The 57,671-nt window shown below is 71.9% G+C and carries 48 protein-coding genes (1 of these 48 running past the window's edge); 31 read left to right on the forward strand and 17 right to left on the reverse strand.

All coding sequences use genetic code 11. The features are described 5' to 3' along the window. Positions 1-156: 156 nt before the first annotated feature. From sucD to G514_RS0107580, 3 genes are all read right to left on the reverse strand, one after another. On the reverse strand, positions 157-1,050 hold the full coding sequence (gene sucD, locus G514_RS0107570) for a succinate--CoA ligase subunit alpha (RefSeq protein WP_028651259.1): 894 nt from the start codon (positions 1,048-1,050) through the stop codon (positions 157-159). Between the two features lie 33 nt (positions 1,051-1,083). Beyond that, positions 1,084-2,244 (reverse strand): ADP-forming succinate--CoA ligase subunit beta, encoded by a 1,161-nt coding sequence (sucC, locus tag G514_RS0107575; RefSeq protein WP_028651260.1) that lies wholly within the window; start codon positions 2,242-2,244, stop codon positions 1,084-1,086. An 84-nt stretch (positions 2,245-2,328) separates the two neighbouring features. Then, positions 2,329-2,580 carry a hypothetical protein gene (locus G514_RS0107580; RefSeq protein ID WP_028651261.1) on the reverse strand — a complete coding sequence of 84 codons (252 nt, stop codon included), beginning with the start codon at positions 2,578-2,580 and terminating at the stop codon, positions 2,329-2,331. 285 nt (positions 2,581-2,865) lie between these two features. On the opposite strand from G514_RS0107580, the gene G514_RS25485 reads away from it, so the two are divergent. Further along, positions 2,866-3,870, forward strand: coding sequence for a M23 family metallopeptidase (locus G514_RS25485; RefSeq protein WP_157544649.1), 1,005 nt, complete (start codon positions 2,866-2,868; stop codon positions 3,868-3,870). A gap of 473 nt (positions 3,871-4,343) precedes the next feature. Here G514_RS25485 and pcrA read toward each other — a convergent pair whose 3' ends face one another. The 3 genes from pcrA to G514_RS0107600 form a co-directional block, all read right to left on the reverse strand. Beyond that, positions 4,344-6,779: a DNA helicase PcrA gene (gene pcrA / locus G514_RS0107590; RefSeq protein ID WP_028651262.1), complete on the reverse strand. Its 2,436-nt coding sequence runs from the start codon at positions 6,777-6,779 to the stop codon at positions 4,344-4,346. A gap of 89 nt (positions 6,780-6,868) precedes the next feature. After that, the gene (locus G514_RS25490; RefSeq protein ID WP_051247072.1) at positions 6,869-8,281 is read right to left on the reverse strand and encodes an APC family permease; all 1,413 of its coding nucleotides are present in this window, start codon (positions 8,279-8,281) and stop codon (positions 6,869-6,871) included. A gap of 18 nt (positions 8,282-8,299) precedes the next feature. Beyond that, positions 8,300-8,938, reverse strand: a complete 639-nt coding sequence (locus G514_RS0107600) for a TetR/AcrR family transcriptional regulator (protein ID WP_028651263.1) — start codon at positions 8,936-8,938, stop codon at positions 8,300-8,302. Positions 8,939-8,988: 50 nt separating this feature from the next. On the opposite strand from G514_RS0107600, the gene G514_RS29060 reads away from it, so the two are divergent. Continuing rightward, positions 8,989-9,483 carry a cupin domain-containing protein gene (locus G514_RS29060; RefSeq protein WP_051247074.1) on the forward strand — a complete coding sequence of 165 codons (495 nt, stop codon included), beginning with the start codon at positions 8,989-8,991 and terminating at the stop codon, positions 9,481-9,483. A 15-nt stretch (positions 9,484-9,498) separates the two neighbouring features. Here G514_RS29060 and G514_RS0107610 read toward each other — a convergent pair whose 3' ends face one another. Further along, complete coding sequence (locus tag G514_RS0107610) at positions 9,499-10,167, reverse strand: LuxR C-terminal-related transcriptional regulator (protein ID WP_028651264.1); 669 nt, start codon at positions 10,165-10,167, stop codon at positions 9,499-9,501. After that, positions 10,167-11,405, reverse strand: coding sequence for an ATP-binding protein (locus tag G514_RS25500; protein WP_245582132.1), 1,239 nt, complete (start codon positions 11,403-11,405; stop codon positions 10,167-10,169). The genes G514_RS0107610 and G514_RS25500 overlap by 1 nt, the downstream gene beginning before the upstream one ends. A gap of 198 nt (positions 11,406-11,603) precedes the next feature. Here G514_RS25500 and G514_RS0107620 point away from each other — a divergent pair, with 198 nt between their 5' ends. Genes G514_RS0107620 through G514_RS25505 form a run of 6 tightly spaced genes read left to right on the forward strand, consistent with a single transcriptional unit; the run spans position 11,604 to position 18,269 of the window. Further along, the gene (locus G514_RS0107620; RefSeq protein ID WP_169576326.1) at positions 11,604-12,788 is read left to right on the forward strand and encodes a PspC domain-containing protein; all 1,185 of its coding nucleotides are present in this window, start codon (positions 11,604-11,606) and stop codon (positions 12,786-12,788) included. Continuing rightward, entirely contained in the window at positions 12,785-13,105 is a 321-nt protein-coding gene (locus G514_RS29065) for a hypothetical protein (protein WP_028651266.1), read from the forward strand. The genes G514_RS0107620 and G514_RS29065 overlap by 4 nt, the downstream gene beginning before the upstream one ends. Before the next feature lie 32 nt (positions 13,106-13,137). Next, positions 13,138-13,680, forward strand: a complete 543-nt coding sequence (locus G514_RS0107630; RefSeq protein WP_028651267.1) for a YbaK/EbsC family protein — start codon at positions 13,138-13,140, stop codon at positions 13,678-13,680. Positions 13,681-13,724: 44 nt separating this feature from the next. Beyond that, the gene (locus G514_RS0107635) at positions 13,725-14,681 is read left to right on the forward strand and encodes a hypothetical protein (protein ID WP_028651268.1); all 957 of its coding nucleotides are present in this window, start codon (positions 13,725-13,727) and stop codon (positions 14,679-14,681) included. 58 nt (positions 14,682-14,739) lie between these two features. Next, the gene (locus G514_RS0107640) at positions 14,740-16,470 is read left to right on the forward strand and encodes an ABC transporter ATP-binding protein (RefSeq protein ID WP_028651269.1); all 1,731 of its coding nucleotides are present in this window, start codon (positions 14,740-14,742) and stop codon (positions 16,468-16,470) included. Then, the gene (locus G514_RS25505; protein ID WP_051247079.1) at positions 16,467-18,269 is read left to right on the forward strand and encodes an ABC transporter ATP-binding protein; all 1,803 of its coding nucleotides are present in this window, start codon (positions 16,467-16,469) and stop codon (positions 18,267-18,269) included. Before G514_RS0107640 ends, G514_RS25505 begins: the two co-directional genes overlap by 4 nt. A 347-nt stretch (positions 18,270-18,616) precedes the next feature. Here G514_RS25505 and npdG read toward each other — a convergent pair whose 3' ends face one another. Further along, a complete protein-coding gene (gene npdG / locus G514_RS0107650) occupies positions 18,617-19,306 on the reverse strand; it encodes an NADPH-dependent F420 reductase (protein ID WP_028651270.1) in 690 nt (229 codons plus the stop codon). Between the two features lie 91 nt (positions 19,307-19,397). On the opposite strand from npdG, the gene G514_RS0107655 reads away from it, so the two are divergent. From G514_RS0107655 to G514_RS0107680, 6 genes are all read left to right on the forward strand, one after another. After that, positions 19,398-21,506: an acyltransferase family protein gene (locus G514_RS0107655; protein WP_028651271.1), complete on the forward strand. Its 2,109-nt coding sequence runs from the start codon at positions 19,398-19,400 to the stop codon at positions 21,504-21,506. A 218-nt stretch (positions 21,507-21,724) separates the two neighbouring features. After that, positions 21,725-22,759, forward strand: a complete 1,035-nt coding sequence (locus G514_RS0107660) for an LLM class F420-dependent oxidoreductase (protein WP_028651272.1) — start codon at positions 21,725-21,727, stop codon at positions 22,757-22,759. 10 nt (positions 22,760-22,769) lie between these two features. Next, positions 22,770-23,660 (forward strand): oxygenase MpaB family protein, encoded by an 891-nt coding sequence (locus G514_RS0107665; protein WP_028651273.1) that lies wholly within the window; start codon positions 22,770-22,772, stop codon positions 23,658-23,660. Beyond that, entirely contained in the window at positions 23,653-24,816 is a 1,164-nt protein-coding gene (locus G514_RS0107670; RefSeq protein ID WP_084151856.1) for an acyl-CoA dehydrogenase family protein, read from the forward strand. Before G514_RS0107665 ends, G514_RS0107670 begins: the two co-directional genes overlap by 8 nt. 150 nt (positions 24,817-24,966) lie before the next feature. Beyond that, positions 24,967-27,111, forward strand: coding sequence for an MMPL family transporter (locus tag G514_RS0107675; RefSeq protein WP_028651275.1), 2,145 nt, complete (start codon positions 24,967-24,969; stop codon positions 27,109-27,111). A gap of 62 nt (positions 27,112-27,173) precedes the next feature. Further along, on the forward strand, positions 27,174-29,705 hold the full coding sequence (locus tag G514_RS0107680; RefSeq protein ID WP_028651276.1) for a bifunctional FO biosynthesis protein CofGH: 2,532 nt from the start codon (positions 27,174-27,176) through the stop codon (positions 29,703-29,705). A 56-nt stretch (positions 29,706-29,761) separates the two neighbouring features. Here the strand turns inward: G514_RS0107680 and G514_RS0107685 are convergent, their stop codons facing one another. From G514_RS0107685 to G514_RS0107695, 3 genes are all read right to left on the reverse strand, one after another. Next, positions 29,762-31,186, reverse strand: a complete 1,425-nt coding sequence (locus tag G514_RS0107685) for a sugar ABC transporter permease (protein ID WP_028651277.1) — start codon at positions 31,184-31,186, stop codon at positions 29,762-29,764. Between the two features lie 8 nt (positions 31,187-31,194). Continuing rightward, a complete protein-coding gene (locus G514_RS0107690) occupies positions 31,195-31,974 on the reverse strand; it encodes an ATP-binding cassette domain-containing protein (protein ID WP_028651278.1) in 780 nt (259 codons plus the stop codon). Between the two features lie 99 nt (positions 31,975-32,073). Beyond that, the gene (locus G514_RS0107695) at positions 32,074-33,291 is read right to left on the reverse strand and encodes a sugar ABC transporter substrate-binding protein (protein WP_028651279.1); all 1,218 of its coding nucleotides are present in this window, start codon (positions 33,289-33,291) and stop codon (positions 32,074-32,076) included. Between the two features lie 197 nt (positions 33,292-33,488). On the opposite strand from G514_RS0107695, the gene G514_RS0107700 reads away from it, so the two are divergent. Genes G514_RS0107700 through G514_RS30610 form a run of 3 tightly spaced genes read left to right on the forward strand, consistent with a single transcriptional unit; the run spans position 33,489 to position 35,361 of the window. Further along, positions 33,489-34,697, forward strand: coding sequence for an ROK family protein (locus tag G514_RS0107700; RefSeq protein ID WP_028651280.1), 1,209 nt, complete (start codon positions 33,489-33,491; stop codon positions 34,695-34,697). Positions 34,698-34,726: 29 nt separating this feature from the next. Further along, on the forward strand, positions 34,727-35,161 hold the full coding sequence (locus G514_RS0107705; protein ID WP_028651281.1) for a DUF5709 domain-containing protein: 435 nt from the start codon (positions 34,727-34,729) through the stop codon (positions 35,159-35,161). Between the two features lie 56 nt (positions 35,162-35,217). After that, positions 35,218-35,361 carry a GPGG-motif small membrane protein gene (locus tag G514_RS30610; protein WP_169576330.1) on the forward strand — a complete coding sequence of 48 codons (144 nt, stop codon included), beginning with the start codon at positions 35,218-35,220 and terminating at the stop codon, positions 35,359-35,361. Positions 35,362-35,377: 16 nt separating this feature from the next. Here G514_RS30610 and G514_RS0107715 read toward each other — a convergent pair whose 3' ends face one another. Then, complete coding sequence (locus G514_RS0107715) at positions 35,378-36,025, reverse strand: UdgX family uracil-DNA binding protein (RefSeq protein WP_028651282.1); 648 nt, start codon at positions 36,023-36,025, stop codon at positions 35,378-35,380. A 227-nt stretch (positions 36,026-36,252) separates the two neighbouring features. On the opposite strand from G514_RS0107715, the gene G514_RS0107720 reads away from it, so the two are divergent. Further along, positions 36,253-37,131, forward strand: coding sequence for a TIGR03619 family F420-dependent LLM class oxidoreductase (locus G514_RS0107720; RefSeq protein WP_028651283.1), 879 nt, complete (start codon positions 36,253-36,255; stop codon positions 37,129-37,131). Positions 37,132-37,294: 163 nt separating this feature from the next. Further along, complete coding sequence (locus G514_RS0107725) at positions 37,295-38,956, forward strand: tRNA lysidine(34) synthetase (protein WP_028651284.1); 1,662 nt, start codon at positions 37,295-37,297, stop codon at positions 38,954-38,956. A 358-nt stretch (positions 38,957-39,314) separates the two neighbouring features. Here the strand turns inward: G514_RS0107725 and G514_RS25510 are convergent, their stop codons facing one another. Then, positions 39,315-40,298, reverse strand: coding sequence for a calcium-binding protein (locus G514_RS25510; protein ID WP_051247081.1), 984 nt, complete (start codon positions 40,296-40,298; stop codon positions 39,315-39,317). A gap of 117 nt (positions 40,299-40,415) precedes the next feature. On the opposite strand from G514_RS25510, the gene G514_RS25515 reads away from it, so the two are divergent. Together G514_RS25515 and G514_RS25520 are read left to right on the forward strand one after the other, a co-directional pair. Further along, entirely contained in the window at positions 40,416-41,099 is a 684-nt protein-coding gene (locus G514_RS25515) for a sulfotransferase (RefSeq protein ID WP_051247083.1), read from the forward strand. A gap of 371 nt (positions 41,100-41,470) precedes the next feature. Continuing rightward, positions 41,471-42,850: a threonine/serine exporter family protein gene (locus G514_RS25520; RefSeq protein WP_084151857.1), complete on the forward strand. Its 1,380-nt coding sequence runs from the start codon at positions 41,471-41,473 to the stop codon at positions 42,848-42,850. Positions 42,851-42,862: 12 nt separating this feature from the next. On the opposite strand, the gene guaA is transcribed toward G514_RS25520, so the two are convergent. Next, positions 42,863-44,434, reverse strand: a complete 1,572-nt coding sequence (gene guaA, locus G514_RS0107755; protein ID WP_028651285.1) for a glutamine-hydrolyzing GMP synthase — start codon at positions 44,432-44,434, stop codon at positions 42,863-42,865. A gap of 74 nt (positions 44,435-44,508) precedes the next feature. On the opposite strand from guaA, the gene G514_RS0107760 reads away from it, so the two are divergent. Then, positions 44,509-45,156: a thermonuclease family protein gene (locus G514_RS0107760; RefSeq protein WP_157544650.1), complete on the forward strand. Its 648-nt coding sequence runs from the start codon at positions 44,509-44,511 to the stop codon at positions 45,154-45,156. Between the two features lie 3 nt (positions 45,157-45,159). Here G514_RS0107760 and G514_RS0107765 read toward each other — a convergent pair whose 3' ends face one another. Further along, positions 45,160-45,591, reverse strand: a complete 432-nt coding sequence (locus tag G514_RS0107765) for a VOC family protein (RefSeq protein WP_245582133.1) — start codon at positions 45,589-45,591, stop codon at positions 45,160-45,162. Between the two features lie 134 nt (positions 45,592-45,725). Between G514_RS0107765 and G514_RS0107770 the strand changes: the two genes are divergently transcribed. From G514_RS0107770 to G514_RS0107810, 9 genes are read left to right on the forward strand one after another with little or no spacing between them, the layout of a single operon-like run. Then, positions 45,726-46,331, forward strand: coding sequence for a TetR/AcrR family transcriptional regulator (locus G514_RS0107770; RefSeq protein WP_028651288.1), 606 nt, complete (start codon positions 45,726-45,728; stop codon positions 46,329-46,331). Beyond that, the gene (locus G514_RS29070; RefSeq protein ID WP_051247087.1) at positions 46,328-47,182 is read left to right on the forward strand and encodes a MaoC/PaaZ C-terminal domain-containing protein; all 855 of its coding nucleotides are present in this window, start codon (positions 46,328-46,330) and stop codon (positions 47,180-47,182) included. Before G514_RS0107770 ends, G514_RS29070 begins: the two co-directional genes overlap by 4 nt. Continuing rightward, positions 47,179-48,426 carry an alpha/beta fold hydrolase gene (locus G514_RS30180; RefSeq protein WP_157544651.1) on the forward strand — a complete coding sequence of 416 codons (1,248 nt, stop codon included), beginning with the start codon at positions 47,179-47,181 and terminating at the stop codon, positions 48,424-48,426. The genes G514_RS29070 and G514_RS30180 overlap by 4 nt, the downstream gene beginning before the upstream one ends. A gap of 58 nt (positions 48,427-48,484) precedes the next feature. After that, positions 48,485-49,603: a sugar ABC transporter substrate-binding protein gene (locus G514_RS0107785; protein ID WP_028651289.1), complete on the forward strand. Its 1,119-nt coding sequence runs from the start codon at positions 48,485-48,487 to the stop codon at positions 49,601-49,603. A 7-nt stretch (positions 49,604-49,610) separates the two neighbouring features. Continuing rightward, positions 49,611-51,200: a sugar ABC transporter ATP-binding protein gene (locus G514_RS25535; protein WP_051247089.1), complete on the forward strand. Its 1,590-nt coding sequence runs from the start codon at positions 49,611-49,613 to the stop codon at positions 51,198-51,200. After that, positions 51,193-52,236, forward strand: a complete 1,044-nt coding sequence (locus tag G514_RS0107795; protein ID WP_028651290.1) for an ABC transporter permease — start codon at positions 51,193-51,195, stop codon at positions 52,234-52,236. Before G514_RS25535 ends, G514_RS0107795 begins: the two co-directional genes overlap by 8 nt. A gap of 32 nt (positions 52,237-52,268) precedes the next feature. Beyond that, positions 52,269-52,655, forward strand: a complete 387-nt coding sequence (locus G514_RS0107800; protein ID WP_028651291.1) for a nuclear transport factor 2 family protein — start codon at positions 52,269-52,271, stop codon at positions 52,653-52,655. Next, entirely contained in the window at positions 52,655-54,295 is a 1,641-nt protein-coding gene (locus G514_RS25540; protein WP_051247093.1) for an AMP-binding protein, read from the forward strand. The genes G514_RS0107800 and G514_RS25540 overlap by 1 nt, the downstream gene beginning before the upstream one ends. Next, complete coding sequence (locus G514_RS0107810) at positions 54,292-55,506, forward strand: acetyl-CoA C-acetyltransferase (RefSeq protein ID WP_028651292.1); 1,215 nt, start codon at positions 54,292-54,294, stop codon at positions 55,504-55,506. Before G514_RS25540 ends, G514_RS0107810 begins: the two co-directional genes overlap by 4 nt. Positions 55,507-56,125: 619 nt before the next feature. On the opposite strand, the gene G514_RS0107815 is transcribed toward G514_RS0107810, so the two are convergent. Next, positions 56,126-57,671, reverse strand: the 3' portion of a protein-coding gene (locus tag G514_RS0107815) for a GMC family oxidoreductase N-terminal domain-containing protein (protein ID WP_028651293.1). It continues 176 nt past the right edge of the window; only the last 1,546 of its 1,722 coding nucleotides appear in the window; the start codon falls outside the window, past its right edge; the stop codon is at positions 56,126-56,128.

Raw genomic sequence — 57,671 nt, forward strand, 5'->3', positions numbered from 1 at the left:
GCCAACCCCGCACGACGCCCACCGACCCCCACCGGTTGCTGGCTGACCGCCGACCCGAACCGAGGCCCGGCAGCGGTCAGCAGCCAACCCCGCACCGACCCCGACCGACCCCCACCGGTTGCTGGCTGACCGCCCACCCGACGCGATTGCCGGGTCCTAGAGCCCCTGGAGCACCTCACGCATGAGCGCGGCTGTCTCGGACGGCGTCTTGCCGACCTTCACGCCCACGGCCTCGAGGGCCTCCTTCTTGGCGGCCGCGGTGCCCGACGAGCCGGACACGATCGCGCCGGCGTGGCCCATGGTCTTTCCCTCGGGCGCGGTGAAGCCGGCAACGTACCCGACGACCGGCTTGGTCACGTGGTCCTTGATGTAGGCCGCAGCGCGCTCCTCGGCGTCGCCGCCGATCTCGCCGATCATCACGATCGCCTTGGTGTCGGGGTCCGCCTCGAACGCCTCGAGCGCGTCGATGTGGGTGGTGCCCACGATCGGGTCACCGCCGATGCCGATCGCGGTCGAGAAGCCGAAGTCCTTCAGCTCGTACATCATCTGGTAGGTCAGCGTGCCCGACTTGGAGACCAGCCCGATCGGGCCCTTGCCGGCGATGGTGTGCGGCGTGATGCCGGCGAGCGACTCCTCCGGCGTGATGATGCCGGGGCAGTTCGGCCCGATCATGCGGGTGCCGCCGGTGTTGGTCGGGCCCTGCAGGTAGGACCACACCTCGGCGGTGTCCTGCACGGGCACGCCCTCCGTGATCACCACGAGCAGGCCGATGCCCGCGTCGATGGCCTCGATGCAGGCGTCCTTGGTGAACGCCGGCGGCACGAACACGACCGACGTGTCGGCCCCGGTCTCGGCCATGGCCTCCTTGACCGAGCCGAAGACCGGCAGCTCCTGGCCGGCGAGCTCGACCGTGGTGCCGGCCTTGCGCGCGTTGACGCCGCCGACGATGTTGGAGCCCGCCTCGAGCATGAGGGTGGTGTGCTTGGAGCCCATGCCACCGGTCATGCCCTGGACGATGATCCGCGAGTCCTTGTTCAGGTAGATCGACATGCTTCTTCTGCTTCTCTCGTCGTCGTCCGGTGCTCAGGCGCCGGCCAGCTCGGCGGCCTTGTCGGCCGCGCCGTCCATGGTGTCGACCTGGGTGACCAGTGGGTGGTTGAGCTCGTCGAGGATCCGGCGGCCCTCGACCACGTTGTTGCCGTCGAGGCGCACGACGAGCGGCTTGGAGGCCTCGTCGCCGAGGATCTCGAGGGCGCCCTTGATGCCGTTCGCGACCTCGTCGCAGGCGGTGATGCCGCCGAAGACGTTGACGAACACCGACTTCACCTGCGCGTCGTGGAGGATCACGTCGAGGCCGTCGGCCATCACCTGGGCGTTGGCGCCGCCGCCGATGTCGAGGAAGTTGGCGGGCTTCACGCCGCCGTGCTTCTCACCGGCGTACGCGACCACGTCGAGCGTGGACATCACCAGCCCGGCGCCGTTGCCGATGATGCCGACCTCGCCGTCCAGCTTCACGTAGTTGAGGCCCTTGTCCTTGGCCTTGGCCTCGAGCGGGTCGGTCTCCTCCTTGATCTCGAACGCCGCGTGGTCCTCGTGCCGGAAGTCCGCGTTGTCGTCGAGCGAGACCTTGCCGTCGAGCGCCTCGAGCTTGTCGCCCTCCAGGCGCGCGAGCGGGTTGACCTCGACGAGCGTCGCGTCCTCCTCGTCGAAGACCGTGTAGAGCGCCTGGATCATCGCGACGGCCTGCTCGAAGACGGGCTCGGGGAACTTCGCCTCGGTGGCGATCTCGCGGGCCTTGGCCTCGTCGACGCCGCTGCCGGGGTCGATCGCGATCTGCTTGACGGCGTCGGGGTTGGTCTTGGCGACCTCCTCGATCTCCACGCCGCCCTCGACGCTGGCGATGCAGAGGTACTGCCGGTTGGCGCGGTCGAGCAGGAACGAGAAGTAGTACTCCTCCACCGGCGGGGTGGCCGGTGTGACCAGCACGCGGTTGACGGTGAGGCCCTTGATCTCCATCCCGAGGATGTTCGACGCGTGCTCGAAGGCCTCGTCGGGCGTCCTGGCCAGCTTCACGCCGCCGGCCTTGCCGCGGCCGCCGGCCTTGACCTGGGCCTTCACCACGCAGAAGCCGTACTCCTCGGCGGCCGCCCGCGCCTCCTCGGCGGTGGTGACCACCGTGCCGAGGGTGGTGGTGACGCCGTGCTTGGCGAAGAGCTCCTTCGCCTGGTACTCCATCAGGTCCACGAGGGAAGTCCTTGATCGTCGTAGGTGCTCGTGGCGTCGCCGAGGCGACGCCCTCGGCGCACCCTAGTCCCGGGCCACCGGCCGTTACGAGGCCCCTGTACCCGACGTGATCCAGAACACGACGACGTCGTCGTCCAGCCCGGCCAGCGCATCCGCCCCGAGGTCCGCGTCCGCCACCGCGACCAGGTCGACGTCCTCTTGGACGGCGACCGCGGCGAGCTCTGCGGGCGACACGCCCGGCTCGATCACGATCACCTCGTGACCGGCGTCGCGCAGCGCGCGGTGACCGGTCTGGACGTCACCGCAGTACAGGAGGCGAATCGCCGACGCGGACATGGCTCGGAGGTAACCATGGGACCGACCCCGTGTTCCACAAAATGCGTTGACACCGATTTCGGGCGCCCCAGGGCATCCGCTAGGGTCGAGCGCGCTGTTCCTGTCGTCGGCCTGGGGGGACCCTGACCTGTGTCTGGTCACCGAGCTGAGCCTCAGCTTCTCGAGGCGCACTCCTCGACCCGGGATGCCGTGACCCCGAACGCCGGAGGCCGTCGCCGAGCCGACGTGCCGGTCGACTACGTGCCTCCTGTCGAGACCCCGTACGTCGGGCGTCGTAGGGCTGTGGTGCCCGAGGAGCCCCTGGGTCACACGCTCGTCGTCGAAAACCACCCGAAGGTGGAGGTGGCGCCGCCCGCGACGCCCGTCCTCGACGCGCCTGCCCTCGACACAGCCCTCGACACCGGCACGATCGAGCGGGTCCTCTCGTCGCTGGAGCCCGTCGACCAGACCACGTCGTTCGCCCACGAGCCGACCACCCGCCTCCCGATGCTGCGCGCGGAGCCGCCGTCGACTGCCGGCAAGCGCCGCGCGGTCAAGCGCTCCGGCGGCCGCGGCCCCCTCTTCAAGGGCTTCCCGTCGGCGCCGGTCCTGCTCGGCATCGCCGCGCTGGCCGTCTCGGTCGGTGGCGTCGCCACCGTCAACGACGCCCAGCCCGCCAGCGGCTCCGGCTCCGCTGCCGCCAGCACCCACGCGCCGTCCGCACTCGGCGGCACCAGCGGCACGGGCACCGTCTCGCCGCGCAAGCCGCAGGTCTCCCGCGACCACGCCCGCGACGCGCAGTCCGACGCCGCCGACCAGCAGCTCCAGGACGCGGCGGAGGCCGTCGCCGCCGAGCACGCCACCGCGATCAAGCAGCTCGCAGGCAAGGCCGAGGGCTACGCGAAGGTGCTCGCGAAGGACGTCTGGCAGTACCCCCTCGAGCCGGTCATCCTGACCGCCCGCTTCGGCCAGTACGGCCTGTGGTCGAGCTACCACACCGGCCTCGACTTCAACGGCGACACCGGCGACCAGATCCACGCGATCGCCAACGGCGTGGTCACCTCCGCCGGCTACGACGGCTCCTACGGCAACAAGACCGTCGTGCAGCTCGAGGACGGCACCGAGCTGTGGTACTGCCACCAGAGCGCCTTCAACGTCTCGGTCGGCGACACCGTCACCCGCGGTGAGGTCATCGGCCTGGTCGGCGCGACCGGCCACGTCACCGGCTCGCACCTCCACGTCGAGGTGCACCCCGGCGGCGGCGACGCGGTGGACCCCTACACCGCGATGCAGCAGCACGGTCTCTTCTGATACCCCCGCCTCGCTCCGCTCGGAACTACCGGGTCGCTCCGCTCCCCCCGCTCTCATTGCGTCATAGGCTTCGAGCACCCGTCTCCACGAGATGGATGACGCTCCGAGGGGGCGCCATCCCCCGGGGCCTGCGCGCGCCGCCCTCGCTCCGTCATCACGGGTGGGTGTGGGCGGGCTCGTCAGCCGCTGCGCGGCTGCCTCGCCCGCGCGACGGTGGCTGAGGTGCGAGGAGCGCCAGCGACGAGCCTCGAAGCCCCGTAAGCCGGGGCTGGAACTGGCCCACCGCCGATCGAGCTTGTCGAGATCCCCGCAGCGAAGGCACCCGGTCGACCCGGCCCGCGGTGGCGCAGGTGCCTTCGCTGCGGGGGTTTCGAGACGGTTGCTGCGCAACCTCCTCAACCAGCGTGGAGCCTAAGCACCCGCTCGCCCCCCCTGATCGAGCTTGTCGAGATCTCCGCAGCGAGACCGGCGGACTACAGCTTCTCGACCGGCGCGTACCGCAGCAGCAGGCGCTTGACGCCCTCGGAGCCGAAGTCGATCGAGGCGACCTGCTTGTCGTCGACGCCCTCGAGCGCGACGACGGTGCCGAGGCCGAACGAGTCGTGCACGACGCGGTCGCCGGGCTCGAGCGAGGGGATCGACCGGGCGGGCTTGGCCTTGGCTGCGGCGTCGGCCCGGGCGGCGGCGGTCGAGAAGTTGCGGCGGCCGCGGTCGGTGGGGGTGCCCCACGACCCGCCGCCGTACGACGAGGAGAGGTCGGGCCGCTCCCAGGTGGTCTGCGCGGCCTCGGTGCGGCGCCAGTCGACCAGGTCGACCGGGAGCTCGTCGAGGAACCGGGAGCCGGGGTTGTGCTGGGGTGCGCCCCAGGCGGAGCGGACCACGGCGCGGGAGATGTAGAGGCGCTCGCGGGCGCGGGTGAGGCCGACGTAGGCGAGGCGGCGCTCCTCCTCGAGCTCTGGCTGGTCGCCGAGCGAGCGGGAGTGGGGGAAGACGCCGTCCTCGAGACCGGTCAGGAACACGACCGGGAACTCCAGCCCCTTGGCGGTGTGGAGGGTCATCAGCGTGACCACGCCGTCGGCGTCGTCGGGGATCTGGTCGGTGTCGGCGACCAGCGAGACCCGCTCGAGGAAGTCGGACAGGCCGGGCGCCACGATGCCCGCGTCGACGTCGGCCGGGTCGGCGGACGGGCCGGCAACGGGGTCGTCGGCGAACTCGCGGGCGACCGCGACGAGCTCGCCGAGGTTCTCGCGGCGGGTCTCGTCCTGGGGGTCCTCCGACTCCTCCAGCGACTTGAGGTAGCCGGACCGCTCGAGCACGGACTCGAGGACGACGTCGGGCCGCTCGCCGGCGTCGACCATCGACTGGAGCTCCTCGATCATCGCCACGAAGCCCTGGATGTTGGTCTGCGACCGGGTCGCGAGACCCGGTGCCTCGGACGAGCGGCGCAGCGCCTCCCAGAACGTCAGCCCCTCGCGAGCGGCCAGGGCCTGGATGCTCTCGACGGCCCGGTCGCCGATGCCGCGCTTGGGGACGTTGAGGATCCGCTGGAGCGAGACGACGTCGTCGGCGTTGACGAGCAGCCGCAGGTAGGCGAGCGCGTCGCGGATCTCGCGGCGCTCGTAGAAGCGCACCCCGCCGACGACGCGGTAGGGCTGGCCGGTGCGGATGAACACCTCCTCGAAGACACGTGACTGCGCGTTGGTGCGGTAGAACACCGCGACGTCGGAGGCCTTGTGGCCGCTGTCGACGAGCTTGTCGATCTCGTCGGAGACGAAGCGCGCCTCGTCGTGCTGGTCGTCGGCGACGTAGCCCACGATGCGGTCGCCGTCGCCCGCGTCTGACCACAGCTTCTTCTCCTTGCGGCCCTTGTTGTGGCCGATCACGGAGTTGGCGGCGGTGAGGATCGTCTGCGTCGAGCGGTAGTTCTGCTCGAGCAGGATCGAGGTCGCGTTGGGGAAGTCCTGCTCGAAGTCGAGAATGTTGCGGATGTTGGCGCCGCGGAAGGCGTAGATCGACTGGTCGGCGTCGCCGACCACCATCAGCTCCGCGGGCTCGACGCGCTCGCCGCCCGAGCCGACCGCGTCGGGGTCCTCGAACTTCTCCGCGCACAGCTCGGCGATGAGGGCGTACTGCGCGTGGTTGGTGTCTTGGTACTCGTCGACCAGCACGTGCCGGAATCGGCGCCGGTAGACCTCACGCACCTCGGGGAACTGCTGGAACAGGTGGACGGTGAGCATGATGAGGTCGTCGAAGTCGAGGGCGTTGGCCTGCCGCAGGCGCTTCTGGTAGAGCGTGTAGGCGGCGGCGTACTGCTCCTCGAGCTTGTTCTTGGCCTCGCGGGTGGCGTCCTCCTCGTCACGCAGCTCGTTCTTGTGGTCGGAGACCCAGTGGAGCAACGAGCCGGGCTGGAAGCGCTTCGGGTCGAGGTCGAGCTCCTTGGCGACGTTGGCCATCAGCCTCTTCTGGTCGGCGGCGTCGTAGATCGAGAAGGACGACTTGTAGGTCGCCCCGCCGCCGCGCTCGAGCGCGGTGATCTCCTTGCGCAGGATGCGGACGCAGGCGGAGTGGAACGTCGAGACCCACATGATCCGCGCCCGCTTGCCGACCAGCTCCTCGACCCGGTGCTTCATCTCGGCCGCGGCCTTGTTGGTGAACGTGATCGCCAGGATCGAGCCGGGGTGTGCCTTGCGCTCGCTGATCAGCCAGGCGATCCGGCGGGTGAGCACGCGGGTCTTGCCGGAGCCGGCGCCGGCCACCACCAGCAGCGGCGACCCCTCGTGGACGACCGCCGCGCGCTGCGGCTCGTTGAGCCCCTCGAGCAGCTGCTCGCGGCTCGGACCGCCGCGCCGGGACTCCTTCTCCGCGGGCGCGGCGAGGTGCTCGAAGCCGGGCAGCGCGTCGGTGCTCATGCTCCTCCGGGGCCCCCGCGGCGTTGTCCGGTGGAGGAGCGCAGCGCGGGAGCCGGAGAACGTCGTGGGGTGATCATGTCCGCCCAAGACTACGTGGCGGCACCCCCCGCGCTGTCGGCCGTGGCGCCGCTGCTGCCGAAGGCCCGCTCCACCAGGTAGAGCACCAGCCCGACGCCCACGAGCGCCGCGCACCAGACCAGCGAGAACGGGTCGTCCTGGACGACGTACACGAGCAGCCCGAGGTTGGCGGCCAGGCCCGCGCAGAGCAGTGGCAGCGAGGCCCGGAAGCTGCCCTCGGTCTCGTCCTGGCCGTGCAGCTTCATCGCGGCCAGGATCACCATGAGGTAGATCAGCAGCAGGAGGACGACGGTCACGGTCGCCAGCCGGGCGACCACGTCGATGTCCAGCCCGGCCCCGTTGAGCACCGCCCCGACCACCAGCAGGCCGCAGACGACGATCGCGGAGAAGGCCAGCGCGGCGTGCGGGCTGCGCCGCCGGGCGTGCACCCGCCCGAACACGGCCGGGACCACGTCCTCGCGGGCCATGCCGTAGAGCACGCGGGACTGCGTCACGACCGAGGCGAGCGTGGTGTTGGTGATCGCGGTGCACGCGATCACCGCGAACACCGTCGCCAGGAGCGTGACCGACAGCGGCAGCACCCCTGACTCGACGACGTCCAGCAGCGGCGCCGCCGAGTTCGCGAGCTCGCCGGGCTCCACGACCAGGGCCGCGCTCATCGAGACCAGCACGTAGATGACGCCTGCGGTGAGCATCCCGCCGACCAGCGCGCGCGGGAAGTCGCGCTCGGGGTTCGTGGTCTCCTCGGCGAGGTTGGCGGCGTTCTCGAAGCCGGTCATCGCGAAGAACGCGAGCCCCACGCCGCCCACGATCGCCCAGATCGGGTTGCTGGCCCCGCTGAAGTCCACCAGCGACCCGAAGTCGGCACCGCCCTGGCCGACGCGCACCACCCCGACCACGATCACCACGAGCAGGCCGGCGGCCTCGATCACGGTCATGACCAGGTTGGCGACGACCGACTCGGTGATACCGAGGTAGTTCACGACCGAGAGCAGCAGGATGAACACGAGCGAGACCAGCAGCGCCGGCGGCAGCTCCCACAGCTCGGCGAAGTACGCCGCGAAGCCGGTGGCCAGCGACCCGGCGGCCGCGAAGCAGGCCGCGAGCATGCACACCGTCACCAGGAAGGTGAGGGCCGGCTTCTCGAAGGCCCGGTTGACGTAGAGGGACGCGCCGGCGGCCTGCGGGTACTTCGTCGCGAGCTCGGCGTAGGCCATCCCGGTGATCACGGCGACGGTGACGCCGACGGCGAACGACACCCAGAAGGCGCCGCCGACCGCGCCGGCCACGGCGCCGATGAGCACGTAGATCCCCGAGCCGAGGACGTCCCCGAGGACGTAGAAGAACAGCAGCCGTCCGGTGACGGTCTGCTTGAGCTCGGAGTCGCGGCCGGAGCTCTCCTGGGTGTCGGCGGTCGCAGTCATGCGAGCGCAGTACCCCGCTCAGGCGAGGAGAGTCCGGACCAGGACCTCGGCCAGGATCTCGGCGTAGTGCTCGGCCGTCCGTCCGCGGCTCTCCCACAGGCCGAACCACTCCGGGCTGTTGAGCGACCAGATCAGGTCGGCGACGTCGTCGTCGGACAGGTCCGCGCGCAGCTCGCCGGTCTCGCGCAGGTCGGCGACCAGCAGCCGCATGTTCGCGGCCCGGCGCTCCGAGATCGCGTCGTGCTGTGCGGCGCACTCCGGATCGGTGGCGCCGGCCTCGCGAAGGGCCCGCATGATCGGCACGGTGCGCGGCAGCACCCGGCCCATGGCCGCGGCGTAGGTGCGCAGCTTGGTCTCGGCATCGGGTGCCTCCTGCACCGCCAGGACGTAGTCGCGCTGCCCCGCCGGCACCGGCGCCGGCCCCTCGGCCAGCGCCATGTCGTGCACGGCGAGCAGCAGCTGCGGCTTGCGCCCGACGGTCGCGTAGACGGTGTCGAGCGACACCCCGGCCCGGTCGGCCACCGCCTGGACCGACGTGGCGGCGTACCCGCCCTCGGTGAAGAGGCCGCGGGCCGCGGCGAGGATCGCCAGCCGCCGCTGCTCCGCGGCGGCCCGGCGACGCGAGCCGTCGTAGCGCCTCTTGACCGGTGCCGCCATGCGCCTTACTTTATCCGAACTAGTTTCGGATGAATTGTAGGAGGCCCGCGGTGTCGCAGGACGAGCAGGTCGTGGTGCGGGAGCCGGGCACCGGGCGGCCCACCTGGGCGATGCAGTCGCTCTTCGAGCACCTGCTCGAGCCCGACCAGAGCAGCCGCCTCGGCGTCGCGCTCGTGACCCAGCCGCCGGGTGTGGCCACCCCGCTGCACCGGCACGACGAGGAGGCCGAGGCGTTCTACGTCCTCGAGGGCCGGCTCGACTACCTGGCGGGCGAGGACCTGCACGAGCTGTACGCCGGGTGCTTCATCCACCTGCCGCAGGGAGTGCCGCACGCGTTCCGCATCCGCGGGGAGGAGCCGGCGAGGTTCCTGGCGCTCACCACGCCCGCCGGACTGCTGCACCTCTACGACGAGGTCGGCATCCCCGCCACCGAACGACGGCTGCCCGGCGCAGACGCGCTGACCCCCGAGGTCGAGATCCCGAGGTGGGTCGAGGTCGGCCCGCGCTACGGCCTCGAGGTCGTCGGACCACCGATCCCGGAATGAGCGCGGCGCCGCCGGTCAGAGGAGCCGGCGGTCGTTGGCCCAGCGGGTCAGCTCGTGGCGGGAGGACAGCTGGAGCTTGCGCAACACGCTGCTCATGTGGGTCTCGACGGTCTTGATGGAGATGAACAGCTCCTTCGCGACCTCCTTGTAGGCGTAGCCACGTGCGATCAGCCTCATCACCTCCCGCTCGCGCTCGGTGAGCCGGTCGAGGTCCTCGTCGACGGCGGCGACCTCGATCGAGCCGGCGAAGGCGTCGAGCACGAACCCGGCCAGGCGCGGGGAGAAGACCGCGTCGCCGTCGGAGACCCGGCGGATCGCCGAGACCAGCTCGGGGCCGGTGATGGTCTTGGTGACGTAGCCGCGGGCGCCGCCGCGGATGGTGCCGATGACGTCCTCGGCTGCGTCGCTGACCGACAGCGCGAGATAGCGGGTGTCGGGCACGCGGGCCTGCGACCGCCTCATCACCTCGACGCCGCCACCACCGGGCAGGTGGACGTCGAGCAGCACCACCTCGGGCTGGTGCTCGGCGATGGCGGCCACGGCCTGGTCGACGTCGGCGGCCTCGGCGAGCACCTCGACCTGGCCGGCGCCGGCCGAGGCCAGCTCGGCGCGTACGCCGCTGCGGAACATGGCGTGGTCGTCGACGATGACGATGCGGACCGGACCGGGCGTGGGGGTGGTCATCAGTTCTCCTCTGGAGCGTGGGGGCGGGGCAGGTGCAGCCGGACCTCGGTGCCCTCGCCGGGGGTCGACCGGACCTCGGCGGTGCCGCCGTGGCGCTCCATCCGGTCGAGGATGCTGCGGCGGACGCCGTACCGGTCCTCGGGCACGTCGTCGAGCACGAAGCCTGAACCACGGTCGCGGACGAAGACGTCCACCGCGCCCGACGTGACCTCGGCGTAGACGTCCACGCGGCCGGTGCCGGCGTGCTTGGCGGCGTTGGTGACCGCCTCGCGAGTGGCCTGGACGACGGGGCGCAGGTGCTCGTCGAGGTCGCAGTCGCCGACGGCGACCACGTCGACCGTGACGCCGTGGTCGTCCTCGACCTCCGCGGCCGCCGCGCGCAGGGCCCCGGCCAGGCTGGACTCGTCGGTGGACTCCCCCGCGTAGAGCCACGAGCGCAGGTCGCGCTCCTGGGCGCGTGCCAGGCGGGCGACGGTGGCCGGGTCGTGCGAGCTCTTCTGGATCAGAGCGAGGGTCTGCAGCACGGAGTCGTGCAGGTGCGCGGCCACGTCGGCCCGCTCCTGGGTGCGGATGCGCTCCTCGCGCTCCGCGCCGAGGTCGGACGCGAGCCGGAAGACCCACGGGCCGACCACGAGGGCCAGGCCGGCGACGCCGAGCAGCCCGGCGATCAGGGCGACCTTGGCCTCGCCGAACGAGCTGCCGTTGACGCCCACCACGACCAGGGACACCACGACCAGGGCGACACCGGCACCGACCCGGGCGTACGACGCGGCGCCACCGGAGCCGAACACCATCCGCACCGGGTCGAGCCGCCCCGAGGTGTCGAGCCAGCGCTCCCGCTGGACCTCGTCGGCCTGTCGCCAGAGCAGCGCGACGCCGGCCAGGCCGATCACGATCGGCCAGAAGACGGCGCCGCTGCCGAGCGTTGCCTGCGCGACCAGGATCACGCCCAGACCGAGAGCTGCCAGAGCGATCGCCGGACCGGCGTCGCCGAGGCGGCGGACCCGCCGCGGCCGACGGCCACCTCGCGACGCGCTCTCGGCGCCCGGGGTGCTCGTCTCGAAGCGCGAGTCGGACGGCACGATCAGCCACAGGCCGATGTACATCGCGATGCCGAGGCCGCTGATCGCGGTCGCCAGCAGGAACGCCGCCCGCACCCACAGCACCGGCACCGCGAGGTGACGCGCCAGCCCGCCCGCGACGCCGCCGAGCACAGGGGACTCCGAGTCGCGGGTCACCTGGCGCCACTCGCGGTGCGAGGACGAGTGAGGATGCGTGGGCGCGGCGGTCATGAGGTGTCCAGCATCGCAGCCCGAGTGGCGCCACCCCATGGAGAACGACCCCGAGCCGACCCTGACGGCCCCCCGGGCAGGTCCGGCGGGTTTCAGGGTCGTCCCCGATGGTCGCGAGCGGCGCGAGGCAGCAACCTTGGTGCCATGACCACCACTCCGCCCGAGGCGCCACCCGAGCCGCCGCCCAGCAGCGAGGGTCCTCGCGTGACCCGCGAGGAGCTCAAGGACCTGGGCCGGATCAGCCGTACCACCGGACCGGACCGCAAGGTCGCGGGCGTCGCCGGCGGCCTGGCCCGCCACGTCGACGTCGACCCGGTCATCCTGCGGGTCGCCTTCGTCGTGCTGGTCTTCTTCGGCGGCGCGGGCGTGATCGCCTACGGCCTGTGCTGGCTGCTGCTCCCCGAGGACGGCAGCCTGCGCCGCCCGCTCGGCCTCGACGACCGCAACCGCGGCATCGCGCTGGTCGGTGTCGGGATCCTGTCCGGACTGGCGCTGTTGAGCGACACCTTCGGCAACGACTTCTTCCCCTGGCCGGTCGCGATCGTGATCGGTCTGGTCGTGTTCTTCGTGGTCGGCGTGCTCGACCGCGACCGGCGTGTCAAGCCCACCGCACCGCCCGTGCCGCACGCCCTCGACCCGGCCACCGGCGGATACTCCCCCGTCGCCCCCGGCACGCCGACGGTCACGCCTCCGTCGTACCGGCCGCCGCCGCGCAACCCCCGTCGCCGCGGGCCGATCCTGTTCTGGTTCACCATGGCTCTCGCCGCGCTCGGGATCGGCGTGCTCGGCATCGTCGACCTCGCGGGCGCTCCGGTCGCCGACGCGGCCTACCCCGCCCTCGTGGTCGGCGTCTGCGGCGCGATGCTCGTGCTCGGCGCGTTCTACGGCCGGGCCGGCGGGCTGATCTTCGTCGGCCTGGTGGCCGCGCTGGTGCTGTCGCTGGCGACGGTCTCGGAGCGCTTCGACGGCGAGGACATCACCCGCCACCCGCTGACCGCCGCCGAGGTGCCGTCCAGCCTCGACACCTCCGCGGGGGAGATCCTCCTCGACCTCACCGACGTGTCCGACCTCGCCGCCCTCGACGGCAAGAAGGTCGACCTCCATGCGGACGTCGGGCGGATCGTCGTCATCGTCCCCCACGGCCTGTCGGTCGAGGTCGACGCCGCCGTCGACGGCCCCGGGCACCTGGAGCTGTTCGGCGACGAGCGCGGCGGCATCGGCATCGACGACGAGGTCCGGCACGACGGCGGGTTCGGCGCACCCGAGCTGTTCGTCGACGCAGGCCTCTCGGTCGGCGAGATCAAGATCTACGAGGAGCACGTCTCATGAGCACCACCACCGGCCCCGGCACCGAGGACACCCGCCCCAGTGGACGCCACCCGGTCAGCATCGGCCACCTCGTCGTGGGGATCGCCCTCCTCGGCATCGTCGGCGTCTGGGCCCTCATCCAGACCGACACGGTCGCCGGCCACGAGGTCCGCTGGCTGATGCCGATCCCGTGGGTGGTGGCCGGCGCCGTCGGCCTGGCGGCGACGGCCTTCACCGGCTCGCGGCGCTACGCCGTCCGGCACACCGGCTGGGTCGGCAGCGCTCCCGAGGAGCCGGCGGACGACGCCGGAGCCGACGACCGCTCGGAAACCGTCTGACCTCAGCGCCGCCCGTGGGGTTGGATGGGCCCATGGCTCTCCCCACCCTCGGTCGCCTGGAGTCGTTGCCGGCCCTCGACCATCCCGAGCTGCTGGCTCCACCGGTGCTCGCCGCGCTCGAGGCCTGGGAGCACGGCGGCGAGCTCGCGGTCGTGGCGATCGACCCGGCCGTCGCGGACACCGCGGCGATGAGCGAGGCCTACGACCTCGGCATGGACACCGGCGCCAACTGCGTGGTCGTCGGAGGCCGCCGCGACGGGCAGGAGCGGGTGGCCGCGTGCCTGGTGCGCGCGGACACGCGGGCCGACGTCAACACCGTGGTCAAGCGGACCCTCGACGTCCGCAAGTGCTCGTTCCTGCCGATGGAGCGCGCGGTCGAGGAGACCGGCATGGAGTACGGCGGCATCACGCCGGTCGGGCTGCCGGACTCCTGGCGGCTGCTGGTCGACGCCCGGGTGCTCGACGTCGAGGTCGCGGTGATCGGCTCCGGCGTACGCCGGTCCAAGCTGCTGCTCCCCGGCCGGCTCGCCGGCGCGCTGCCCGGGGCCGAGGTGATCGACGGGCTGGCCGGATGACTGGCCGGATCACCGGCCGGGTCACTGGCCGGGTCACTGGCCGGATGACCCGCTCGCGCCTCCTCCGGCTCGCGGCGCTGCTGCCGCTGCTCGCACTGCCCGCGGCGTGCGGCGGCGACGACGACCCGGGCTCGCCGGACGCCGGACCGGAGTCCAGCCCCACCAGGTCTCTCTACACGCTGACGCCCATCCCGCTGCCGCCGAAGCCACCGCCCACCGGCACCCTGATCGCCGACATCGAGCAGTCGTCCCGCGACGGCGCCGCGAACCGGTTCCAGGTGTGGATCGACAACGACACCGACCGTCCGATCACGCCGACCCGGGTGGTCTACCACGACGACCGTTTCGGGGCTCCCCTCGAGGCGACCAGGCTGCGCGACATCCCGTCACAGGCCCGCCGCGGGTTCCAGATCACCGAGCCCGACCAGCCGGCCTGCGGCCGCACCGCCGAGAGCGGCACCGTGACCGTCGACTACGTCGTCGACGGCGAGCAGAAGAGCGAGACGATCCCGGTGGCCGACGAGGCAGGGGTCGTCGAGCGCATCGCGTCGTCGACCTGTCTCGAGCTCGGTATCGCGAAGGTCGCGCACCTCAGCTGGGCCGACGAGGTGACCGCCGACGGCGACGGCGGCAAGGGCTCGATCGGCACGATGACGCTGCTGATCGAGCCGACCGGCCGGCCCGGGCCGACGCTGAGGATCGACAGCATCGCCGGCAACCCGATCCTCTCCCCGGGTGACCACGGGGTCTACGAGGCCGACCTGACGATCACCGGCGACCAGCCCCCGCGGCGGGTCCCGGTGCCCATCAAGCCCACCCGGTGCGACGCCCACGCGTTCGGCGAGTCCGGCAGCTTCGCGGCGTTCGGGATCAACGTGCACGTCGACGGCGAGCCCGGCACGTTCGTGCTCCGCCTCGGGCCGGTCGCGGCGGTCAACGCGGTGACCTACGCCAAGGCCTCGTGCGGGTTCCTGACCTCCATCGGAGGCGGTCAGGGCTGACGCCCGGGACACCGATAACCGTTCGCTCCCGTGACGGGCGCTCCGTACCCTTGAGCGAGTGCGCCGCCTCCCCCTCGACCACCCCGGGACGGCGGTCCACAGCTCACCGGGCGCGTTCCTCTGGTGGATGGCCCGCGGCCAGTGGCACACGCTCCTGGGCGGCATGGCCTTCGGCATCGTCTGGATGAGCAGCCAGGCCGTGATGCCGGCGGTCATCGGCCGCGCGATCGACCGCGGCGTGGCCGACAAGGACGGCTCCGCGCTGCTGACCTACGCCGGTCTCATGCTCGCCATCGGGCTGGTCCAGGCCGTCACCGGGATCATGCGGCACCGCTTCGCGGTCACCAACTGGCTCACCGCGGCCTACCGCACCGTGCAGCTCGTCGGCCGCCAGGCCGTCCACCTCGGCGGCACGCTGCCGCGCAAGGTCTCGACCGGCGAGGTCGTCGCGATCGGCACCAGCGACCTGTCCCACCTCGGCCAGGTCATGGACGTCTCCGCGAGGTTCGCCGGCGCGATCGTGTCCTTCCTGCTGGTCGCGGCCATCCTGCTCAACACCTCGGTCTCGCTCGGGCTGCTCGTGCTGATCGGCGTCCCCGCGCTGATGCTGCTCATCGGCCCGCTGCTGCGTCCGCTCGACCGGCGCAGCGCGCACCAGCGGCACCTCACCGGCGAGCTGTCCAACACCGCGAGCGACATCGTCGGCGGGCTGCGCGTGCTGCGCGGCATCGGCGGGGAGGCGCTCTTCCACGAGCGCTACCGCCGCGAGTCGCAGGACACCCGCCAGGCGGGCGTGCAGGTCGCGCGCCTGCAGTCCGTGCTCGACGCCCTCCAGGTCTTCCTGCCGGGCACCTTCGTGGTGCTCGTCGTCTGGCTGGGTGCGCGGTCCGCCGCCCGCGGCGAGATCAGCCCGGGCGAGCTGGTCGCGTTCTACGGCTACTCGGCGTTCCTGATGATCCCGCTGCGCACCGCGACGGAGTACGCCAACAAGCTCATCCGGGCCAGGGTCGCGGCCCGCCGGGTCTGCCGCGTGCTCGCCCTCACGCCCGACCACCAGGACCCCGTCGACCCGGTCGCGCCGCCGCACCCCGGCGCCGAGCTGGCCGACGCCCGCACCGGCCTGCGCGTCCGCCCGGGGCTGGTGACCGCGATCGTCAGCGACGAGCCGGAGGCGGCCGCGGCGCTCGCCGACCGGCTCGGCCTGTGCGCGCCCGAGGTCGCCGGTCAGCCCGACGACGACGTGACGCTCGGCGGTGTGCCCCTCACCCGGATGCGTCGAGACGACGTACGCCGCCGGATCGTGGTGTCCGACACCGGCGCGACGCTCTTCTCGGGGCGGCTCGCGACCGTGCTCGACCCGACCGGACGCGACGTGTCGCAGGCCCTCGAGACCGCCTCCACCGACGACATCCTCGAGGCGCTGCCCGACGGCCTCGACACGGTGGTCGCCGAGCGCGGGCGGACGTTCTCGGGCGGGCAGCGGCAGCGGCTGGTGCTGGTCCGCGCGCTGGCGGCGGACCCCGAGATCCTGGTGCTGGTCGAGCCCACCTCGGCCGTCGACGCGCACACCGAGGCGCGCATCGCGGCCCGGCTGCGCGGCCACCGCGCCGGACGCACCACGGTCGTCGTCTCCTCGAGCCCGCTCGTGCTCGACGCGGTCGACGAGGTGGCGTTCCTGCGCGAGGGGCGGGTCGCGGCGACCGGCACGCACGCCGAGCTGCTCGAGACCGACGCCGACTACCGCGCGGTCGTGATCCGCGACGTCGAGCCTGCCGAGGCACTCTCATGACCACCCACACGGCGCTGCCGGTCGCCGACGCCCGGTCCCTGCGCCGCTACGTCCGCCGGCTGGCCCGCCAGCACCCCCGGCTGCTGTGGAGCGCCCTCGCGCTGCACGTCACCGCGGCCCTCGCCGGCCTGGCCGCGCCCCGGCTGCTCGGCAAACTCGTGCAGGCCGTCGACGCCGGCACGACCGTGGGCCACGTCGACCGCGTGGTGCTCGCGCTCGCGGTGTTCCTGGTCGTGCAGACCGTGCTCACCCGCTACGCCCGGTTGACCAGCCAGGTGCTCGGCGAGCAGGTGCTGGCCGAGCTGCGCGAGGACTTCGTCGGCAACGCGCTGGCCCTGCCGGTGGGCGTCGTCGAGTCCGCGGGCTCCGGAGACCTGCTGACGCGCACCAGCCGCGACGTCGACCAGCTCGGCTGGTCCGTGCGGTGGGCACTGCCCGAGTGGACGATCGCGGTCGTGACGGCGGTCGTCACGTTCGTCGCGGCCGTCACCGTCGGCTGGTGGGTGCTCGGCCCGGTGGTGCTCGGCCTGCCGCCGCTCGTCGTGGGGCTGCGGTGGTACCTCGCGCGCGCCAAGGACGGCTACCTGCGCGAGTCGGCGACGTACTCCGCGACCAACGCGACCCTCACCGAGACCGTCGAGGGCGCGCGCACCGTCGAGGCGCTCGGGCTGGGCGACGAGCGGATCGCGGCGATCGACGCCGACGTCAAGGACTCCTACGACGCCGAGCGCTACACGCTGTGGCTGCGCACCGTGTTCTTCCCGAGCATGGAGCTCTCCTACCTCATCCCGACGGTGGCGACGCTGCTGCTCGGGGGCTACCTCTACTCCCAGGGCAGCGTGACCCTGGGCGAGGTCACCGCGGCGACGCTCTACGTGCAGATGCTGATCGACCCGGTCGACCGGATCGTCTCGATCCTCGACGAGCTCCAGCTGGGTGCGGCCTCGCTGGCGCGGCTGCTGGGCGTCGCCCAGGTGCCCGACGACCGTCAGGTCACCGGCGCCGAGCCCGCCGGCGAGGAGCTCGACGCCCGCGACGTCCGGTTCTCCTACGTCGAGGGGCGCGACGTGCTGCACGGCGTCGACCTCGACGTGGGCGTCGGCGAGCGGATCGCCATGGTCGGCCCCTCGGGCGCCGGCAAGTCCACGCTGGGCCGGCTGCTGGCCGGCATCCACCCGCCCCGCACCGGCGAGGTGACCGTGGGCGGCGTCGGTCTGGTGGAGCTGCCGCTCGCCGAGCTGCGCGGGCACGTCGCCCTGGTGACCCAGGAGCACCACGTGTTCGTCGGCACCCTGCGCGAGAACCTCGCGCTCGCGGCGCCCCCTGGCGCGACCGACGACGACATCCGCTCGTCGCTCGCCGCGGTCGACGCCCTCGAGTGGGTCGAGGCCCTGCCCGACGGGCTCGACACCGTCGTCGGGTCCGGCGGCCGGGCGCTCACCGCCGCCCAGGCCCAGCAGATCGCGCTGGCCAGGCTGGTGCTCGCCGACCCGCACACGCTCGTCCTCGACGAGGCCACCTCGCTGATCGACCCGCGCGCGGCCCGGCACCTGGAGCGGTCGCTGGCCGCGGTGCTGCACGGCCGCACCGTGATCGCGATCGCCCACCGCCTCTTCTCGGCCCACGACGCCGACCGCGTCGCGGTGGTCGAGGACGGGAAGATCACCGAGCTCGGCTCGCACGACGACCTGGTCGCGGCCGGCGGCTCCTACGCCGCCCTGTGGCGCTCATGGCAGGGCGACCGCGAGGGACGAGCGGGCGCCCGTCGCCTGAACGGGCTGAGCGAGCGGCGCGACTGAGGCTCGCGAGCAGGTCGCCGCGAGGTACGAGCGGCGACCGGGCGCTCGGGAGGGTTGAGCAAGCGTCGCGTTGAGACCACCGCAGCCGATGCTGGAACTGGACCATGAGAGTTCCAGCGCGACCTTCAGAGGTTTCGAGACGGTTGCTGCGCAACCTCCTCAACCAGCGGTGGAGCGCTGAACAACCTCCTCAACCAGCGGTGGAGCGCTGCACAACCTCCTCAACCAGCGGTGGGGCGCTGCGCAACCTCCTCAACCAGCGGTGGGCCATGGGCTGGTACGCAATCGAGCTCGTTCAGCTTCCAGCCCAGGCTGCGGAGGTCTCGACAAGCTCGACCAGCGCGAGCTCAACCAGCGTGCGGCGCGTGCTCCAGGCCCGTGATCCGGATGCCCGAGTGCACCTTGTACTTGCGGTTGATCGAGATCAGGACGGCCGTGAGCGGCTCGAGCTGGCGGGCCAGGCGGAGCTTGCCGGCGCTGATGCCCTCGCGGCCGGTGACCGCTCGCGCCAGCTCCATCGCGACGGCCTTGCCGTCGTCGGAGTCACCCACGCAGAGCACGTCCTCGTCGAGGTAGTCCTCCTCGCCCCAGAGCCCGACGGCGGAGACGTTGTGGAAGGCGCCGACCACGGTCGCGTCCGGCGCCAGCGCTTGCGCACGCTCGGCAGCCGATCCCTCCCCGCCGTCGATCACGAGCCCGTGCGCCCCGCGCTTGTCGAAGGCGAGCGGGTTGACGCACGAGACCACGGTCCTGCCCGCCAGCGGCAGGGTGGCGACGAGCTCGTCGTGGCCGTCCCACGGCACCGCGAGCAGCACCACGTCGGCGTCGGCGCAGGCCTCGGCGTTCGCGGCGCCGGTGACCTCCCCGGCGCCGTCGACGCCCTCCAGCCGCGCGCGGATCTCCTCCGCGGTCACCGCGGCCTTCTCGGCGGCCCGTGAGCCGATCACCACGTCGTGCCCGTGGCGGGCGAAGCGGTAGCCGAGACCCTTGCCCTGCGGGCCGGTCCCGCCCATCACCGCGATCCGGTACGTCGTCACCCGCGCGATGCTCGCACGCCACGGCGACGTGACCTCGCAGTGGCCCGGCAGTTGATATTTTCGACCCATCAAGGACACGGACCACGAGGCGATGCCGAGAGAGCTGCGCGGAGACATCCAGGGGCTGCGCGCGGTCGCGGTCCTGACGGTGATCGCTGCCCACGCCGGGGTGCCGTTCCTGCCCGGCGGCTTCGTGGGCGTCGACGTGTTCTACGTCATCTCCGGCTACCTCATCGCCTCGCTGCTCTACCGCGAGGTGCTGCTCACGGGGAGGATCTCGGTCGGGGCGTTCTGGGCCCGCCGGGCCCGGCGCATCCTGCCGGCGGCCACCCTCGTCACGGTCGTGACGGTGCTGCTCTCGCTCGCGTGGCTGAGCCTGCTCGACGCGCGCCAGGTGGTCGTCGACGCGCTCTGGGCCTCGGCGTTCGCGGCCAACATCCACTTCGCGCAGCAGGGCGTCTACTACTTCGCCCAGGGCGAGGGGCCCTCGCCGCTGCAGCACTACTGGTCGCTCGCCGTCGAGGAGCAGTTCTACGTCGTCTGGCCGCTGCTGCTCGGCGCGTGCCTCGTCGTGACCCGCTGGCTGCGCCGGGGCCGGACCCGCCAGGTCGAGCGGCTCCCGCGCAGCGCGGTGCTCACGATGCTGGTCGTGCTGACCCTGGCGTCCCTCGCGTGGTCGATCCACGCGACCGTGGCCTCCCCCGCCTCGGCGTACTTCTCGACGCTGACCCGCGCCTGGGAGCTCGGCGCCGGCGCGCTGGTCGCGCTGGTGCCCCCGACGTTCGTGCGCCGCCTCACCCGCCTCAGCCTCGAGACAATGGCGGTCGCCGGCGCGGGGCTGCTCGTGACGTCCTGCGTGGTGATCACCGAGGACACGCCGTTCCCCGGCATCGCGGCCGTCCTGCCGGTCGCGGGCACCGCGCTGCTGATCCTCTCGGGCTCGGCCGCCGACGCGCCCGGCAAGCGGACGACGTCGAGCCGGGCCCTGGCCGTCGCCCCCATGCGGATGATCGGCGACTGGTCCTACTCGCTCTACCTGTGGCACTGGCCGGCGTTCGTGCTGCCGCCGGTCGCGCTCGACCGCGGCATGACGCCGGTCGAGAAGGCGCTCGCGGTCCTCGTGGTGATCACGCTGTCGGCGTACTCCTACCGGTTCGTCGAGACGCCCTTCCGGGTCGGCCGCCCGGCGCGCCGGCTCGTCCGGCGCCGGGCGCTGGTGCTCTACCCCGCCAGCGCCGTGCTGGTGGTCGCCACCGCCGGCGGGGCCTGGTGGTGGACGGGCCACCAGGGCGGCGAGCACGGCAACACCCCGCCGATCACCGTCGCCGGCCCACCCATCGACGGTGTGCACAACACCGAGGCGCTGGTGCGGGCCTCGGTCTCCGCGGCCAAGGACAAGCGCGCGGTGCCGAGCAACCTCACCCCCGACCTGCTCAACCTGCGCGACTCGATCGCCGACGTCGGCGAGTGCGACTACGAGGACAACGTCCGCACCCTCTGCCCGCACGGCGACGGCGACCGGTCGGTCGTGGTGATCGGCGACTCCCACGCCCGGGCCTGGATCCCGGCGTTCAACCGCATCATCGACGCCGGCCACTGGACCGCCTACTACCTCGTCAAGCCGCAGTGCACCGCCGCGCACGTCACGATCGCCTCGCTCGGGTCCGACCAGCCGTTCACCGACTGCTCCGACTTCCAGGACTGGGTGGTCGGCCAGGTCGAGGAGCTGCACCCCGACCTGGTGGTCGTCGCGTCGTCCCCTCCGGTCAACGGGGTGTTCGACGGCGGCAAGCGCATCACCTCGGTCGACGGGATCATCCCGATCCTGCGCGCGGGCTACGACGACCTCTTCATCGAGCTCAGCCAGTACGCCGACCAGGTGGCGCTGGTCCGCGACGTGCCGAAGTCACCCGACGACCCGGCCACCTGCCTCTCCTCGGGCAGCCCCAGCCTCGGCGACTGCATGTTCGAGCCCGTCGAGCGCTCCACGGTCCTCGGCAACGTGGCGGTCGACTCGGCCCGCAGCACCGGCATCGAGGTCGTCGACCCGACCCCGTGGCTCTGCTACCAGGGCGAGTGCCCGATCGTCATCGGCGGCACGCTGAGCTACCGCGACACCGACCACATCACCACCGAGTACGCCGCCAACCTCTGGAGCGAGCTCGGCCACGCGCTGCACATGCTGACCGCGGTGGAGTGAGGCCCGCGCCGACGGTGGCTGAGGTGCGAAGGCGCTCTGGCGCCTGAGCCTCGAAGCCTCTGAACGCTGCGCCGGGACTGGCGTGGTCCAGGATGGCTGCCTTCGCTGCAGCGGCTTCGAGGCTCGGCCGTGGACGGCCTCACACCTCAGCCATCGAGTCGGGACGTGTGTCCTTCGCGACCTTGTAATAGTGACAGTGCCACTGTCACAGTTGGGGCGTGCAGCTCTCCTATCCCCTCCAGTACTCCGGCAACCCGCGCGAGACCGCTGACCAGGTCGCCGAGCTCGAGCAGGCCGGCCTCGACATGGTCTGGGTGGCCGAGGCCTACGGCTTCGACTCACCGACGCTGATGGGCTACCTCGCCGCCAAGACCGAGCGGCTCCAGATCGGTGCGGGCATCATCAACGTCTTCTCGCGCACGCCCGGCGCGATCCTGCAGACCGCGGCCGGCCTCGACAACGTGTCGGCCGGGCGGGCCGTGCTCGGCCTGGGCGCGAGCGGCCCGCAGGTGATCGAGGGGTTCCACGGCCTTCCCTACGAGAAGCCGCTGGGCCGCACCCGCGAGGTGATCCGCCTGGTCCGCTCCGGGCTGAAGCGCGAGCCGCTGGAGTCGCACGGGATCTTCGACATCCCGCTCTCGGAGGGCAAGGGGCTCGGCCTCGGCAAGCCGCTCAAGATCCTGGTCCACCCCGAGCGCGACACGATCCCGATCTGGGTCGCGTCCCTCGGCGACAAGAACGTCGAGATGACCGCCGAGCTGGCCGACGGCTGGCTGCCGATCATGTTCGTGCCCGACAAGGCGCGCGACGTCTGGGGCGACGCCCTCGACGCCGGCACGGCCAAGCGCGACCCGGGGCTGGCGCCGCTGCAGATCAGCGCCGGCGGCATGGTCGCCATCGGCGAGGGCGAGGACACCAAGGCGCTGCTGGAGTTCCTGCGCCCGATGTACGCCCTCTACGTCGGCGGCATGGGCGCGCGCGGCAAGAACTTCTACAACGAGCTCGCGCAGCACTACGGCTACGAGAAGGAGGCCAAGGAGATCCAGGACCTCTACCTCGACGGCAAGAAGAAGGAGGCCGAGGCGCTCGTCCCGATGGAGTGGATGGAGCAGAGCAACCTCGTCGGCCCCGCGTCGTACGTCCAGGAGCGCATCGCGGCGTTCAAGGAGGCCGGCGTGAGCCACCTCTCGATCGTCCCGGCCACCGACAACCCCGCGGCGACGGTGAGCCAGCTCAAGGAATGGGTGTCGTGAGGCCGACGCTGTGAGGCTGGCGTCCCGGCACCGCTACGACAACCTCGAGCTGATCCGGACCCTCGACCCCTACGACGACGCCGACCGCGACCGCATCGTCAGCCTCACCGGCCGCCACGACTTCCCCTGGGACTTCGACCAGGGCACGGCCATCGCGTTCCTGCGCGACTACGGCATCCCGTCGATCTCCCGGCTGCTCGACCGCACCCGCGAGTTCGAGGACCACGGCGTGAAGCGGTACGACGACACGCTGTTCTTCCAGGAGGAGGCGATCCTCGAGGGCGTCGACTCCGAGCGCTCGCACACCGCGATCCGCCGGCTCAACCGCATCCACGGCCACTACGACATCCCGAACGACGAGTTCCAGTACGTCCTCGCCACCACGATCGTCGGGCCGGTGCGCTGGATCCGCCGCTACGGCTGGCGCCCGCTCGACGAGCGCGAGCTGGTGGCGATGGCGCGCTTCACGACCCGGTTCGGCGAGTTGATGGGCATCAAGGGCCTGCCCGAGACCTACGAGGGCTACGAGGACCTGCTCGACTCCTACGAGGCGGAGCGGTTCGCGTTCGACCCGGCCAACAGGCGGGTCACCGAGGCGACGATCCGCATCGGCCGCGCCACCGCGCCGTGGTACCTCAAACCCGGCTTCCGCCGGGTCTCGATCGCCCTGATGGACGAGCCGCTGCGCCTCGCGCTCGGCATGGAGGAGCAGCCGCGCTGGCTGGTGCGCGCGGTCGACCTCGGCCTGCGGCTGCGCGCCAGGGTCCTGCGGTTCCTCCCGCCGCGCCGCGCGCCGTACGAGCGCACGCACCCGACCTACCCGAACGGCTACGAGCTGGCGAAGATCGGCCCCGCCTCGATGCTCGACGACCTGAACAAGAAGGAGCGGACCGTTGCCTGACGAGCCCTCGACCACGGTGCCCGGTTTCTACGACCAGGAGCACGAGGACTTCCGCGCCACCGCGCGCGCCTTCCTGAAGAAGGAGGTCGTGCCGTTCCACGACCAGTGGGAGAAGGACGGCCAGGTCGACCGCGAGGTGTGGCGCAAGGCGGGCGCGGCGGGGCTGCTCTGCTTCGACGTCGACGAGGAGTACGGCGGCGCGGGGGTCAAGGACTTCCGCTACAACGTCGTCCTCACCGAGGAGATCACCCGCGCGGGCGCGAGCGGGGTCGGCTTCCCGGTGCACAACGACGTCATCGTCCCCTACATCTCGGCGCTCGCGAACGACGAGCAGAAGCAGCGGTGGCTGCCCGGCCTGGTCTCCGGCGACCTGGTCTCGGCGATCGCCATGACCGAGCCCGGGGCCGGCTCCGACCTCCAGGGCATCCGCACCTCGGCGGTCGACAAGGGAGACCACTACGTGCTCAACGGCTCGAAGACCTTCATCTCCAACGGCATCCTGTCCGACCTGGTGATCGTGGTCGCGCGCACCGACCCCGACGCCGGCCACCAGGGCATCTCGCTGCTGGTGGTCGAGCGCGGCATGCCCGGCTTCGAGCGCGGCCGCAAGCTCGACAAGGTCGGGCTCCGTGCGCAGGACACCGCCGAGCTGTTCTTCGACAACGTCGAGGTGCCCAAGGCCAACCTGCTCGGCACCGAGGGCTCGGGGTTCGTCTCGCTCATGGAGAACCTGCCGCAGGAGCGGGTCTCGATTGCGGCGATCGCGGTGGCGGTGTCGGAGCTGGTGCTGGAGCTGTGCCTCGACTACGCCAAGACCCGGACGGCGTTCGGCAAGCCCATCGGCAGCTTCCAGCACAACCGGTTCCTGCTCGCCGAGATGGCCACCGAGGTGCACATCGCAAGGGTCTTCCTCAACGACTGCGTGACCAGGCTGAACGCCGACGAGGTCGACACCTCGCTGGCGTCGATGGCGAAGTGGTGGACCACCGAGCTCCAGACCAAGATCGTCGATCGCGGCGTCCAGCTGTTCGGTGGCTACGGCTACATGACGGAGTACCCCATTGCCAAGGCGTTCGTGGACTCGCGCATCCAGACCATCTACGGCGGGACCACCGAGATCCAGAAGGAGATCATCGGCCGGATGCTCGGCCTCTGACTCGCCTGCTGGTCCAGACCAGCGTCGGCGCTGGCACAAACCGAGTGGGTGTGCCGTCGATGAGTTCGGCAGGGTTGGCGGGTCGTTGTCGCTGCCCTCTCGGGGAGATCCCCGATGCCGACTGTCCCCGCTCTCTGATGGAGTGTCCCCATGCATCGCCAGATCGCCGGAAAGCTCACCGGACGCGTCACCAAGTGGATCGTGCTCGCGGTGTGGATCGTGCTGCTCGCGGGCGCCGGTGGCCTCAGCGCCAAGCTCGCCGACGTCCAGAACAACGAGGCGTCCTCGTGGCTCCCCGCGTCGGCCGAGTCGACGAAGGTGGTCGAGGAGCTCTCCGGCACCATCGACCCCAATGACATCCCGACGCTGATCGTCTACTACCGCGATGGCGGCCTCACCGACAGCGACCGCGCCGCGATCGAGGAGCAGGCCACCGAGCTGGGCAACATCGACGGCGTCGTCGACCAGAAGGTGCTCACGCCCGCAGCCGCCGAACAGATCCCCGACCTGCCGTTCAAGCTCAGCTCTGACGACGGCGAGGTGGCGGTCAGCTCCCTGACCTTCAACTTCGGCAAGAACGGCTGGAACGACATCCCCGACGCCGCCGGCCAGATCGACGAGATCGCGAAGATCGACGGTGTCACCGTCCACCTGGCGGGCTACGGCGGCCAGGCCCGCGACGCCGCGGAGGCGTTCGAGGGCATCGACACCAACCTGATCCTCATCACGCTGCTGGTCGTCGTCGTGATCCTGCTGTTCACCTACCGCAGCCCGATCCTGTGGCTGCTCCCGATCATCAGCGTCGTCGTCGCCTACTCCGTGTCCGGCGGCGTGGTCTACCTGCTCGCCAAGTACGCCGACCTCACGGTCAACGGGCAGAGCCAGGCCATCCTGGGCATCCTGGTCATCGGCGCCGGCACCGACTACGCGCTCCTCCTCGTCGCTCGATATCGAGAAGAGCTCCGCCGCCACGACGACCGGCACGAAGCGATGGCCTTCGCCCTGCACCGCGCGGCGCCTGCCCTGCTGGCGAGCGCGTCGACAGTTGCCGTCGGCATGCTGTGCCTGTCCTTCGCCGAGCTCAACTCCACGGCCGGCCTCGGCCCGGTCAACGCCGTCGGCATCGCCGTCACCTGCCTGGTGATGGTCACGCTGCTGCCGGCGCTGCTGGTGATCTTCGGACGCTGGATCTTCTGGCCCAAGCGACCCGGCTTCGGCTCGCAGGAGCCCAACACCAGCGGCTTCTGGGCGCGCGTCGGCGACCGCATCGCCAAGGCGCCCCGCAAGGTGTGGACGGTCACCGCCGTGCTTCTCCTCGCTGCGTCGCTCGGCCTGTTCACGCTCGACTCCGACGGGCTCTCGACCGAGGACACCTACACCAAGGAGTTCGACTCGATCAAGGGTCAGAAGCTGCTGGTCGAGCACGGCCTCCAAGACAACTCCAACACCGTCCAGGTCGTGGCTGACAGCGACCGGCTCGACCAGGTCGTAGCCGCCATCGACGGCGTCAAGGGTCTGGGGGAGCCCACCGTTCCCGAGGAGGTCGGCGACGGTCGGTCCTACTTCGAAGCGACGGTCGGTGCGGACATCTCGTCCACGGCGGCGTTCGACATCGTCGAGGACACGCGAGAGGCGGTGCACGGCGTCGACGGCGCCGACGCCCTCGTCGGAGGCGGCTCGGCGTTCTACCTCGACACCAAGATCGCCTCCGACCGCGACAACAGGGTGATCATCCCGATCGTCCTGGTGGTGGTGCTCTTCATCCTGGTCGGGCTGCTGAGGGCGGTGGCGTCGCCGCTGATCCTGATGGCGACCGTGATCTTGTCCTTCGGCGCCGCGCTCGGCCTCTCGTCGCTGCTGTTCAAGTACGTCTTCGGGTTCGCCGGTTCCGATCCAGGATTCCCGCTGTTCGCCTTCGTGTTCCTGGTCGCCCTCGGCATCGACTACAACATCTTCCTCATGACCAGGGTCCGGGAGGAGACGGCCAACCACGGGACCCGCAAGGGCTCCCTCATCGCGCTGGGATCGACCGGAGGCGTGATCACCTCGGCCGGCGTCGTCCTGGCGGCGACGTTCCTGGTGCTGGGGTCGATCCCGTTCGTGTTCCTGGCCGAGCTCGGGGTCGCGGTCGCTCTGGGGGTGCTGCTCGACACGATGATCGTCCGGTCCGTGCTCGTCACCGCCCTCAACCTCGACCTGGGCGGCAAGATCTGGTGGCCGAGCAAGCTCGACCGGGGCGACAACACCGTCGACCCGGGCGCTTCCGAGCCGGAGCGCGAGCCGGTCTCGGTCTGACGAGACGATCCAGTGGGTGGGCCGGAGGAATGCCTCCGGCCCACCCCTCGTTAGCCTGAACCGTGGACTCCCCCACCCCCCAGCAGGTTCGCCGCGCGCTGGCGCGGGCCGAGCGGGGCGCGGCCCTCGACCTCGACGAGGCGACGGTCCTGCTCGCGGCCACCGGCGAGGACCTCGACCGGTTGTGCGCCGCGGCGGCGAGGGTGCGCGACGCGGGTCTCGTCGCGGCCGGGCGCCCGGGCGTCGTGACCTACTCGCCGAAGGTGTTCATCCCGGTCACCAGGCTGTGCCGCGACCGGTGCCACTACTGCACCTTCGTCGAGACGCCGGGCCAGGCCGCGCGCGAGGGCCGGGCGCCGTACCTCTCCCCTGACGAGATCCTCGAGATCGCGCGGCAGGGCGCCGAGCTCGGCTGTCTCGAGGCGCTGTTCACCCTCGGCGACCGGCCCGAGGACCGCTGGCCCGAGGCGCGGGAGTGGCTCGACGAGCAGGGCTACGACTCGACGCTGGCCTACGTCCGCGCGATGGCGGTGCGGGTGCTGGAGGAGACCGGCCTGCTGCCGCACCTCAACCCCGGCGTGATGTCGTGGGAGGAGCTCAACCGGCTCAAGCCGGTCTCACCCTCGATGGGGATGATGCTCGAGACGACGTCGCGGCGGCTGTTCGAGACGAAGGGCGAGGCGCACTTCGGTTCGCCCGACAAGGACCCTGCGGTCCGGCTCCGCGTGCTCGAGGACGCCGGCCGGCTGTCGATCCCGTTCACCACCGGCCTGCTGGTCGGCATCGGCGAGACGCTCACCGAGCGCGCCGAGACGATCCTGGCGCTGCGCGCCACCTCTCGCGCGTACGGCGCGGTGCAGGAGGTGATCGTCCAGAACTTCCGGGCCAAGCCCGACACCGCCATGCGGCACATCGACGACCTGGCGCTCGACGACTACCGCGCCACGATCGCGGTCACGCGGCTGCTGCTCGGGCCGAAGGCCCGCGTGCAGGCCCCACCCAACCTGGTGGACCTCGCGGAGTGCCGCGCGCTGCTCGAGGCCGGCGTCGACGACTGGGGCGGCGTCTCGCCGCTCACGCCCGACCACGTCAACCCCGAGCGGCCCTGGCCCTCTCTCGACCGGCTGCGCGCGATCACCTCCGAGTGCGGTTTCGAGCTCGCGGCCCGGCTGACCGTGCACCCGGAGTACGTCCGCGCCGCCCTGAACGACGGGAGTCCGTGGCTCGACCCGCGCGTCTCCGCGCACGTGGCCGCCCTCGCGCAGCCCGACGGGCTCGCGCGCCCCGGCGTACGCCCGACCGGCCTGCCGTGGCAGGAACCCGACGGCGGTTTCGAGTCCGTGGGCCGCACCGACCTTTTCGAGGCCGTCGACCACGAGGGCCGCACCGAGGACCGCCGCTCCGACTTCGCCGACGTCTACGGCGACTGGGACTCGGTCAAGGCCGCCGCCTCCGGGATAGTCCCAGACGTTTCCAACACGAATCCCGGCGTGTCCGGTGCGAAACGTCTGGGACTATCGGCCCTCTCGGCGGCCGAGAAGGACCCGGGCAACCTGTCCGACGAGCACGCGCTGACGCTGATGACCGCGGAGGGCCCGCTGCTGGAGCAGGTGGTGCGGCTCGCCGACGACCTGCGCCGCGAGACCGTGGGCGACGAGGTGACCTACGTCGTCAACCGCAACATCAACTTCACCAACGTCTGCTACGTCGGCTGCCGGTTCTGCGCGTTCGCGCAGCGGCGCACCGACGCCGACGCCTACTCGCTCTCCCTCGACGAGGTGGCCGACCGGGCCCACGAGGCCTGGGAGCTCGGCGCCACCGAGGTCTGCATGCAGGGCGGCATCGACCCCGAGCTGCCGGCCACCGCCTACTTCGACCTGGTCACCGCGGTGAAGCAGCGGGTGCCGGAGATGCACGTGCACGCGTTCAGCCCGATGGAGGTCGTCAACGGCACCGCCCGCACCGGCCTGTCCATCGAGGACTTCCTCATCAAGGCGCGCGAGGCCGGGCTCGGGTCGCTGCCGGGCACCGCGGCGGAGATCCTCGACGACGAGGTCCGCTGGGTGCTCACCAAGGGCAAGCTGCCGACCCGCACCTGGATCGAGGTCGTCTCGACCGCGCACCGCGTCGGCATCCCGACGACCAGCACGATGATGTACGGCCACGTCGACAACCCGCGCCACTGGGTCAGCCACCTCCGCGTGCTCAGCCGGATCCAGGACGAGACGGGCGGCTTCACGGAGTTCGTGCCGCTGCCGTTCGTGCACACCAGCGCCCCGATCTACCTCGCCGGCGTCGCCCGCCCCGGCCCGACCCTGCGCGACAACCTCGCCGTGCACGCGATGGCCCGGATCCTCCTGCACGGCCGGATCCGCAACATCCAGACCAGCTGGGTCAAGCTCGGCGTCGAGGGCACGCGCGCGATGCTCCGCGCCGGGGCGAACGACGTGGGCGGCACCCTCATGGAGGAGACGATCTCCCGCATGGCCGGCTCCGAGCACGGCTCCGCCAAGACCGTCGCCGAGCTCGTCGAGATCGGCGCCGGCATCGGTCGTCCGGTCGTCGAGCGCACCACCACGTACGGACCCCGGTAGACGTCGACCCGGCGCGAACTTCGCGCCGGGTCGACTCCCCCACAGATGGACCGGGTTCAACCCCGAGCGGCCCTGCGGCGCGAGATCGCGTCGACGGCGGCGGCGATCAGCAGCACCACGCCGGTGATCACCGACTGCCACTGCGCGCCGAGGCTCGGGCGGAGCAGCAGGCCGTTGGGGATGATCGCGATCACCAGGGCGCCGAGGATCGCGTCGCGCGGCCGGCCCCGGCCACCGAAGAGCGAGGTGCCGCCGATGACCGCCGCCGCCACCGAGAACAGCAGCACGTTGCCCGAGCCGAGGTCGAGCGAGGCCGAGGACTGCGAGGAGGCGAGCATGACGCCGCCGAGCGCGCCGAACGCCGAGCAGATGGCGAACGCCGTGACCTTCATGTGCACGACGTCGATGCCCGCACGGCGGGCGGCCTCAGCGTTGCCGCCAGTGGCGTAGAGGTGCCGGCCCCAGGTCGTCTTCGTGAGCAGGATCGTGCAGGCGATCATCAGCACGATCGCGATCGCCGCCGGCACCGGGATCCCCTGCTTGACCGCGAACGTGCCGCGGTCGCGGCACGCCAGGTAGGTGAGCACGATCGCCACCGCGGCCACCGCGCCGCCGCGGGCCAGCACCAGGTTGAGCGACTCGTGGGCCAGGCCCGCGGCCTTGGAGCGCACCGAGCGGAGCACGGTGTAGCCGATGAAGCCGGCCACCAGCACGATCGTCAGGATCCAGCTCTGGGCGACGCTGAGGGTGCCGTAGGTGAGGTCGCGCCACAGGTCGTAGTTGGACGTGTTGATCGGCTGGCCGCTCAGCGCGAACTGGAGCACGCCCTGCCAGGCGAGGAACAGCGCCAGCGTCGCCACGAAGCTCGGGATGCCGACCTTGGCAACCAGCCACCCGTTGAAGATGCCGATGGCCGCGCCGATGCAGATCGCGGCGACCAGGGCCGGCACGAGGTGCTGGGTCAGGTTGGTCAGGATCAGCACCAGCCCGACCGCGACGACAGCCGCGCCGGCGTAGGTCTTGAGCAGCACGGCGAGTGCGATCGCGCACACCATGCCGATGACCAGCGCCCAGTAGAGGAAGCCGGGCAGCCCGTCGTCGAGGCTGCCCTTGAACACCCCGACCGCGGCGAACGCCGCGCAGGCACCGCCGGCGGTGCCGGCCGACAGGTCGATCTCGCCGAGGAGGAGCACGAAGACGAGCCCGAGGGCGATGACCGCGATGTAGGCGCCCTGGCCCGGCAGGTTGCCGAGGTTGAGCGCGGAGAGGAACCGGTCGCTGACCTGGCTGAAGATGATGCCGAGGACGACGAGGCCGAGCACCGACGGCAGCGCGCCGGGGTCGCCGGTGCGGAGCTTGCCGACCCAGCCGCGGACCGCGTCGCCGATCGACTTCTCCTCGACGTCGAGGGCGAAGCCGCCGTCGGGCGCGGCCGGCAGGGCGCCGGCCTCGACGTTGGTCTCCGGAGTGGTGGAAGACATGGCGCCCCTCAGATGCTCTCGCTGGCGACGGTCTGCGCGAGACCGAGCTCGCCGCTGCGACCGGAGGTGATCAGCTCGACGATCTGCGTCGTCGTCGTGTCCTTGGTGTGCACCTCGGCGGCGACCCGGCCGAGGTAGAGCGCCGCCACCCGGTCGGCGACCTCCATGACGTCGTTCATGTTGTGCGAGATGAGGACGACGCCCCGGCCCTGGTCGGCCAGGCGGCGGACGAGGTCGAGCACCTGACGGGTCTGGGCGACGCCCAGCGCCGCCGTGGGCTCGTCGAGGAAGACGACCTTGGAGTTCCAGAGCACCGCCTTGGCGATCGCCACCGTCTGCCGCTGGCCGCCGGAGAGGTTCGCGACGAGCTGGCGGACCGAGGAGACGGTGCGCACCGACAGGCTGGCCAGCGTGGCGCGGGCCTGGCGCTCCATCTCACCGTCGGAGAGGAAGCTGCGGTAGCGGCTGATCTCGCGGCCGAGGAACATGTTCTGGGTGATGTCGAGGTTGTCGGCCAGCGCGAGATCCTGGTAGACGAACTCGATGCCGAGCGCAGTCGCGTCGCGCGGGTCGGCGATCGTGACCGGCCGGCCCTCGAAGCGGATCTCGCCGCTGTCGATGTTGTTGATGCCGGCGATGCACTTGACGATCGTCGACTTGCCGGCGCCGTTGTCGCCGACGAGGGCGGTCACCTCGCCGGGGTAGATGTTGAGGTCCACGTCCTTGAGCACGTGGACGGGGCCGAAGCTCTTGTTGAGCCTCGAGATCTGCAGGATCGGGTCAGCCACCGGGTCACCGCCGTTCGGTCGGATGCGTACGCGTGGTCGGGGGACGCAGCCCGGTGCCGGCCGGGTGGGACGTGCCCACCCGGCCGGCACCGGCGGAGCTCACTTGATGCCGAGCTCGCTGCAGTCGTCCTCGATGCCGGCGCAGATGTCGTCGGCGGTGAGCGCCCCGGCGTCGATGACGTCCTGGACGTTCGCCTGCGTGATCACCTCGGACGGCAGGAGCAGGGCCTGGAGCTGGTGGTCCGGCGCCTGCGGGTCCTCGAACGGCGACAGCGTGATCCCGGCGTCGGCGGGGTCGGTGCCCGAGATCAGCGAGATCGCGAGCGCGGCGGCCGCACCGGCCTCGAGCGTGACGTTCTTGAAGATCGTCATGCTCTGCTTGCCGGTGACGACGTTCTGCAGGCCCTCGACGCTGGAGTCCTGACCGGTGACGACGACCTTGCCGTCGGCGCCCTCGTTCTTCAGCACACCGATGACGGCGTTGGCGATGTCGTCGTTCGCGGCGAGCACGCCCTGGATGTCGCTGCCCGACGCGGTGAGCGCCTGGGTGAACGCCGGCGCGGCGTTCTCGACCTTCCAGCCCTTCACCGTGGTCTCCTGGGCGATCTCCAGGTCGCCCGACTCCACCAGCGGGTCGAAGACCGAGTGGGCGCCCTTCTGGAACAGCACGGCGTTGTTGTCGACGTCGGTGCCGCCGTTCATCATGATGATCTTCGGCTTGTCGACGCCCTGGTCCTTGAGGCAGTCGACGAGCGTCTGGGCCTGCAGGCGGCCGACGTCCTCGTTGTCGAAGGAGACGTAGTACGGCGCCGTGCCACCGAGGTTGACCCGGTCGTAGTCGATGACCTGCACGCCCGCGGCGTCCGCCAGCTGCTCGACGCCGGCACCGGACGCGGCGTCGATCGAGTCGATGATCAGCACCTGTGCGCCGTCGCCGATCATGCTCTGCGCGATCGAGGCGAACTTGTTCTTGTCGCCCTGGGCGTTCTGGACGTCCGCGGTGATGCCGGCGTCGCCGAGCGCCTGCTCGAGCAGCGGCTTGTCGTAGAGCTCGTAGCGCGTCGAGGAGGTCGTGTCCGGGAGGATCACGCCGACCTTGCCGGACGCCGAGGCGCCGCCGCCGCTGGAGTCGGCCGGGGCCGAGGCGGCGCTGGTGGGCGGGTTGTCGAGGCTGCAGGCAGCGGTGACGTCGGACTTGCTGCCACCCCCTCCACCCGAGCCGTCGGAGTCGGAGTCGTCACCGCAGGCGGCGAGGCCGGCAGTGCCGATGAGCAGGGCGACACCAAGTGCCGCCGCGCGGTGCAGGGGTGTGGACATGTTTCTCCTCGACAGGTGCGGGCGGTCCGGCCGCCCGGTGATCTCAGAGTGGAGTGTTGACCGTCACACCATTGTCGTCAAGAGTTGAACGTAAATTCTTCGCGAATGTTGGATATCGGCAGTTTGTCGCCATCTCTCGTCCACAAACGAGCTGCCATCTCTTGACCGCACCCGAGTCGCGAGGCACAGTTCCGCCCATGACGTCGCCCCCGCGCAGCGACCCGTCTCCCGGGTCGACCGCCTCGCTGCGGACGGCCAACCAGCACCGGGTGCTCGACGTCCTGCGCGGCGTACCGACCCCCTGGGCCGCCGAGGCCTCGAGCGGGCGCAGGGGCGACGCGGACGACGACGGCGTGTTCACCCAGGCCGAGCTGGCCCGGGCGACGGGGCTGGCCCCCGCCACGGTCTCCAGCATCGTCCGCGAGCTGGCCGGCGCGGGGCTGGTCGACACCGAGGCGGGCAGCGGCCGGCGCGGCTCCTCGGTGCAGCTGGCCCGCGGCGCCGGGATCGTCGCCGGCGTCGACTTCGGCCACAGCCACGTGGCGGTGGGAGTCGGCGACCTCGCCGGCCGGATGCTCGCCGACCAGCGGATCGCCCTCGACACGCCCACCGGCCACCAGGAGGCGCTCGCCCTCGCCAAGGACCTGCTCGCCCGGATGTCGGCGGGCCTGGGCGAGCTCCGGCACGTCGGCCTCGGCCTGCCCGCCCCGGTCAACGAGGAGGTCATCCGCTCCTCGGCGATCTTCCCGGGCTGGGAGGGCGTCAACGCGCGCGCCGTGGCCGAGGAGACGTTCGCCGCACCCGTCCACGTGGAGAACGACGCCAACCTCGGCGCGCTCGCGGAGCACCGCCACGGCGTCGGTCGCGGCCGCAGCAGCTCGGTATTCGTGAAGATCTCCTCGGGTGTCGGCGCGGGGATCATCATCGGCAACGAGCTGTTCCACGGCGCGGGCGGCACCGCGGGCGAGATCGGCCACCTCACGCTCGACGAGCAGGGCCCGCTGTGCCGGTGCGGCAGCCGCGGGTGCCTCGAGGCCTACACGTCCACCGCCAACGTGCTCGCCATGCTGGCCGGTCAGCTGCCGGACGCCAGTCTCGACGACGTCGTGGCCGCCGCCCACGAGGGCAACGTCTCGGCGCAGCGTGCGCTCGAGGACGCCGGGCTCCACCTCGGCTGGGGGCTCGCGAGCATCGTCAACCTCCTCAACCCCGAGCTCGTCGTCGTCGGCGGCGACATGGCCCGTGCAGGCGAGCTGCTCCTCGAGTCGGCCCGCATCGGCCTGCGTCGGCACGCCCTCGACTCGGTCGCCCTGACCCCGGTGCTCGCCTCCGAGCTGGGCGAGCGCGCCAGCCTCGTCGGGGCGGTGCTGCTCGCCGCGGAGCGCACCGAGCTCGCCGTCGACTGAGCTCTCACCCACCGGTTACCTTGATCAGCGTGAGCGACAACGACCCGGCAGACGGCGAGTCCTACGGCGACTACAGCGTCGACGACGAGGACCAGCCCTCCAACATCGACGGCCTGCCCGACCCCGACGTCGACGACGAGCTCGACCGCGGCTACTCGCCGCCGGAGAAGTGGTCGGCCGCCCAGGGCTACGGCAACACGCCGTACGAGGAGGCCACGGGCGAGACGCTCGACCAGCGGGTCGCACAGGAGGACCCCGAGCCGGACCCGTACGACGAGGCCGAGGTCGACGACGACAACCTCGACGACGGCGAGGTCGGCGACCAGCGCGCCGGTCGCCTGGTCGATCCTGACGAGGGGCTCGGTGAGGACACCGAGAAGGATCTCGTGGGCGACGACGTCGGCATCGACGGAGCGGCCGCATCGGCGGAGGAAGCCGCCGTGCACATCGTTACCGACCAGTAGGGGTACCGGGCTCCTCGCCGGACCGCCACCAGGCGGTTCGAGGGAAGGGAGTACTGATGTTTCTGCTCTGGCTGCTCGCTGTCGTCATCGGCATCGCGGGCATCATCTCGTTGTTCCGGGGACAGATTCTGTGGGGGATCATCCTGATCATCCTGGCGTTCGTCGTCGGCCCCGGCGGCTACAGCATCTTCGACAAGTAGCGACGTCGCCCGGCCGTCAACCGGCCAGGGCCCGGCTCGCCACGCGGAGGTCGGCCACCAACCCGTCGTAGACCGCGTCCCTGTCCTCGGCTCGCAGCACTGCCGAGGGATGGGTCGTGGGAAGCACCCAGTCGGGAGGGTGGTCGACCTCCACGCGTGTGGGCCAGTCGGTCAGCTGTCCGCGGCGTTCGCCGACGCGGAACGACGAGCCGTAGATGGCCTTCCCGGCCGTCCCGCCCAGCAGCACGACACCCACCGGCCTGTGCACGGCGAGCTCGGCGGCCAGCCACGGCGCGCACGCGGTGACGTGCGCCTGCTGAGGCGTCTGGTGGATCCGCTGCTTGCCGCGCGCCCGCCAGCGGAAGTGCTTGACGACGTTGGTGCGGTAGGTGTCCGCGGGGTCGATGCCCGCCTCGTCGAGCGCGCGGTCCAGCACCCGGCCGGCCGGGCCGACGAACGGCTTGCCGTGCCGGTCCTCCTGGTCACCGGGCTGCTCCCCGAGGAGCACCAGCCGGGCTCGACGCAGCCCCGCACCCATGACGACCTGCGTGGCGTCGCGGTAGAGCTCGCAGCCCCGGCACTCGGTGGCGGCCGCGCGCAGGCCGGCCAGCGTGGGCTTCCCCGGCACCCACCGCTCGGCACCCGGGCGCTCCTCGGCGACCATGCCCGACGGGTACCCAGCGCGGCCAGGGCGTGTCCCGCAATCGCTGGTGGATGCCGGCGTCGTCCAGGGCGTGCGATGGCGGCCTCGCAGGCCCGCGCGCAGACTGGGCGTCTTCGAAGGGTCGGCGCGGTCGTCAGCGTGCGTCCTGGGCGGCGTCCGGCGCCGCCATGGATTGCGGGACGCGCTTGGCTAGAACAGGTTCCAGTTCGCGCACCTAGGATGAGGCGGTGCGGTTCTCGATCAGCACGGCGTTCCTGCCGACCGACCAGCTGGTGCCGATCGCGCGCGCAGCCGACGAGCTGGGCTACGACAGCCTCGCGATGCCCGATCACGTCGTCGACCTCGAGACGCTGCGCACGCCGTACCCCTACACACCGGACGGCGCACGACGCTGGGGACCCGAGGCGGAGTGGCCGGACCCGTGGGTGATGGCCGGCGCGCTCTCGACGGTGACCACCCGGCTGCGCTTCGTCACCAGCGTCTACGTGCCGGCGCTGCGCAACCCGTTCCAGGTGGCGAAGTCGGTCGGCACCGCGGCGGTGATCTCGGGCAACCGGGTCGCGCTCGGGGTGGGGATCGGCTGGTGCGAGGAGGAGTTCGAGCTGCTGGAGCAGGGCTTCCGCACGCGCGGGCGGCGTACCGACGAGGGGCTCGCGCTGATCAAGGAGCTCTGGCAGCCCGGCTGGCGCGAGTTCCACGGTGAGTTCTACGACGCGCCCCGGCTGGTGATGGAGCCGACACCGACCGCGCCGGTGCCGATCTACGTCGGCGGCCTCTCCGAGATCGCGTTCGCACGGGCGGCCAGGCACGACGGCTGGGTCGGCGACATGTACAGGACCGACGAGGCGATCGGCTGGGCCACACGCCTCGCCGAGGTCCGTGCGGAGACCGGCGCCGAGGGCGACTTCAGCGTCTTCGTCGCGCTCACCGACGCCTTCCTGCCCGAGCACTTCGCCCGGGCCGAGGAGGGCGGGGTCACCGACTGCATGACGATGCCGTGGATGTACTACTCCGGCCGCGACGCCACCGTCGAGCAGAAGGTCGAGGGCATGGCGCGGTTCGCGGACGACGTGATCGAGCCTCTGGCCTCCGCTCGGGGATCCTGACGGGGTCGTCGACCGTGAACGGGATGCCAGTCGCATGGTCGCCCGCGCGCCGGCGCGCGGTCAGACTGGGCGTCTATCCATGCACCGGCAACGCCGCCAGCGTGCGTGGCTGGGCGGCGCTGGCGCCGCCAGGGGTTTCCCGACGCGTCCTAGACTCCGCGCGATGCTTACCTATCTGTTGCTGAGCGGGCCCGGCGTAGCCGGCCGCGACGCAGCTGCCCTCGATGCGCGGGTGCGCGCGGCGGCTCCGAAGGTCCTTCTCCAGGTCGCCGAGGCTGCGCTGTGGGCCGACGATGCTGGTGGCTGCCTTCTGTGGACCTGGGAGTCGGCGACGGAGAAGGTCGGAGGCCGCCACGTGCACGCCACCGAGCGCGGCGTGCTCGCCCTGGCTGGGAGCGCGTGGTCGCGCACGTCCTGGGAGACCGCAGCGTCCCTGGCGCAGACCGGTGACGTGTCTGCGGACCCGGCGAAGATGCGCGACGCGCTGACGGGGAGCTTCTCGGCGGTGTCGATCAGCACCGGCGGCCGAGGATTCGTGACCACTGATGCGACCGGAACCGGGCACGTCCACCTGGCGCGGGGAGGTGATGTCTGGGCGGTGTCGAACCGGGCACCTCTGGCCGCCATCGGTCTGTACGGCGACTGGGAACCGGACGTCGAGGCACAGGCCTGGATGGCGATGCACGCGTTCTTCGACGCCACGAGCACCTCGGTGAGGGGGGTCGAGCTCCTGCCGGCCAGCTCGGCGGTGAGGGTGGCGCCCGGGACCGTTCCGGTCCTCGACGTCGGTACGACACCGTGGGAGGTCGGCGCGTTCTCGTCCATCGGTGTCGAAGAAGCGCTCGACGACGCCGCGCACGCGCTCGTCGAGCAGGCCGGAACTATCGCGTCGACCACGGTGGCGACGCCCGTGGTGAGCCTGTCCGGCGGGAAGGACTCGCGGCTGGTCCTGGCGGCCCTCCGGGCCGCTGGGTGCGCGGGCGACATCAAGTTCCGCACGGTGGGCATGCCCGGCGCCTCGGATCGCGAGACCGCGGTGCTCCTCGCCGATGCCTACGGGCTCGACCTCGAGATCCAGGAGCCCGGGGTCGACACGGGCCCGACGTTGCTCGAGCTCGACCAGCGCGTCCGCCGCCACGCCTTCCAGACCGCTGGCATGTTCGGTGCCTGGAACCTTCAGGGCTTCTACGGCAACAGCACGGAGATCAACGCGACCGGGTTGTACGGCGAGCTCATGCGGACCATCTACCGGTTCGACCAGCCGTTGGACACTCCCGACCGGGCGATCGACCATCTGCAGAACGGGATGGGCTGGGATCGCCAGCGCATGCTAAGACCGCACGTTCGCGAGGCTCTGGACGAGAAGCTCGCGTCGTGGGCGAGATTCAGGATGTCGCAGGGCTGGACCCCACGCAGCCTGCTCGACCTCTTCTACGCGGAGATGCGGGTCCGCCGCTGGCTGGGCACCGCAGAGGAGACCAACACCCTCAACGCCACGGCCAACCTCCTGCAGCTCAAGGAGTGCATCATCGCCGGGTTCGCCGCCGAGCCCGACGCCAGGAGCCGCGACGAGCTCCACTACCGGCTCATCGAGCGGCTGGACCCGTCTCTCCTCACCGTGCCGCTCGCCCACGTGCACTGGGACTCCTCGCTGGCCGCACCCGACGGTCCCGGCAACCCCACACCCGTCCACTCGACGGTCGAGGGCTCCGAGGCCTGGCAGATCCGAGGATGGAGCTCGCACCGACGGCTGACGGGGCCGAGCTACTGGCGAGCGACAACGCGCTGCACGCGATTCTCGACCCGGCCCGCATCAGACGAGTGATCTCTCGCCCGCGGAGTCCGGGGCGCGCGGCCCAGCTCTGGGGCATCTGGGCGGGGTCGATCTGGGTCTCAGGTGGCTACGAGATCTTCCCCTGGAACGGGCCCGCCACCCCCGCGACGGTCGCGCCGTCAAGGCTGGTCGCCGCGGTGTCGCTGCCGGTCAACCCGAGGCGCAAGAAGCCCGGAGCAGCAGCCCACGCCCCTGGTCGACAGACGACCCCAGGCGGCCGGGCCGTCCGCTTGCAGCAACGCCTGACGCGGTGGTTCCGCCGATGACCGGATGCGTTCCCTGACCTGGCCAACCACACCAGAACCGGGGCACGCAGCGAGGTTTGCTCACCCGCGTGCCGGATCCGGCGTCACCAGGTGCCGCGGGGCACGCGCAGCTCGAGGCGGGGCACGGCCGTGACCCCGAGGGCCTCGCGCAGCGTGCGGGCGAACGTGACCTTGGAGCAGCCCACCAGCCGGTCGGCGGTGTCGGCGACGCTCCCGATGTAGGTGACGTAGCCGTCGCCGACGTTGAGGCGGTCGGAGCGGCAGTAGACGAGGTCGAACACGCCGTCGTTGGTCAGGATGATGTGGTTGGAGCCCTGCTCGCCGTAGACGTAGTCGATGCCGTCGCCCGCGAGCATCGTGTCGTTGCCCTCGTCACCGGTGGCGTTGTCGTTGCCCGGCCCCATGTCCATGTAGTCGTCGCCGTCGCCGCCGTCGAGGGTGTCGTCGCCGTCGTTGCCCTCGACGTGGTCGTTGCCCGCGCCGCCGGAGACGTGGTCGTTGCCGGCGTCGCCGTAGATCGTGTCGTTCCCCTCCTGGCCCTGGATGCCGATGCCCCTCTGCGCGACGTCGCCGTCGTTGCCGTCACCGCCGTGCGCGACGTCGTTGCCGGCACCCAGCATGACCTTCAGGTCGTCGCCCGCCCCGGCGTCGACGACGTCGTCGCCCGAGCCGGCGTTGATGGTGTCGACGCCGTCACCGCCGGACACGTGGTCGTTGCCCGCGTTGCCGTTGATCGTGTCGTTGCCGGGCCCGCCGTCGAGCACGGGGTCGTTGCCGCCGCCGCCGTCGATCCGGTCGTCGTCGTTCTCGCCGAAGAGCTGGTCGGCGCCCGGCCCACCCTGGAGGGTGTCGGCGCCGTTGCCGCCCCACGCCCGGTCGTTGCCGGCCATGCCCTTGAACTTGTCGTTGCCGCCCTTGGCCTTGAACTTGTCCTTGCCCGGCGTGCCCTTCACGTGGTCGGCCTTGTTGGTGCCGTGGAAGGTCTTCGCCTCGGCCGCGAGCGGCGGCACGAGTGCGAGAGCGAGGAGGGAGGCGGGGAGGAGGAGGGAGCGGCGAATGCGGTTCACCGCATGACGCTAACCCGCGTCACGCCTCGGAAGCCCTCGATCATGGACTTTTCACCTGATTTCATTCCTTCGGGTAGGCACGGCCAGCGGCTCGGCGCGACGTCCTAGTCTGCTTCCGTGAGTGGGCCGGCGTCCGACGACGATCGCGACCTGGGCTACCTGTTCGTGATCACCTACGGGCGGTCCGGCTCGACCCTGCTGATGGGGCTGCTCAACAGCATCCCGGGCTACCTCCTCCGCGGGGAGAACTGGGACGCGCTGCACCACCTGTTCCGCTTCCACCGGACCCTCGCGGACGGCAGCCGGAAGTGGGACCCCGCGCGACTTCGGCAGCGCACGCACCCCTTCTTCGGCGCCGGGGACTTCCCGGTGCGCAAGTCGCTCGAGGGCGCCCGGCGTCTCGTGCTCGACACCGTGCTCCGCCCACGCGACGACACGCGCGTCACCGGCTTCAAGGAGATCCGGTGGTACGCCGAGGACGTCGTGGAGTACGTCGCCTGGATGCGCGAGGTGTTCCCGGGCGCGCGGTTCGTCGTCAACACCCGCGACCACGACGAGGTGCGGCGCAGTGGCTGGTGGGCCAAGCACCCCGAGCACGCCGAGCAGCTCCCCGCCGTCGAGGCGCGGATCCTCTCCCTCGCCGACGGCCTCGGCGACGCGGCGTACCGCGTGCACTACAACGACTACGTCGCCGACCCGTCGGCGCTGCGCGGGCTATTCGACTGGCTCGGCGAGCCGTACGACGCGGCCGCGCTGCGCGAGGTCCTCGAGACCCGGCACTCGGTCGGCGGGAACGGCTAGGCCGTGTCTCTCGATTGCTGGTGGATGCCGGCGTCGTCCAGGCGCGGGCTGGCAAGGCGCCGGCATGCGCGCAGACTGGGCGTCTTCGAAGTGTCGGCAACGCCGCCAGCGCGTGCTCTGGGCGGCGTCCGGCGCCGCCATGAATTGAGAGACACGGCCTAGGCGGCGTCCCAGCGCACGGTCAGCCGCTGCACGGTCGTGGAGCCGCAGTTGGTGATCACGTCAAGGGGGTCCGCCCCGTTGACCAGCACCACCCGGTCGCCGGGCTCGCCACCCGGGACGGTGCACCATGCCCCGACGATAGCGACGCGCCGAGCGGCGACCCGCGGGTTGGCGACGCCGTGCGCCCGACCGCCAGACTGGGCGACGCCATGCCCACCGACGAACCCTCGCCCCCGGAGACCCGGGACACCCGCGAGATCTCCGCGACCATGGACCTCGCCCTACGCATCGGCGAGCTGCTGCTGTCGTCGGGCGCGGGCGCGAGCGACGTCAGCGCCGCCATGAACAACGTGGCGTGGGCGTGCGGGCTGCGCGGGTTCACCGCGGACGTGATGTTCACCGAGCTCACGATGAGCCACCAGGCCTCGCCGGAGGAGCCTGCACTGATCCAGATCAGGCAGGTCCGCTACCGCGAGGTCGACTACGGCGACCTCACCGGCGTCGACCACCTCATCCGGCAGCTCGTGGCCGGCGAGATCGACCGGGTCGAGGCAGCGGCCCGGCTCAACCGGATCAGCTCGACGGGTCACGACCGACCGAGGTGGTCGGTCACCGTGGCGCTCGGGGTGATGGGCGGCGGCATCGGGCTGGTGCTCGGCGGCGACGCGGTGGTGGTCGCCGTGGCGGCCGCGGCCGCGATGCTCGTCGACGCGCTGCAGCTCCGGATGCGGCGGCGCAGGCTGCCGGCGTTCTACCAGCAGGTGGCCGGCGGCCTGCTGGCGACGCTGCTCGCCGTCGGCGTCGCAGCGACACCGGCGGAGGTCTCCCCCAGCCTGGTGATCTCCTCGAGCATCGTGATGCTGCTGGCGGGCGTGAACTTCCTGGGAGCCATCCAGGACGCGCTGACCGGCTTCCCCCTGACCGCGAGTGCGCGGATCCTCGAGGCGTTCCTCGCCACCGCCGGCGTGGTCGCCGGGGTCAGCGGCGGGCTGCAGGTCGCCGACGTGCTCGGCATCGACCTCGGCCCCGTCGACCCCGGCGCCTACTCGACCGCGGCCACGCCGGTGATGGTGGTGGGCGGTGCCGTCGCCGCGGCTGCGTACGCGTTCTCGGCGTACGCCCCGCTGCGGGGGTTGGTGCCGATCGCCGTCATGGCCGGCCTCGCGGTCGGGCTCTACGACGTCGTCAACGAGCGCGGGTTCGGCATCGCGTGGTCCTCGGCGCTGGCCGCCCTGCTGCTGGGGCTGGGCAGCTATCCGCTCGCGGCGCGCGCCCGCATCCCGGCGCTGGTCGTCGTGGCCGCCGGCATCACGCCGCTGCTTCCCGGCCTCTCGATCTTCCGCGGGCTGTCGCTGCTGGCGACCAGCGCCAGCGCCGCGCTGCTCGCGATGGTGACCGCGGCCGCCATCGCGATCGCCCTCAGCTCGGGTGCGATCCTCGGCGAGTACCTCGCCCAGCCGGTGCGCCGCGAGGCCCGCCGCCTGGAGAACAAGCTCGCCGGCCCGCGCCTGGTCGGTCCCCTGACCGTCCGTGCGGTGCGCGGCGTACGCCGCCGGACCCGCAGGCGCACCGAGCCCGACTCCGACTGAGCCGGGTCGGGGCTACTCCCACTCGATGGTGCCGGGCGGCTTGCTGGTCACGTCGAGGGTGACCCGGTTGATCTCCTGCACCTCGTTGGTGATGCGGGTGGAGATGCGCTCGAGCACGTCGTAGGGCAGCCGCGCCCAGTCGGCGGTCATGGCGTCCTCGGAGGTGACCGGCCGGATGACGACGGGGTGGCCGTAGGTGCGGCCGTCGCCCTGGACGCCGACCGAGCGGACGTCGGCGAGCAGCACGACCGGCATCTGCCAGATGTCGCGGTCGAGGCCGGCGCGGGTCAGCTCCTCGCGCGCGATCGCGTCGGCCTGGCGCAGGATGTCGAGTCGCTCGCGCGTGACCTCGCCGATGATGCGGATGCCGAGACCGGGGCCGGGGAACGGCTGGCGCCACACCATCGTCGACGGCAGCCCGAGCTGCTCGCCGACCAGGCGCACCTCGTCCTTGAACAGCGTGCGCAGCGGCTCGACCAGCTCGAAGGTCAGGTCGTCGGGCAGGCCGCCGACGTTGTGGTGCGACTTGATGTTGGAGGTGCCGGCGCCGCCGCCGGACTCGACCACGTCGGGGTAGAGCGTGCCCTGCACGAGGTACGCCGTGCCGCCGTGCTCGTCGCCGAAGACGCGGATCTCGGCGGCCTCGAAGGTCCGGATGAACTCGCGACCGATGATCTTGCGCTTCTCCTCGGGGTCGTGGACCCCCTCGAGCGCGCCGAGGAACTGGTCGCTCGCGTCGACGACGTCGAGGGTGTCGAAGACCGCCTCGAAGTCGGAGCGGACCTGCTCGGTCTCGCCCTGCCGCATCATCCCGTGGTCGACGTAGACGCAGGTGAGCCGGTCGCCGATCGCGCGCTGCACGATCGCCGCCGCGACCGCGGAGTCGACGCCGCCGGACAGCGCGCAGATGGCCCGGCCGTCACCGATCTGCTCGCGGATCGCCTCGACCTGCTCCTCGACGATGTTGAGCATCGTCCAGGTCTGCCGGCAGCCCGCGATGTCGTGGAGGAAGTGCTCGAGGACCCGCTGGCCGTGCTCGGTGTGCAGCACCTCCGGGTGCCACTGGACACCCGCCAGCCCGCGCCCGACGTCCTCGAACGCCGCGACGGGTGTGCCGGCCGTCGAGGCCAGCACCGTGAAGCCCTCCGGCGCCGCCGCGACCGAGTCGCCGTGCGACATCCAGACGTTGTGCTGGACCGGTACGTCGGCCAGCAGCGTGCCTGGCTCGCCCACCGAGACCGGGGTGCGGCCGTACTCGCGCACGCCGGTGTGCGCGACGTCGCCGCCCAGGCCCTGCGCCATCAGCTGGAAGCCATAGCACATGCCGAAGACCGGGGTGCCGGCCGTGAACAGCGCCGTGTCGATGCTCGGCGCGCCCTCCTCGTAGACCGAGGACGGCCCGCCGGAGAGCACGATCGCCTTGGGGTTGCGCGCCAGCATGTCGGCCACCGGCATCGTGTGCGGGACGATCTCGGAGTAGACCCGCGCCTCGCGGACCCGCCGGGCGATCAGCTGGGCGTACTGCGCCCCGAAGTCGACGACGAGGACCAGGTCGTGGTCGCTGTGAGCACCATCGGCCGTCATGCACCGAGCCTAGTAGCGCCTCGACTTCGGCGAACCCCCGCCTCACCGGGCGCCCGCGCCCTACCCTCGCTGGCATGAGGACGTGGCTGCCGGCCATCGCGGTCGTGGCGACGCTGCTGGTCGTCGTCCCGGCCGCGGAGGCCGACACCACCGTCACGGTGACGGTCGACCACTGGAGCGACGGCGACACGGTGGTGACCGAGCTCGGGCCGGTCCGGCTGATCGGCGTCAACGCGCCCGATGTCCACGAGTGCGGCTACGGCAAGGCCACCCGGCTCGCCGAGCGCCTCGCTCCGGCCGGGACGACCGTCACCCTCACGCTGCCCGACGGTCACGACGGCACGGACGCGTACGGACGCCTCCTGCGGTACGTCGCCGTCGGCCGGGTCGACATCGGGCTGGCGCAGATCAAGAAGGGGTCGCAGGCCAAGTACGACTCCACCGACGGCTACGACGGCCACCCGCAGGAGAAGAAGTACCGGCAGCAGGACGTCAAGCACCGCGACTACTGCTCCAACCACGACCTGCGGTCCTACCGGCCGGTCTCGCGGCAGGCCTGCCCGAAGAAGGCGCCGATCAAGGGCAACCGCGGCGACGAGTGGATCTACCACCTGCCGAAGGGCGACCCGTACTACAAGGTCACGACTCCGGAGGAGTGCTTCGCGAGTGCGGACGGCGCCAAGAAGGCCGGCTACCGCGCCGCCCTGATCGGGTCACCGTAGGCGTCAGCCGACCCGCTGCGTCACCGACACGACGATGCCCTCCGGCCCGCGGACGTAGGCCATCTTCCACGTGCCTTCGTACTCCCCGATGCCCCCGACGAGCCCGTAGCCGAGCTCGGCCGTCGTGGCGACGGTGGCCTCGATGTCGTCGACCTCGAAGCACACGTTGCGGATGCCCACCTCAGTGGCCATCGCCGTGGGCGACCCCGGCGTGCCGTCGGGGTGCAGGAACCGCGCGACCTCCAGCCAGGTCCCGCCGCCCGGCGGGTTCAGGCCGACGATCTCGCACCGCGACCCGGGGATCCCGCACACGGTGTCGATGAAGTCGCCCTCGTTGACCATCCTCCCGCCGGCCTCGAGCCCGAGCGCCTCGAAGAACGCCACCGCGCCGTCGAGGTCGGTGACCGTGATCCCGACGTGGTCGAACCGCTGCACGTGTCCCACCCGAGTAGCAGACCACGCGGACCCCCGTCACCCATCGGTGCCGGGCCGACGACGCCCGCTCGCCGAACCACGTTCGTCGGCCTGACCCTTGACACACCCGGCGAAGGCTCACTACGGTCCCCAGCATGAACGAACGATCGTTCACCCCTCCAGAGGGTGCTGGTGGACGGCCCGCCATGCTCGCGAGCGCGGTCAAGGTGTTCGCCGAGCGGGGGTTCCACGGGGCGTCGATGCGGCAGCTCGCGGCCCAGGCCGGCGTGACCCAGTCGAACTTCTACAACTACTTCCCCGGCAAGGCCGACATCCTGCTGGCGATCCTGCGCGAGGCGATCGCGGCCCAGATGGCGCTCACCCAGCAGGCGATCGACGAGGCCGGCGACGACGTGGTCGACCGGTTCCGGGCCGGCATCACGGCGTTCGTCCGCTACTACGTGGACAACCCCGAGGTCTCGCTGGTCGCGACGAGCGAGCTCCGCTACCTCGAGGGCGACCAGCGCCGTGAGGTCGTGGCCGAGCGCGACCGCGAGCAGCAGATCTTCGCCTCGCTGGTCAGCGAGGGCGCCGCGAGCGGCGTCTTCCAGACGCCCCACCCGCACGAGGCCACGCTCGCCGTGCTGACCCTCTGCTCGGGCGTCACCGTGTGGTTCCGGCCGGGCGGCGAGCTCGGGCCGCAGGAGGTCGCCCAGCAGTACGCGCGCTTCGCGCTCTCCCTGGTCGAGGTGCGCGCGTGAGCGAGCCGCTGTACTTCGAGGACTTCCGCGTCGGCATGAGCTTCGAGGGCGCCGCACGCACGATCACCGCGCAGGACCACGAGGCGTTCATGGCCCTCACCGGCGACCTGGGGGCCGTGCACCGCGACCCGGAGGTCGCCGCCGCGGCCGGCTTCGACGGGGTCGTGACGAACGGCCCGCTCGGTATCGGGGTGGTCTTCGGCCAGCTCTACGACCTCGGGATCGTCGAGCCCACCGCCCTGGCCACCCTGGACCTGGAGTGGTCCTTCCGCCGCCCGCTGCTGGTGGGCGCCTCGGTGCAGGCCCGGATCCTGGTCACCCGCTGCCGCCGATCGACGCGCCGACAGGCCGGTCTCGTCGGACGACACCTGGCCCTGGTCGACGACGCGGGTCGGGTGCTGCAGGAGGGGGCGAGCACCATGCTCGTGCAGGCGCGGCACCGGTCCGGCCACGACGACCACGCCGTGGCGACCGACTTCGGCACCGTCGCCTGGGCCGAGGCCCTGGTGCCCCTCCTCACGTCCAGCGAGCCGTTCCGGTCGGCCGTGGACACCTTCGACGGGTCGATCGGGCTGCAGGCGGGCCGCGACGCCGTGGTGCTGCGCGTCTACAAGGGCGCGATCCTCGAGGTCGCCCGCAACACACCGCACGGGCCGACGTTCACGCTCTGCGGCACCGAGCGCGCCTGGACCCAGCTGGCGCTCGCGCCACGCAACGACCTCCTCGCCCGCCTCAGCCGCGACGAGTTCTGGGCGACCGGGGACATCTTCGAGTACCTCCGGATGACCAAGGCGCTGGTAGCGATCTGGGACGCGGCCCGCTCCCTGGCCGCCTCGGTGGTGGCGCCGTGATCCGGGCCGAGTACCTCACCATCGACGGCAGCACGGCCTTCGTCGAGGTCGCCGGCACCGGCCGCCCGCTGCTCTGCATCCACACCGCCGGCCAGAGTGGCGTGCAGTGGCGCGAGGTCCTCCAGGTCCTCTCCACGCAGGGCTACCAGGTGATCGTGCCGGACCTCCCCGGCCACGGCCGCTCCGACCACGCCGTCGGCGGCCCGGTCACCGACCTCGGCGTCTACTCGGCCTGGATCGGCAAGGTGCTGGCCGCCCTCGGCGTCCAGCGGCCGTGGGTCGTCGGCTGCTCGATCGGCGGCAAGATCGCCCTCGAGCTGGCCGCCGACCCCTCGGTCTCGCCGCGCGGCGTCGTCGCGATGGCGGCCGATGCCCACAACGACCCCAGCGCAGCCCGCGGCTACGTGCGAGCCCTCGAGGACGCCGCGTCGCCGAGCCGGGCCGACCGCACCTACTACGGGACGCTGGCCTCGGTCGGCTCGTCGGTGGCTCCTGCCCGGGCCGCCGTGATCGCGGCCATGCACCGCCGCGAGGACCCGATCGTGTCCACGTCAGACCTGATCGGCTGGTCGCTGCACGACCTGCGCCCGCGGCTGGCCGACATCGCCTGCCCGGTGCGGCTCGTGATCGGCGAGGACGACTTCTGGATCAACACCGCGGACCTCGCGCCCACCGTCGCCGCGATCCCCGACTGCACCTTCGACCTGCTCGAGGGCGTCGGCCACTACCCCATGGACGAGATCGCGGGGTTCCCCGCGGTGCTCAGCGGCTGGCTCGACGCCCTCGGCGCCGGCCCGGCCGACCAGCACGACCCCGGGGCGCCCGCCCCACAGACCGGGAAGGAGCCGCACGTGGACGACATCGAGGCGGTCAAGCAGCTGGTCGCGCGCTACAACCTCGCGTTCGACTACGGCGACGTCGAGGGGTACCTCGCGACCTGGACCGAGGACGGTCTGTTCCACCGATCCACCGCCCTGCGCAGCTACCAGGGGCACGACGCCCTGCGCGAGCTCATCACGACGTTCCCCGTCCAGGGACGCCACCTGTCCACCAACTTCGTCATCGACGTCGACGGCGACCGGGCGACGGGCAGCAGCTACCTGCTCTACCTCAGCGCCGACGGCTACCAGCCCGTGATGTTCGGCGTGTACGCCGACGAGCTGGTCCGCGGCGCCGACGGCTGGCGGTTCTCGGTCCGCCGGCTCCAGGTCGACGCCGGGATCCCGATGGACGAGCCGTCCTGACGACGCACCACCTCACCCAACCGCCTCGGGGCACGCCACCAGGAACACAGGAGCTCCCATGAACAAGACCACCTCCGCGCTCGCGGCCGCGCTCGGCGCGGTGCTCGCGCTGTCCGCATGCGGGTCGAGCGACAGCTCGTCCGGCTCCGGCGGGGCGTCCGGGTCGGGCGCCAGCGACGCCGACCTCGCGGCCTACCAGCAGATCGTCGACGAGGGCACCGCCCCCGTCGCCTGGGCCGGCCCGACCGACGCCGCGAAGGCCCCCGCCGGCGTCTCGCTCGCGATCGTCACCTGCACGATGGCGCTCGAGGGCTGCAAGCTGCTCACCGAGGGCACCGAGAACGCCGCCAAGGCGGTCGGCTGGGAGGCCGACGTCGTCAACGTGACCGATCCCACCGGCTACGACCAGGCCCTGCAGACCGTGATCTCCTCGGGTGCGGACGCCGTCGTGCTCGTGGGCGTCGACCAGCACCTGATCCCCGGCGGCATCGCGGCCGCCCACGACAAGGGCATCCCGCTGGTCAGCCTCTTCCAGAACAACGAGGCCGGCCCCGACGGGGTCGACGTGGAGGTCTCGCCCGACCCCGAGCAGGAGGGCAAGCTGCTCGCCGCGTCGATGATCGTCGACCACGGCGGCAAGGTGAACGCCCTGCTCATGCCCGACGAGGAGTTCTCGCTGCCGGTCGCGGTCCTCGCCGCCGCGAAGGACACGCTCGACGGCTGCGACGCGTGCGACGTGAAGTACGCCGACGAGATCAACTTCACCGCGGCCACGGTCGGCACCACGCTCCCGAGCCGGGTCGTCGCCGCGCTGCGGCAGGACCCGAGCATCAACGCGATCCTGGTGGGCTTCGACCCGCCGGTGACCACCGTCATCCCGGCGATGGTCGCGGCCGGGCTCCAGGACCAGGCGAAGTTCTACAGCCAGCTCGGCACCACCGCCGCCCTGGGCTTCATCGCCGACGACACCGTGATGGCCGCCGACGTGGGCGCCTCCAACGAGTGGGGCGGCTGGGCCGCCGTCGACCAGGCGATCCGCCTCCTCAACGGCCAGCCGACCGTCGAGGAGAACGTCCCCGTCGTCCTGCTCACCAAGTCGAACCTGCCGCCCGAGGGCGAGCCGTTCGTCGGCGAGGAAGCGGGCTTCAAGGACAAGTACCTCGCCCTCTGGAAGTGACCCGTCCGTGACCGCCTCCACCCACAGCAGCCTGCAGGGCGGGCCTCCACCCGCCCTGCAGGTGGACGGCCTCGTCAAGCGGTTCGGCGACGCCGTCGTGCTCGACGGGGTCTCGCTCGCCGTCGAGGCGGGCGAGGTGCACGCGCTGGTGGGCTCCAACGGCTCGGGCAAGTCGACGCTGGTCAAGCTGCTCACCGGCGTCTACTCACCCACGGCGGTCGCCGGCGTCCGCGTGGGCGGCCGGGAGGCCACCCTCCCCGTCAGCCGCGGCCAGCTCCGCAAGCTCGGCGTGCGGGTGGTGCACCAGTCGCTCGCGCTGGTCCCGGACCTCACCGTGGCGGAGAACGTCGCGCTCGGCACCCGCTACGCCACCGGACCGCTGGGGACGATCTCGTGGCGGCGCAGCCGGGAGGCGGTCGCGGCCACGCTCGATCGGCTCGGTCTCGACGTCCGTCCCGACGACCCGGTCGCGAGCCTGGCCGCGTGGCAGCGGGTCGGCGTCGCGGTGGCCCGCGCCTTCCACGGCAACCTCGGGCGCGCCCGGCTGATCCTGCTGGACGAGGTGACCGCGGCGATGCCCCGCGAGGAGGTCGCCAGGCTCTTCGACCTGATCCAGCGGCTCACGGCCGACGACGTGGGGGTCCTCTACGTCACCCACCGCTTCGAGGAGGTCTTCGCCATCGCCCAGCGCGCCACGGTCCTCCGCGACGGCAAGGTCGCGCAGACCACGCCGGTCGCCGAGCTGAGCCAGGCCACGCTGGTCGAGGCGCTGACCGGCGCGGGCCCCCAGCCCGCGACCGTGCGGACCACCCCGGCCACCCCGACCGTCCCGACCGCCTCGAGCGCCCTGACCAGCCCGCCGGCGACCGCCGAGGTCGCGCTCAGCGTGGCCGGGCTCGCGGCGCGGGTGCTGCGCGGGGTGGACCTGGAGGTCCGCTCCGGCGAGATCGTCGGGGTCACGGGGCGTGCGGGCTGCGGGAAGAGCGAGCTGGGGCGCGTGCTCTTCGGGCTCCAGCAGGGCACGGCCGGCACCGTCCGCTACGCCGGCCACGACGGGCCCCTCACCCCGCGCCGGCTGGCGCGCGCCGGGGTCGCCTACGTGCCCCAGGACCGGCGGCGCCAGGCCCTGCTGACCGGCGCCTCGACGCGCGAGAACCTCAGCCTGGCGTGGCTGGGCACGCTCGGGCGGCCGTGGTGGCTGGACCGCCGGGCCGAGGCGAGGGCCGCGGAGCGCGCGGTGCGTGACTACCGGATCGTCCCGGGCGACCCCCAGCAGGTCATCGACACCCTCAGCGGCGGCAACCAGCAGAAGGTCGTCATGTCGCGGTGGCTCACCCGCGGCCCGCGCGTGGTGGTCCTGGACGAGCCGACCGAGGGCGTCGACGTCCCGTCCCGTCGCGAGATCTACGACTTCGTCCGCACCTGCGCCGCGGACGGCGCCGCCGTCCTCGTGCTCTCCTCGAGCGCGGAGGAGATCGTCGAGCTGTGCCACCGCGCCGTGGTCGTCGACGAGGGGCGCGTGGTCGCGCGCTTCGACGGCGACCTCGACGTCGCCACGCTCAGCCACGTCACCCTGGAAGCGAGCAGCCATGTCTGACACCTCGCCGGCCGCCGACACCGTCACGGCCACACCCGCGTCGCCGGAACAGCCGTCGGCGCCCGGCACGCGGTCCGTCGTACGCCGCCGGAGGAGCACGATGCCCTGGTGGGGTCGCTACGGGGTGGTCCTCACCCTGGCCCTGCTGGTCGTCGTCTTCGCCGTCACGACACCGAACTTCCTGAACGGCGACAACTTCCGCATCGTCGCCGCGAGCAACTCGATCGCGCTGATCATCGCGCTCGGGGCGCTCCTGCCCCTGATGGTGGGCGAGTTCGACCTCTCCGTGGGCGCCACCGTCGAGCTGTCGTCGGTCCTGGTCGCGGTGCTCGCGAGCCAGCACGGCTGGTCCCTGCCGACCGCCGCGCTCGCGGGGGTCCTGATCGGCACGCTGATCGGGCTGGTCAACGGGATCCTGGTCGCGGTCACGGGGATGAGCTCGTTCATCGCGACCCTCGCGGTCGGCTCGCTGGCGGCCGGCCTCTCGCTCTATCTCACCGACGGGGCGATCCTCTTCCAGGGCATCCCCGAGTCGCTGCGCACCTTCGCGCAGGGCAGCTCCGACACGGTGCCGAAGCTGCTCCTCGTGGCCGCCGCCGTCGCCGTTGTCCTGTGGTACGTCACCGAGCGCACCCCCGTGGGCCGGCAGGTCGCGTCGATCGGCCTCAACAAGGAGGCCGCGCAGCTGATGGGGATCCGCACCCGCAGCCTCGTCGTCGGCGCGTTCGTCACCTCGGGGCTGCTCGCGGGACTCGCGGGAGTGCTGCTGCTCGGACGGGTGGGGTCGGCCAGCTCGGGGATCGGGCCCACCTTCCTGCTGCCCGCACTGGCGGCGGGGTTCCTCGGCGCCACGACGATCAAGGTCGGCCGGTTCAACGTCGTCGGTACGGTCATCGCGGTGGCGCTGGTGGCCATCGGGCTCAACGGCCTCCAGCTCAACGGGGCGCCCGTGTGGGTCGAGCCCGTCTTCGACGGCGCCGTGCTCGCCGTGGCCGTCGGCGCCTCCCGGCTGGCCGTGCTGCGGTCCTCCCGCTGAGGCCCCACCAGATCCGAGCGAAGGAGAAGCACATGGACCAGACCGCCGCACGGCTCGCGATCCACGAGCTGGTCGCGACCTACGACATGGCCTGGGACACCGGGGACGCGGACGGTGTCGTGGCCACCTTCGTGGCCGACGGTGTGTTCGTCGACGCCGCGGGTGGGGCGCACGTGGGCCGGGGCGCGCTGCACGACTTCGTGGCCGCCTCCCCCGGGCAGTTCGGCGCCATGCGCCACATCACCAGCACCCATCTCGTCGAGTTCACCGGCGAGACCGCCGCCCGCCACCGGTGCTACGTCGTCTTCGTCTCCCACCCCCACGGCGAGCGGACGCTCGACACCGGTGGCTACGACGACGAGGTCGTGCTCACCGACCGGGGCTGGCGCTTCGCCCGTCGCACGGTCTCCTTCGACTGATGGCTGACGACCTCACGCTCACCACGGCGTTCGCCGCGCTCGCGCGGGAGACGCCCGATGCGGTCGCCCTCGTGGAGGTCTTCGGAGGCACGACGCGACAGGTCACCTTCGCCGAGCTGGAGGTGCTCGGCGCCGGCCTCGCGCAGGCCCTGGCCGAGCACGGCGTCCGCCGTGGGGACGTGGTCGGGGTCTGGCTGCCCAACACGGTCGAGAGCGTCGCCCTCGAGCTCGCCCTCGCGCGGCTCGGCGCCGCGACGCTGGGCGTCAACACGCGCTACGGCGAGCACGAGATCGCCCACCTGCTGGCGACCGGTCGGCCCGTCGGGATGATCGCGCCCGCCGACTTCCACGGCATCGACTTCGCCGGTCGGCTTGCCGCCGCCGTCGAGGCGAACGCGGCCTCGGCGCCCCCGCCGAAGTGGGTCGCGTGGATCGGCCGTGACGCCGGTGCGGTCGGCTCCGTGAGCTCGTGGCAGCTCGAGCCGGTCCTCGAGGGCGGGTCCGCGACGTACGACGAGGGGCAGCCGCACGACCCGGTCAACTACTTCACCACCTCGGGCTCGACCGGGCTTCCCAAGCTCGCCGGGCACGACCAGCAGTCCGTGGTGCGGCACGCGCGGAACGCCGCCGCCGCCTTCGGGATGCGACCCGGCGACGCGTCGCTCGGCGTCCTCCCCCTGTCCGGGGTCTTCGGGTTCAACCACGTGATCGCCATGCTGCTCACGGGTGGCACCACGGTCCTGGTCCCTGTCTTCGACCCGGTGGAGACCGTGCTCGCGATGGCCGAGCACGGCGTCACGCACGTCATCGGCGGCGACGACCTCTTCGGCCGGCTGCGCGAGGGCTGGGAAAGCGCGGGCCGCCCGGCGCTGGCCTGGCGCCGGGGCGGCATCGCCGACTTCGGGGGCAGTGCCGTGGCCTGTGTCGCCTGGGCCGAGGAACAGTTCGGCGCCGACGTGACCGGCGTCTACGGCTCCTCGGAGGTCTTCGCCCTCACCGCCGCCTGGCCGGCCGGGCTGCCGCTCGACGCGCGCGCCCGCGGCGGGGGCCGGGTCGTGGCGCCGGACATCGAGGTGCGCGTCGTCGACCCCGACACCGGCCTCGAGGCGGCGCGCGGCCGGACCGGGGAGCTCCAGCTGCGCGGCTACAACGTGGTCACCGACTACCTGGGGTCGACCGGCGCCGACCCGTTCACCGAGGACGGATGGTTCCGCACCGGCGACCTCGGCCACCAGGGTGACCGCGACGACGAGTTCGTCTACCTGTGCCGAGCCGGGGACGCGCTCCGACTGCGGGGGTTCCTGGTGGAGCCGGCCGAGATCGAGCGCTTCCTGATGGACCAGCCCGGTGTCGACACGGCGAAGGTGGTCGCTGCTCCGGACGGCGACGGCACCGACGTGGTGGTGGCGTTCGTGACCGTCGACTCCGACGACCGGGGACGGGCCGTCACCGCCGACGACCTGCTCGGCACCGCCCGCGCCCGCCTCGCGGCGTTCAAGGTCCCGCGTGCCGTGCGCGTCGTCGACGAGCTCCCGGTCACCTCGGGCACCAATGGCACCAAGATCAGGAGTGCGGTGCTGCGCGAGTGGGCCGTCGCCCTGCTCGCAGAGACCGCCAGCCACCAGGAGGAGACCCGATGAACAAGCCCGACGTCGTGATCTGCGAACCGCTGCGCACGCCGGTCGGCCGGTACGGCGGCGCGCTGCGCGACATCTCCGCCCCCACGCTGGCCGCGGGCGTGATCCAGGAGCTCGTCCGCCGAGGGCTGCCGCCGGACGCGGTCGACGACGTGTTGCTCGGCCAGTGCTACCCCAGCGCCGACGCACCGGCGATCGGGCGCGTGGCCGCGCTGGACGCCGGGCTCCCGGTCGAGGCGAGCGGGCTGCAGATCGACCGGCGGTGCGGCTCCGGGCTGCAGGCCGTGATCTACGCGACGCTCCAGGTCTCGGCCGGGGCCAGCGACCTGGTCCTGGCCGGCGGTGCCGAGAGCATGAGCCAGGCGCCGTTCTTCTCCACCGCGATGCGGTGGGGCGCGCGCGGCGACGGCGTGATGCTCCACGACGCCCTCGCCCGCGGCCGGACCACCGCGGGCGGCCGCCACCACCCCGTGCCCGGAGGGATGCTGGAGACCGCGGAGAACCTGCGAGCCGAGTACGCCATCTCTCGTGAGCGGCAGGACCGGTTCGCGCTCGAGAGCCACCGGAAGGCGGTCGCGGCGCAGCAGTCGGGTGTGTTCGCCGACGAGATCTGCCCCGTCGTCGTCCCGGACCGAGCGGGCGAGCACGTCGTGGACACGGACGAGCACCCTCGCCCGGACGCGTCGCTCGACGCCCTTGCCGCCCTGCGCCCGGTGCGCCGCGGCGTGGACGCGGACTCGACCGTGACCGCGGGCAACTCGAGCGGCCAGAACGACGGCGCCTCCATCTGCGTGGTCACCACCCGCGACCGGGCCGACGAGCTGGGCCTGCGCCCGCTGGCCCGGCTGGCGTCGTGGGGGCTCGCCGGCGTCCCCCCGCGCACCATGGGGATCGGCCCGGTCCCGGCGACCGCCAAGGCGCTCGGCGCCATCGGCCTCACGCTGTCCGACATCGACCTCATCGAGCTCAACGAGGCGTTCGCCGCGCAGGTCCTCGCGGTGACCGAGGAGTGGGGCATCGCCGACGACGACCCCCGGCTCAACGTGCACGGCTCGGGCATCTCCCTCGGCCACCCGGTCGGAGCCACCGGCGGCCGCATCCTCGCCACGTTGCTGCGCGAGCTCGACCGCCGCTCCGCGCGCTACGGGCTGGAGACCATGTGCATCGGCGGCGGGCAGGGGCTGGCCGCCGTCTTCGAGCGCGTCAGCGCCTGAGCGGCGCCGCCCGCTGCGGTCGCGTCGAGGCCCAGGCGCACCACGCCTTCGCACCTCACCCATCGTCGCTCACCACTCAACCGACTACTCGCATGGCACCCGCCGCAGCAACCGGCGCTGTGGGGGTCGGCTCACCGGGACGCTCAAAGCGCGGCGTGGCGCGGGCAAGCGCGACGCAACCCGGCTGGAAGCAGCCGCCCGCGACACGGCAAGCCTGCGGCCCGGGGAGGCGAGTACCGCAGCGCCGGAACCCAGCGCCACCACGAGAGGCCGTCCGCCAGGACAAAGACCCAGAAATGCACCAGGGCCCGGCCGGGGAGGGAGGGTGGCCGGGCCCTGATCGTCCACGCATCTGTTGGACAGCGCCTGGACAACGGAGACCGGTCAGAGGGAGGGAGCATGACGACCGGTTCCGTGTGGCTCAACGAGGCCTTGGCAGGGGGGTTACGCCTGTAGAACACCGAATCCCGCGGGGAAATCGGCCGGTCTGGACCAGCGATACCCGGCCCCGTGTCTGACCTGCGACAACGGTCGGGCTGGTGTCACGAAACTGCCGCTCCTGTCATGGAGTTCCATCCGGGAAGCGGCAGTTTCACCGGGTACCCGGTGAAACTGCCCCTCAGCTGACCCCGACGATCGGGAGCCGCAGTGCGCCGGGGGCGGACTCGGGGACCACGGGTGCCAACGGAGCGACGGGCTGCACGCGGACGTACTGCTCGCCGAGGGCGGGCCGCGGGTCGGGGTCCCCCTTGTTGGGCCACAACGCCATCGCCCGCTCGGCCTGGGCGGTGATCGTCAGCGACGGGTTCACGCCGAGGTTGGCGGAGACCGCTGAGCCGTCGGCGACGTGCAGGCCCGGATGGCCGTAGACCCGCTGGTAGGCGTCGATCACACCGGTCTCCGGCGAGTCGCCGATGGCGCAGCCGCCGATGAAGTGCGCGGTCAGCGGCATGCCGAACGGCTCGCCGATGTTGCCGCCGGGCGTGCCGTCGACCGTCGCGGCCATCCGGCGTACGGCGTCGTTGGCGACCGGGATCCAGGTCGGGTTCGGTGACCCGTGGCCCTGCCGCGAGGTCATCCGCCAGACCCGGCTGAAGCGGCCCTTCTTGCCGTAGGTCGTGATGGAGTTGTCGAGGCTCTGCATGACCAGCGCGATCACGGTGCGCTCCGACCAGTGCTTGAAGTCGTAGAGGTCGCGGATGTTCGCGCGCTGCGCCCACATCTCTCTGAGCCACACCCGCCAGCGCGGCCCGTCGCCGTCGCCGTCGGTGAGGACGGTCTGCAGCATGGCCATCGTGTTGAAGCCCTTGCCGTAGCGGACCGGCTCGATGTGGGTGTCCTCGTCGGGGTGGAACGACGAGGTGATCGCGACGCCGTAGGTGTAGTCGGTGGGGTCGTCGGCCGGCGCGATGGCGCCGAGGATCGACTCGGAGTTGGTGCGGGACAGGAAACCGAGCCGGGGTGAGAGCCGGGGCAGGTGCCCCTCGTCGCGCATCCGGTGCAGCAGCTTCTGGGTGCCGAGCGAGGCCGCCGCCATGACGACGTGCTCGGCGGTCAGCACCTTCTGGCCGCGGCCGGTCTTCGCCTTGGTGAACTTCACGCGCACGTCGTAACCGCCGCTCGCGCGCGGCGTGAGCCGCGTGACCGTGGTCAGCGGCAGCACCGTGGCGCCGTTCTGCTCGGCGAGGTAGAGGTAGTTCTTGACCAGCGTGTTCTTGGCGTTGTGGCGGCAGCCGCTCATGCACTCGCCGCAGTTGAGGCACGTGTTGCGCGCCGGGCCGGCGCCGCCGAAGTACGGGTCCTCGACCGTCTCCCCCGGCCCCTGCCCCGGGCCGCCGAAGAAGACGCCCACCGGCGTGGGGTGGAACGTGTCGGCCACGCCGAGGTCGGTCGCGACCTTCTCCATGACCTCGTCGGACGGCGTGCGCACGGGGTTGTCGACCACGCCGAGCATCCGCTTGGCCTGGTCGTAGTACGGCGCGAGCTCATCCTTCCAGTCGGTGATGTGCGACCACTGCGGGTCGTTGTAGAAGGCGGGGAGCGGTTCGTAGAGCGTGTTCGCGTAGACCAGCGAGCCGCCGCCGACCCCGGCGCCGGCCACGATCATCGTGTCGCGGACCGCGTCGATGCGCTGGATGCCGTACATGCCCAGGGCGGGTGCCCAG

The sequence above is a fragment of the Nocardioides halotolerans DSM 19273 genome (assembly GCF_000422805.1).
Lineage (GTDB): Bacteria > Actinomycetota > Actinomycetes > Propionibacteriales > Nocardioidaceae > Nocardioides > Nocardioides halotolerans.

What these genes read in the sequence shown, in the direction of transcription:
- G514_RS0107795 (WP_028651290.1), top strand. Translation starts at nt 51,193, where the DNA reads ATGTCTGACACCTCGCCGGCCGCCGACACCGTCACGGCCACACCCGCG.
- G514_RS25540 (WP_051247093.1), top strand. Translation starts at nt 52,655, where the DNA reads ATGGCTGACGACCTCACGCTCACCACGGCGTTCGCCGCGCTCGCGCGG.
- G514_RS0107620 (WP_169576326.1), top strand. Translation starts at nt 11,604, where the DNA reads ATGACCACCACTCCGCCCGAGGCGCCACCCGAGCCGCCGCCCAGCAGC.
- G514_RS0107785 (WP_028651289.1), top strand. Translation starts at nt 48,485, where the DNA reads ATGAACAAGACCACCTCCGCGCTCGCGGCCGCGCTCGGCGCGGTGCTC.
- G514_RS0107655 (WP_028651271.1), top strand. Translation starts at nt 19,398, where the DNA reads ATGCCGAGAGAGCTGCGCGGAGACATCCAGGGGCTGCGCGCGGTCGCG.
- G514_RS0107810 (WP_028651292.1), top strand. Translation starts at nt 54,292, where the DNA reads ATGAACAAGCCCGACGTCGTGATCTGCGAACCGCTGCGCACGCCGGTC.
- G514_RS0107700 (WP_028651280.1), top strand. Translation starts at nt 33,489, where the DNA reads ATGACGTCGCCCCCGCGCAGCGACCCGTCTCCCGGGTCGACCGCCTCG.
- G514_RS29065 (WP_028651266.1), top strand. Translation starts at nt 12,785, where the DNA reads ATGAGCACCACCACCGGCCCCGGCACCGAGGACACCCGCCCCAGTGGA.
- G514_RS0107610 (WP_028651264.1), bottom strand. Translation starts at nt 10,167, where the DNA reads ATGACCACCCCCACGCCCGGTCCGGTCCGCATCGTCATCGTCGACGAC.
- G514_RS0107580 (WP_028651261.1), bottom strand. Translation starts at nt 2,580, where the DNA reads ATGTCCGCGTCGGCGATTCGCCTCCTGTACTGCGGTGACGTCCAGACC.
- G514_RS0107675 (WP_028651275.1), top strand. Translation starts at nt 24,967, where the DNA reads ATGCATCGCCAGATCGCCGGAAAGCTCACCGGACGCGTCACCAAGTGG.
- pcrA (WP_028651262.1), bottom strand. Translation starts at nt 6,779, where the DNA reads ATGAGCACCGACGCGCTGCCCGGCTTCGAGCACCTCGCCGCGCCCGCG.
- G514_RS0107725 (WP_028651284.1), top strand. Translation starts at nt 37,295, where the DNA reads ATGCTTACCTATCTGTTGCTGAGCGGGCCCGGCGTAGCCGGCCGCGAC.
- G514_RS0107685 (WP_028651277.1), bottom strand. Translation starts at nt 31,186, where the DNA reads ATGTCTTCCACCACTCCGGAGACCAACGTCGAGGCCGGCGCCCTGCCG.
- G514_RS25505 (WP_051247079.1), top strand. Translation starts at nt 16,467, where the DNA reads ATGACCACCCACACGGCGCTGCCGGTCGCCGACGCCCGGTCCCTGCGC.
- G514_RS0107760 (WP_157544650.1), top strand. Translation starts at nt 44,509, where the DNA reads ATGAGGACGTGGCTGCCGGCCATCGCGGTCGTGGCGACGCTGCTGGTC.
- G514_RS0107695 (WP_028651279.1), bottom strand. Translation starts at nt 33,291, where the DNA reads ATGTCCACACCCCTGCACCGCGCGGCGGCACTTGGTGTCGCCCTGCTC.
- G514_RS0107600 (WP_028651263.1), bottom strand. Translation starts at nt 8,938, where the DNA reads ATGGCGGCACCGGTCAAGAGGCGCTACGACGGCTCGCGTCGCCGGGCC.
- sucD (WP_028651259.1), bottom strand. Translation starts at nt 1,050, where the DNA reads ATGTCGATCTACCTGAACAAGGACTCGCGGATCATCGTCCAGGGCATG.
- G514_RS0107800 (WP_028651291.1), top strand. Translation starts at nt 52,269, where the DNA reads ATGGACCAGACCGCCGCACGGCTCGCGATCCACGAGCTGGTCGCGACC.
- G514_RS25490 (WP_051247072.1), bottom strand. Translation starts at nt 8,281, where the DNA reads ATGACTGCGACCGCCGACACCCAGGAGAGCTCCGGCCGCGACTCCGAG.
- G514_RS0107635 (WP_028651268.1), top strand. Translation starts at nt 13,725, where the DNA reads ATGACCCGCTCGCGCCTCCTCCGGCTCGCGGCGCTGCTGCCGCTGCTC.
- G514_RS25520 (WP_084151857.1), top strand. Translation starts at nt 41,471, where the DNA reads ATGCCCACCGACGAACCCTCGCCCCCGGAGACCCGGGACACCCGCGAG.
- G514_RS0107715 (WP_028651282.1), bottom strand. Translation starts at nt 36,025, where the DNA reads ATGGTCGCCGAGGAGCGCCCGGGTGCCGAGCGGTGGGTGCCGGGGAAG.
- G514_RS30610 (WP_169576330.1), top strand. Translation starts at nt 35,218, where the DNA reads ATGTTTCTGCTCTGGCTGCTCGCTGTCGTCATCGGCATCGCGGGCATC.
- G514_RS0107770 (WP_028651288.1), top strand. Translation starts at nt 45,726, where the DNA reads ATGAACGAACGATCGTTCACCCCTCCAGAGGGTGCTGGTGGACGGCCC.
- G514_RS0107630 (WP_028651267.1), top strand. Translation starts at nt 13,138, where the DNA reads ATGGCTCTCCCCACCCTCGGTCGCCTGGAGTCGTTGCCGGCCCTCGAC.
- guaA (WP_028651285.1), bottom strand. Translation starts at nt 44,434, where the DNA reads ATGACGGCCGATGGTGCTCACAGCGACCACGACCTGGTCCTCGTCGTC.